Below are 56957 nucleotides of genomic sequence, written 5' to 3' on the forward strand. Positions count from 1 at the left end.
GGGGTCGGTGACCCGTGGGCGAGGGGCGGCTCCGGGGTGCCCCTTGCGGTGGTTGCGCGGCCGTCCCCGTGGTCGTGGCTGGTCGCGCAGTTCCTTGCGCCCCTGGGGGGTGCCCTCTGGGGTCGGTGACCCGTGGGCGAGGGGCGGCTCCGGGGTGCCCCTTGCGGTGGTTGCGCGGCCGTCCCCGTGGTCGTGGCTGGTCGCGCAGTTCCTCGCGCCCCTGGGGGGTGCCCTCTGCGGTCGGTGACCCGTGGGCGAGGGGGCGCCTCGGGGTGCCCCTTGCCGTGGCTACGCGGCGTCCCCGTCGTCGGGTGATGACCGCCCCCGAGGGGGTGCGGGTCAGCCGGGGATGCGCGAGCCCGGCAGTGGCGGCACGGATTCGCCCTGGGGGACGACGGATGGCGTGGACACGACGAGATCTTGTCGCCACCTGCGGGAATCCCCGCCGCCGGGGCCCGCCGAGGGCACCCCGAGTACCGGTCGCGGTACCCCGGGTGGTCTGCCGGGCGCAGCCCGGGGTGCTGGCACGTACCATGGGAAACGGCCGCGGCGTGACTTCTGCCCGGCACGGGCGAGCGCGTCGAAGAGGAACGCGACGCCATCCACGATTCCGGGAGAAGCGCCGCCGCATGTCCACGCGCCACGATATCCGTAACGTCGCCATCGTCGCCCATGTCGACCACGGCAAGACGACCCTCGTCGACGCCATGCTCAAGCAGGCCGGGGCCTTCGCAGCTCACCAGCATCTGGACGACCGGATGATGGACTCCAACGACCTGGAGCGCGAGAAGGGCATCACCATTCTCGCGAAGAACACCGCCGTGAAGTACCACCCGAAGGACGGCGGGGACCCGGTCACCATCAACATCATCGACACCCCGGGACACGCCGACTTCGGCGGTGAGGTCGAGCGCGGCCTGTCCATGGTGGACGCTGTGGTGCTGCTGGTGGACGCGTCCGAGGGGCCGCTGCCGCAGACCCGCTTCGTGCTGCGCAAGGCGCTCACGGCCAGGCTGCCGGTGATCCTGTGCATCAACAAGACCGACCGCCCCGACTCCAGGATCGACGAGGTCGTCAACGAGACCTACGACCTCTTCCTCGACCTGGACGCGGACGAGGACCAGATCGAGTTCCCGATCGTCTACGCGTGCGCCCGTGACGGCGTCGCGTCGCTGACCAAGCCGGAGAACGGCACGGTCCCGGCCGACAGCGACAGCCTGGAGCCGTTCTTCTCCACCATCCTGTCCACCGTCCCGGCCCCGACGTACGACGAGGCGGCCCCGCTCCAGGCGCACGTCACCAACCTGGACGCGGACAACTTCCTCGGCCGTATCGCGCTGCTGCGGGTCGAGCAGGGCCACCTGAAGAAGGGGCAGACCGTCGCCTGGATCAAGCGCGACGGCACCATCTCCAGCGTCCGCATCACCGAGCTGATGATGACCGAGGCGCTGACCCGCAAGCCCGCGGAGAGCGCGGGCCCCGGTGACATCTGCGCGGTGGCCGGCATCCCGGACATCATGATCGGCGAGACGCTGGCCGACCCGGAGAATCCGATCGCGCTGCCGCTGATCACCGTCGACGAGCCGGCCATCTCGATGACCATCGGCACGAACACCTCGCCGCTGGTCGGCAAGGGCGGCAAGGGCCACAAGGTCACGGCCCGCCAGGTCAAGGACCGGCTGGACCGCGAGCTGATCGGCAACGTCAGCCTCCGGGTGCTGCCCACCGAGCGTCCCGACACCTGGGAGGTGCAGGGCCGCGGTGAACTGGCGCTGGCCATCCTGGTGGAGACCATGCGCCGGGAGGGCTTCGAGCTGACCGTGGGCAAGCCCGAGGTGGTCACCAAGGAGGTCAACGGCAAGGTCCACGAGCCGATCGAGCGGCTGACCATCGACTCCCCCGAGGAGCACCTGGGCGCCATCACGCAGCTCATGGCGGCCCGCAAGGCCCGCATGGAGACGATGACCAACCACGGCTCCGGCTGGATCCGGATGGAGTGGATCGTGCCGTCCCGCGGCCTGATCGGCTTCCGTACCGAGTTCCTGACCCAGACCCGCGGCACGGGCATCGCGCACTCCCTCTTCGAGGGCCACGAGCCCTGGTTCGGCGAGCTGCGCACCCGCAACAACGGCTCGCTGGTGGCCGACCGCTCCGGCGTGGTCACGCCGTTCGCGATGATCAACCTGCAGGAGCGCGGTGTGATCTTCGTCGAGCCGACCACGGAGGTCTACGAGGGCATGATCATCGGTGAGAACTCGCGGTCCGACGACATGGACGTGAACATCACCAAGGAGAAGAAGCTCACCAACATGCGCGCCGCGTCCGCGGACAACACCGAGAACGTGGTGCCCCCGCGCAAGCTGTCTCTTGAACAGTCCTTGGAGTTCTGCAGGGACGATGAATGCATCGAAGTCACTCCGGAGACGGTCAGGATCCGTAAGGTGGTCCTCGACCAGAAGGAGCGGGGTCGTGCCGCGTCCCGCGCCAAGCGCTGACGCTCACTGACCGCCAATGAAACGGTGAGGGGTCCAGGGCTATCCTGGGCCCCTCTTTCGTGGCCCGTCGCGTCCGGTTTCCGGACGGCAATCACCGTTAGATAGGTCACACTGCCCATTTCGCCGGTGTCTGTCTACGTTCCATAATGTCCGGATTCTGGAACACGCTCACCGTTGATGTGACCAAAGCGAGACCAACCCTGTGTCGATCCGACTTCAAACGTGCCCGATAGTGGGACGAAGTTGAGCTCGGGTCAATGGGTCACGCGCTGATGGGGAGCGCCGACTCACGAGCACAGGAAGGCCGTAGTCGCTGTCAGGGGTGTCAGTGAGCGTCCGGCCTTCCTTTCACGTATCGACAGTGACTCTTGAGGAGGCAAACCCATGCGCGGTGCCAAGAGCGCCAAGTGGGTCGTAGGTGCGGCCGTGATCGCCCTCGCAGCGACCGCCTGCAGTTCGAGCGATGACTCGGACGGCAAGGACAAGGCCAAGTCCAGTGGATCGTCCAGCGACGGGATCGTCCGAGCGTGGTGGGGCGACCCCCAGAACCCGCTCGAGCCTGCCAACACCAACGAGGTGCAGGGCGGCAAGGTCCTCGACATGATCTTCATGAACCTCAAGGAGTACGACGCCACCGGCAAGCCCAACCTTGAGGCCGCTGACTCGATCACCTCGACCGACCAGCAGAACTTCACCATCAAGATCAAGCCGGACCTGAAGTTCTCGGACGGCACGCCGGTCACCGCCAGCTCCTTCGTGGACGCCTGGAACTACGGTGCCCTGCTCACCAACAAGCAGCTGAACGCCTACTTCTTCGCGGACATCGACGGCTACGCGGCCGTCCACCCGGCCGACGAGAAGTCCGCGCCGACCGCGAAGACCATGTCCGGTCTGAAGGTCGTGGACGACCACACCTTCACGGTGAAGCTGTCCCAGAAGTTCTCCACGTGGCCGGACCGCCTGGGCTACAAGGCCTTCGCGCCGCTGCCCAAGGAGTTCTTCGACAACCACGCCGAGTACCTGAAGAAGCCGATCGGCGACGGCCCGTACATGATCGAGTCCTACACCAAGGGCGCGAGCATGAAGCTGGTCCCGAACCCGAACTACACGGGTCCGAGCAAGCCGAAGAACAAGGGCGTCCTGCTGAAGGTCTACACCAGCAGCGACACCGCCTACGCGGACCTGCAGTCCGGCCAGCTGGACGTCCTGGACGACATCCCGGCCGCCGACCTGCCGCACGTGAAGAACGACCTGGACGGCCGCTACCTCAACTCGCCGGCCGGCATCATCCAGACGTTCTCCTTCCCGATGTACAAGGCGGAGTGGAACAAGCCGGGCATGGAGAAGGTCCGCCTGGGCATCTCCATGGCGATCGACCGCAAGACGATCACCGACAAGATCTTCGGTGGCACCCGTACCCCGGCCCTCGACCTCACCTCCCCGGTGCTGGGCGCGACCGGCGGTTACAGCGACAGCCTCGCCGGCGACTCGGTCAAGTACGACCCGGTCAAGGCCAAGCAGCTGATCACCGAAGGCGGCGGCATCCCCGGCGGCCAGATGAAGCTCGGCTACAACGCCGACTCCGGCTCGCACAAGGAATGGGTCGACGCGGTCTGCAACAGCATCAACCACGTGCTGGGCAACAACAAGGCCTGCGTCGGCGCCCCCACGGGCACCTTCGCGGACTTCCGCGACCAGATCACCAAGGGCCAGATGACCCAGCCGTTCCGTTCCGGCTGGCAGATGGACTACCCGCTGATCGACGACTTCATCACGCCGCTGTACGCCACCGGCGGTAGCTCGAACGACTCGAAGTACACGAACAAGACGGTCGACAACCTGATCAAGCAGGCCAACGCCGAGCCTGACAAGGCCAAGTCGATCTCGCTGTACCAGCAGGCCGAGAAGCAGGTCCTCACGGACATGCCGGTCGTCCCGCTGTGGTACCAGAACGGTCAGGCGGGTTGGTCGTCCAAGGTCTCCAACGTCAAGGAGAACGCGTTCAGCTACCCCATCTTCACCGACATCACGGTCAACTGACCCTGATCAAGCACCACCAGCAGTAGGCGAGTCCGAACAGGGGAGACGTCCGGGCACGCTTGCGGGGGAACTGACAAACAACCGCTCGCGGTGTGGATGTCGGCCGGGGCCACAAGCCCCGGCCGCCGTCTGCCCCGATCCCTGGAGGGCAGATGGGGCGCTACGTCATCAGGCGACTGCTCCAGATGGTTCCGGTCTTCATCGGAACCACTTTGTTGATTTTCGTCATGGTCTACGGGCTCGGTGATCCCGTTGCCGCCATGTTCGGAGACCGCACGCCGGATCCCGCAACGGCAGCTCAGATCAGGCACGACCTGCATCTGAACGACCCGCTGATCCAGCAGTACGGCATCTACATGTGGGGCATCCTCACCGGTGACTTCGGCAAGGCCGCCAACGGCCAGCCGGTCACCGAGCTGCTCGGCACGGCCTACCCGGTCACGCTGCGGCTCACCGTCGTGGCCTTCGTGATCGAGGCGGTCGTCGGTGTGGCGCTCGGCCTTTTCGCCGGCCTGCGCCGCGGACGGTTCTTCGACACCGGCGTGCTGGCCATGACGCTGATCGTGGTCTCCATCCCCACCTTCGTCACCGGCTTCGTGCTGCAGTACTTCTTCGGCGTGAAGTGGGGGATCGTGCATCCCTCGGTCGGTGAAGGGGCGCCCTTCAAGGATCTGATCATGCCGGGCCTGGTACTGGCCGGCGTCTCCCTCGCGTATGTGGCCCGGCTGACCCGCACCTCGGTCGCGGAGAACACCAGGGCCGACTACCTGCGCACCGCGGTGGCCAAGGGCCTGCCGCGGCGCCGGGTGATCACCAACCACATGCTGCGCAACTCGCTGATACCCGTGGTGACCTTCCTGGGAACGGACATCGGCAACCTGATGGCCGGCGCCCTGGTCACCGAGCGGATCTTCAACATCCACGGCGTCGGGTATCAGATCTACCAGGGCATCGTGCACAACAACCCGCCGACCGTGGTCGGCTTCGTGACCGTCCTGGTCATCGTCTTCCTGCTCGCGAATCTGCTCGTCGACCTGCTCTACGCGGTCCTGGACCCGAGGATCCGGTATGCCTGAGAACACCGACGCCGTGATCCTCGACGGTGCCGCACCCGTGACGGCCGGTCCCGCGGCACTCGCCGACGTGGACAAGCGCGACAAGCCGCGCAGCCTGTGGAACGACGCGTGGTACGACCTGAGCCGCAAGCCGATCTTCTACATATCGGCCCTGGTCATCCTGTTCCTGGTCCTCATCGCGATCTGGCCCAGCCTGATCGCGACCCGCGACCCGTTGCAGTGCGACCTGATCAACTCGCAGAACGGCCCCAGCGCCGGCCACTGGTTCGGCTTCGACCAGCAGGGCTGCGACGTCTACACCCGTACCGTCTACGGTGCCCGCGCCTCGGTCGAGGTCGGCATCTTCTCGACGCTCGGAGTCGGCGTGCTGGGCGCGCTGCTCGGCGGTCTCGCCGGCTACTTCGGCGGCTGGCTGGACGCGATCCTCTCCCGGATCAGCGACATCTTCTTCGGCATCCCGATCCTGCTCGGCGGCGTCGTCTTCCTTTCCGCGGTCAAGGGCGGCTCGGTCCTCACCGTGTCCACCTTCATCATCCTGCTGGGCTGGCCGCAGCTGGCCCGCATCGCCCGCGGTGCCGTGATCACCGCGAAGGAGCAGGACTACGTACTGGCCGCCAAGGCGCTCGGCGCGGGGCATTCCAGAGTCCTGCTCCGGCACATCGCCCCGAACGCGCTGGCTCCCGTCATCGTATGGTCCACCATCGCGCTCGGCACCTTCATTTCGCTGGAAGCGACACTGTCCTTCCTCGGCGTCGGCCTCAAGCCGCCGGCCGTGTCGTGGGGTATCGACATCTCCTCGGCGGCGGAGCAGATCCGCAACGCCCCGCACATGCTGCTGTGGCCCGCGGGCGCGCTCAGCGTGACGGTGCTGGCCTTCATCCTGCTCGGCGACGCGGTCCGCGACGCCCTTGACCCCAAGCTGCGCTAGGAGGGCGTACGTTGACTGTCATCGACGATATATCGGACGCTTCAGCGCCTGACGCGAAGCTTGCGCCGCTGCTGGAAGTACGCGACCTGCACGTGGAGTTCCACACCCGCGACGGCGTCGCCAAGGCCGTGAACGGTGTCAACTACTCGGTCAACGCCGGCGAGACGCTGGCGGTGCTCGGCGAGTCCGGCTCCGGCAAGTCGGTCTCGGCGCAGGCCGTCATGGGCATCCTCGACATGCCGCCGGCCCGGATCCCCAAGGGCGAGATCCTCTTCCAGGGCCGGGACATGCTCAAGATGTCCGGCGAGGAGCGGCGGAAGATCCGCGGCCGGAAGATCGCCATGATCTTCCAGGACGCGCTGTCCTCGCTGAACCCGGTGCTGAGCGTGGGCTACCAGCTCGGCGAGATGTACCGGGTGCACCAGGGCCTGTCCCGCAAGGACGCCAAGGCCAAGGCCATCGAGCTGATGGACCGGGTGCGCATCCCGGCCGCCAGGGAGCGGGTCGGCGACTACCCGCACCAGTTCTCCGGCGGTATGCGCCAGCGCATCATGATCGCCATGGCGCTGGCCCTCGAACCCGACCTGATCATCGCCGACGAGCCGACCACGGCCCTCGACGTGACGGTCCAGGCCCAGGTCATGGAGCTGCTCGCGGAGCTCCAGCGCGAGTACAACATGGGCCTGATCCTGATCACCCACGACCTCGGCGTGGTCGCCGACGTCGCCGACAAGATCGCGGTCATGTACGCGGGGCGCATCGTCGAGGACGCCCCCGTCCACGACATCTACGCCAACCCGGCGCACCCGTACACCAAGGGCCTGCTCCAGTCGATCCCGCGGCTGGACCAGAAGGGCCAGGAGCTGTACGCGATCAAGGGCCTGCCGCCGAACCTGACCCGAATCCCCTCGGGCTGCGCCTTCAACCCGCGCTGCCCGATGGCGCAGGACATCTGCCGTACCGACGTGCCCGCGCTGCACCCGGTCGGCCCGGCGCGCGGCAGCGCCTGCCACTTCTGGAAGGAGACCCTCGGTGAGTGATTCCACCCTCCCCAAGGACTCCGAGTCCGCGGCGGTGGACGCCGCGACCTCCGAGCCCACCAGGACCGAGCCCACCACGGCCGACGAGGTGGTGGCCGAGGCGGCCGCCGCCGTGCTCGCCGACCGCGAGCCGATCCTGCAGGTGCGCAACCTGGTCAAGCACTTCCCGCTGACCCAGGGCATCGTCGTGAAGCGGCAGATCGGCGCGGTCAAGGCGGTCGACGGCATCTCCTTCGAGCTCTACGCGGGCGAGACGCTGGGCATCGTGGGCGAGTCCGGCTGCGGCAAGTCCACCGTGGCCAAGCTGCTGATGAACCTGGAGCAGGCCACCGCGGGCGAGGTCTTCTACAAGGGCCAGGACATCACCAAGCTGTCCGGGCGCGCCCTCAAGGCGGTCCGGCGCAACATCCAGATGGTGTTCCAGGACCCGTACACCTCGCTCAACCCGCGTATGACGGTCGGCGACATCATCGGTGAGCCCTTCGACATCCACCCGGAGGTGGCGCCCAAGGGCGACCGCCGCAAGCGGGTCGAGGAGCTGCTCGACGTCGTCGGTCTGAACCCGGAGTACATCAACCGGTACCCGCACCAGTTCTCCGGCGGCCAGCGGCAGCGCATCGGCATCGCCCGCGGCCTGGCGCTCAACCCGGAGATCATCATCTGCGACGAGCCGGTCTCCGCGCTCGACGTGTCGGTGCAGGCACAGGTCATCAACCTGATGGAGAACCTGCAGGACGAGTTCAACCTGTCCTACATCTTCATCGCGCACGACCTGTCGATCGTCCGGCACATCTCGGACCGGGTGGGCGTGATGTACCTGGGCAAGATGGCCGAGATCGGTACGGACACCGAGATCTACGAGCACCCCACGCACCCGTACACCCAGGCGCTGCTGTCCGCGGTGCCGGTGCCCGACCCCGAGGCGCGCGAGCACCGGGAGCGGATCATCCTGTCGGGCGATGTGCCCTCGCCGGCGAACCCGCCGTCCGGGTGCCGGTTCAGGACCCGCTGCTGGAAGGCGGAGGACCGCTGCGCGACGGAGGAGCCGCTGCTGGCGATCCCGACCCGGTTCGCGGAGGTGGACTCCCCGGCCAAGCACGAGTCGGCCTGCCACTTCGCCGAGGAGAAGGACGTGGTGGGCGCGGCCTGACCGCTCCCTCCGCAGCAACCGTCAGAAGGGGCGCCCCCGCCGGGGGCGCCCCTTCTGACGTCGTGTCGCGCTCTGGCCAACGCATTGGCTACGCGACACGCAGGAGTAGAAGTGCGGCTTTGCCCCGATTGCTGTGTCATGGGTTACGAAGTGTCATTTGTGACCCATGAGGAGGCACGCGATGCGCGGAGCCACGCGCGTGAAGTGGGCCGTCGGTGTGACAGTCGTCGCCCTGACGGCCGCCGCCTGCGGCAGCAGCAGTGACAGCGGTGGTAGCGGCAGCTCGACGGGCAGCGGCGGCGGCATCGTACGGGCCTCCTGGGGCGACCCGCAGAACCCACTGGAGCCGGCCAACACCAACGAGGTGCAGGGCGGCAAGGTGCTGGACATGGTGTTCCGCGGGCTGAAGATCTACAACCCGAAGACCGCCAAGGCGGAGAACATGATCGCGCAGTCGATCACCTCCTCCGACTCGCAGAACTTCGACATCAAGCTCAAGACCGGGTGGACCTTCAGCAACGGCGAGCCGGTCAACGCCGACTCCTTCATCAACGCCTGGAATTTCGACACGCAGCTGAAGAACGCCCAGCTGAATGCCTCCTTCTTCAGTTACATCGACGGTTACGACAAGGTGCACCCCGACACCCCGGGGGCCAAGGCCAGCGCCACCACGCTGTCCGGCCTGACGAAGGTCTCCGACACCGAGTTCAAGGTGAGGCTGAACCAGAAGTTCGCCCTCTTCCCCGACACCCTGGGCTACGCGGCCTTCTACCCGCTGCCGCAGGCGTTCTTCAGCAACCGCCAGGCGTGGCTCGCCAAGCCGATCGGCAACGGGCCCTACCTGATCTCCCAGTACACCAAGGGCTCCAAGATGGAGCTGAAGAAGTGGGACGGCTACAAGGGCCCCGACCCGGCGCAGAACGGCGGGGTGGAGCTGCGGGTCTACACCGACAACAACACCGCGTACACCGACCTGCAGGCCGGCAACATCGACCTCGTCGACGACGTCCCGGTCACCCAGCTGCGCAACGTCAAGAGCGACCTGGGCAACCGCTACATCAACGTGCCGGCCGGCATCATCCAGACCATCTCCTTCCCGCTCTACAGCTCGCGCTGGTCCTCGGCGAACTCCGCGAAGGTCCGGCAGGGCCTGTCGATGGCGATCGACCGCAAGCAGATCACCGACCAGATCTTCCAGCAGACCCGCACCCCGGCCACCGACTGGACCTCACCGGTGCTGGGCGACGCGGGCGGCTTCAAGGCAGGGCTCTGCGGTGACGAGTGCACCTTCAACGCCGACAAGGCCAAGCAGCTGATCGCCGAGGGCGGCGGCCTGCCCGGCGGCAAGATCACCATCTCGTACAACGCGGACACCGGCTCGCACAAGGAATGGGTCGACGCGGTCTGCAACAGCATCAACAACGCGCTGGGCAACAACAAGGCCTGCGTCGGCGCCCCCATCGGCACCTTCGCCGACTTCCGCAACCGGATCACCAGCAAGCAGATGAACGACCCCTTCCGGGCCGGCTGGCAGATGGACTACCCGCTGATCCAGGACTTCCTCCAGCCGCAGTACTTCACCGACGCCTCGTCGAACGACTCGCACTACAGCAACGCCAACTTCGACAAGCTGGTCAACGAGGCGAACGCCGCCACCTCCACCGCCGACTCGGTGAGCAAGTTCCAGGAGGCGGAGAAGCAGCTGGTCATCGACATGCCCGCGATCCCGCTGTGGTACCAGAACGGCAGCGCCGGCTACTCGTCCAACCTCTCGAACGTCTCGCTGAACCCGTTCAGCGTGCCTGTCTACAACCAGATCAAGGTCAAGTGACACCGCGGCCGGGGGCCGCCGCACCGGCCGGCAGGCCGGCAGCGGCGGCCCCCGGCCCCCAGACTCCCCGGAACTCCCCGGAAGGCTCCGCATGGGACGCTATGTGATCCGGCGGCTGCTCCAGATGATCCCGGTGTTCATCGGCAGCACGTTCCTGATCTTCTTCATGGTCTACGCGCTCGGCGACCCGGTCGCCGCGCTCTTCGGCGACCGCGCGCCCGACCCGGCCACCGCGGCCCAGATCCGGGAGGACCTGCACCTCAACGACCCGTTGTGGCAGCAGTACCTGATCTACATGAGGAACATCTTCACCGGCGACTTCGGCACCGCCTTCAACGGCGAGCCCGTCCTCACCCTGATGGGCAGCGCCTTCCCGGTCACCATCCGGCTGACCATCGTGGCGATCATCTTCGAGATCATCATCGGCATCACCCTCGGCGTGCTCACCGGCATGAAGCGCGGCAAGCCGGTCGACACCGGGGTGCTGCTGCTCACCCTGATCGTCATCTCGGTGCCCACCTTCGTCACCGGCTACGTGCTCCAGTACCTGTTCGGCGTCCAGCTCGGATGGACCAGCCCCTCGGTGTCCCCGGAGGCGCCCTTCAACGAGCTGATCCTGCCCGGCCTGGTGCTCGCGCTGGTCTCGCTGGCCTACGTCACCCGGCTGACCCGTACCTCGATCGCGGAGAACACCCGCGCCGACTACCTGCGCACCGCGGTCGCCAAGGGCCTGCCGCGGCACCGGATCATCATCAGGCACCTGCTGCGCAACTCGCTGATCCCGGTGGTCACCTTCATCGGCACCGACATCGGCTTCCTCATGGGCGGGGCCATCGTCACCGAGCGCATCTTCAACATCCACGGTGTCGGCTTCCAGCTCTACCAGGGCATCCTGCGCAACAACGCGCCGACCGTGGTCGGCTTCGTCACCATCCTGGTGCTGGTCTTCCTGATCGCGAACCTGCTGGTCGACCTGCTCTACGCGGTCCTGGACCCGAGGATCCGTTATGCCTGAACGCAATCCGCTGGATCCCGAGCAGGGCCCCATCGCCCCCGGCGGCGGCTACGGCGCCGGGATGGACCTGGCGGCCTCCGACGCCGACACCCTGGAGCACGCGCCGGGCCACGGGCAGGAGCCCGGCGGCCCTGCCGGCAAGCCGCGCAGCCTGTGGTCGGACGCCTGGCGCGACCTGCGGCGCAACCCGATCTTCATCATCTCGGTGCTGATCATCCTGTTCCTGGTCTTCATCTCGCTGTGGCCCGGCACCATCGCCACCCAGGACCCGCTGGCGGCGAATCTGCAGAAGGCGCAGGCAGGACCGGAGTCGGGTCACCCGTTCGGCTTCGACACCCAGGGCCGCGACGTCTACACCCGGGTGGTCTACGGAGCCCGCGCCTCGGTGACCGTCGGCGTCTGCGCGACCGCGGGGGTGGTGCTGCTCGGCAGCGTGCTCGGCGGCCTGGCCGGCTTCTTCGGCGGCTGGTGGGACGCGATCCTGTCCCGGATCAGCGATGTCTTCTTCGGCATCCCCGTGGTGCTCGGCGGCCTGGTCTTCCTCTCGGTGGTCACCAACAGCACGGTGTGGCCGGTGGTCGGCTTCATGGTGCTGCTCGGCTGGCCGCAGATCGCCCGTATCGCGCGCGGGTCGGTCATCACCGCCCGGCAGAACGACTACGTCCAGGCCGCCCGCGCCCTGGGCGCGGGCAACTCCCGGATGCTGCTGCGGCACATCGCGCCCAACGCGGTCGCCCCGGTGATCGTCGTCGGCACCATCGCGCTGGGTACCTACATCGCCCTCGAGGCCACGCTGTCCTACCTGGGCGTCGGCCTCAAACCGCCCACCGTCTCCTGGGGGATCGACATCTCCGACGCGTCCAACCAGATCCGCAACGCCCCGCACATGCTGCTGTGGCCTGCCGGTGCGCTGAGCCTGACGGTCTTGGCGTTCATCATGCTCGGCGACGCGGTGCGCGACGCCCTCGACCCCAAGCTGCGCTGAGGAGCCCGCCGATATGGCCACAAGTGTCGAGCTGAGCAAGGAAGAAGGCGGCACGTACGGTGGTCCGCTGCTCGACGTGCGCAACCTGCACGTCGAATTCCGCACCAGGGAGGGCGTCGCGCGGGCCGTCAACGGGGTCGAGTACTCGGTCGACGCGGGGGAGACCCTGGCGGTGCTCGGAGAGTCAGGGTCGGGCAAGTCGGTCACCGCCCAGGCGATCATGGGCATCCTGGACTCCCCGCCCGGCTTCGTCACCCAGGGGAAGATCATCTTCCAGGGCCGCGACCTGCTCACTCTGAGCGGCGAGGAGCGCCGCAAGGTGCGCGGCGCCAGGATGGCGATGATCTTCCAGGACGCGCTGTCCTCGCTCAACCCGGTGCTGAACGTGGGGGAGCAGCTCGGCGAGATGTTCACCGTGCACCGCGGCATGTCCCGCAAGCAGGCCCGCGCCAAGGCGATCGAGCTGATGGAGCGGGTCCGCATCCCGGCGGCCAAGGAGCGGATCAGGTCCTACCCGCACCAGTTCTCCGGCGGCATGCGGCAGCGGGTGATGATCGCCATGGCGATGGCGCTCGAACCCGAGCTGATCATCGCCGACGAGCCCACCACCGCGCTCGACGTGACCGTCCAGGCCCAGGTGATGGATTTGCTCGCCGACCTCCAGCGCGAGTTCAACATGGGCCTGATCCTGATCACCCACGACCTCGGCGTGGTCGCCGACGTCGCCGACAAGATCGCGGTGATGTACGCGGGCAAGATCGTGGAGACCTCGCCGGTCCACGACATCTACCGGGCGCCCGCCCACCCGTACACCAAGGGCCTGCTCGACTCGATCCCCCGGCTGGACCAGAAGGGCCAGGAGCTGTACGCGATCAAGGGCCTGCCGCCGAACCTGCTGCACATCCCGCCGGGTTGCTCCTTCCACCCGCGCTGCCCGATCGCCCGGGACGTCTGCCGCACCGACGTACCGCCGCTCTACCGGGTCAGCCAGGACCGGGCCAGCGCCTGCCACTTCTGGAAGGAGACACTCGGTGACGACAGCGCCGCAGCCGACAAGGCCTGAGCCGTCCGACTCCGGACCCGCGAAGCGCGAGCCGATCCTGGAGGTGCGGGGCCTGGTCAAGCACTTCCCGCTGACCCAGGGCATCGTCTTCAAGCGGCAGGTCGGCGCGGTGCAGGCGGTCGACGGGGTGTCCTTCGACCTCTTCCCCGGCGAGACGCTGGGCATCGTGGGCGAGTCCGGCTGCGGCAAGTCCACCGTGGCCAAACTGCTGATGAACCTGGAGCAGCCGACCGCGGGGGAGATCCGCTACCGGGGCGAGGACATCACCAAGCTGTCGGGCAAGGCGCTCAAAGCCGTCCGGCGCAACATCCAGATGGTCTTCCAGGACCCCTACACCTCGCTCAACCCCCGCATGACCGTCGGCGACATCATCGGGGAGCCGTACCAGATCCACCCGGAGGTGGCGCCCAAGGGCGACCGGCGCAAGCGGGTGCAGGACCTGCTGGACGTGGTCGGTCTGAACCCGGAGTACATCAACCGCTATCCGCACCAGTTCTCCGGCGGCCAGCGGCAGCGCATCGGCATCGCCCGCGGCCTGGCACTGCGGCCCGAGATCATCGTCGCCGACGAGCCGGTCTCGGCGCTCGACGTGTCGGTGCAGGCGCAGGTGGTCAACCTGATGGAGCGGCTGCAGGACGAGTTCACGCTGTCGTACATGTTCATCGCGCACGACCTGTCGATCGTCCGGCACATCTCCGACCGGGTCGGCGTGATGTACCTGGGCAAGATCGTGGAGATCGGCGCCGACGAGGAGATCTACTCCCACCCCACCCACCCGTACACCCAGGCGCTGCTGTCCGCGGTGCCGGTACCGGACCCGGCGGCGCGGGAGAGGCGGGAGCGGATCATCCTCCAGGGCGATGTGCCCTCGCCGGCCGACCCGCCGTCCGGGTGCCGCTTCAGGACCCGCTGCTGGAAGGCGCAGGAGCGCTGCGTGGTGGAGGAGCCGCTGCTGGCGGTCCCTGAGGTCTTCCGCGGCACCGGGGGCCCGGCCGAGCACGACTCGGCGTGCCACTTCGCCGAGGAGAAGCAGATCGTCCAGAGCGGGGAGTAGCGCGCGCGAGCCGGGCGGCGCCGGGGACCCGGCAGCCGACCCGAGCCGTACGGACCGCGCCGGGGCCGTTCGGCGCGGTCCGTACGGCGGTTCAGGCCGGACGATCCGAGATGCCCTCGATCGCGGCGAGCGCCGGGTCCATCACGATGTCCTCGCCGCGGGCGGCGATCGTCGGCTCCTCGGGGAAGTGGCAGGCGGTCAGATGCCCCTCGTCGGCGCCGCCGAGCCGGATCAGCGGCGGCTCCTCCTCGGCGCACTTGTCCGCGGCCTTCCAGCAGCGGGTGCGGAAGCGGCACCCGGACGGCGGGTTGATCGGCGACGGCACGTCACCGGCCAGCCGGATGCGCTCCCGCTCCTGCTGCCCCTCCTCCAGCTCCACCTCGGGCACCGCCGACAGCAGCGCGTGCGTGTAGGGGTGGCGGGGCCGCTGGTAGATCGAGTCGCGGTCGCCCACCTCCACGATCTTGCCCAGGTACATCACCGCGACCCGCTCGGAGAAGTGCCGGACGATCGCCAGGTCGTGCGCGATGAACAGGAAGGCGATGCCCAGCTCCCGCTGCACCTGCTGGAGCAGGTTGACCACCTGGGCCTGGATCGACACGTCCAGCGCCGAGACCGGCTCGTCGGCCACGATCAGCCTGGGCTCCAGCGCCAGCGCCCTTGCCACCCCGATGCGCTGCCGCTGCCCGCCGGAGAACTCGTGCGGGAAGCGGTTGTAGTGCTCGGGGTTGAGCCCGACGGTCTCCAGCAGCTCGCGGACCCGGTTCTCCCGGCCGCCGGTCGGGTTGATCCCGTTGATCTCCATCGGGCCGCCGATGATCGTCCCGACCGTCTGCCGCGGGTTGAGCGACGAGTACGGGTCCTGGAAGATCATCTGGATCTCGGACCTGACCGGTGCCAGCTCCTTGCGGGTGGCGTGCGAGATGTCCATGCCCCGGTAGCTGATGGTGCCGGCGGTGGGCTCCAGCAGCCGGGTGATCAGCCGCCCCGTGGTGGACTTGCCGCAGCCGGACTCGCCGACCAGGCCGAAGCTCTCGCCGGCGCGAACGGCCAGGTCGATGCCGTCCACCGCCTGCACGGAGCCGACCCGCCGTTTGATCGGGAAGCCGCCCATGACGGGGAAGTACTTGGTGAGCCCGCTGACCTCCAGCAGGGTCTCGCCGGCCGTGTCCGCGGCGGCGCCACCGGCCGGGGCCTTGGACAGTGAGATGTCGTTGCTCATGTGGATGCCTGCCAGTTTTCTCTCGGGCCGACCGGTCAGCCGAGCCGCGGCTGAATCGTCTCGATGAACACGGACCGCTTCTGGTCGTCGCTGAGATGGCACGCGGAGCCGCGCCCGTCCGGCAGCACCGGTTCCTCGGCCGCGCACCGGCCGCCGCCGACCAGGTCGGTGAAGCCGCAGCGCGGGTGGAAGGAGCAGCCCGGCGGCGGGGAGAGCAGGCTCGGCGGCGCCCCGGGGATCGGCGTCAGCGGCTCCGTCACATCCGACATCAGCCGCGGCATCGACCCCAGCAGCCCCCAGGTGTACGGGTGCTGCGGTTCGTTGATCAGCTCGCGCACCGAACCGCGCTCCACGGCCCTGCCCGCGTACATCACCAGCAGGTCGTCGGCGACGTTGGACACCACGCCCAGGTCGTGGGTGATCAGGATGATCGCCGAGCCGAACTCCTGCTGGAGGTCCTTGAGCAGGTCCAGGATCTGCGCCTGTACCGTCACGTCGAGCGCGGTGGTCGGCTCGTCGGCGATCAGCAGGTCGGGGTTGCACACCAGCGCCATGGCGATCATCGCCCGCTGCCGCATACCGCCGGAGAACTGGTGCGGGTAGTCGTCCACCCGCATCCTGGGCTGCGGGATGCCGACCTTCTCGAGCATCTCGATGGCCCGCTCCCTGCCTTCCCGCTTGCTTGCGCCCTTGTGCTTCACATACGGCTCTGCGATCTGCCGGCCGATCGTGTAGTAGGGCGACAGGGCGGTCAGCGAGTCCTGGAAGATCATCGCCATCTTGTTGCCGCGCAGCTTCTCCAGGGTGCGGTTGCTCGCCCCGGTCAGCTCCTGGCCGTCCAGCACGATCTCGCCTGCCACCTCGGTGGTCGCGGGGTTGTGCAGGCCGAGCACGGTCAGGTTGGTCACCGACTTGCCCGAGCCCGACTCCCCGACGATGCCCAGCGTCTGGCCGCGCCGCAGGTCGAACGACAGGCCGTCGACGGCCTTGACGATGCCGTCCTCGGTGGAGAAGCGCACGTACAGGTCGCGTACCGACAAGAAGGCGTCGGACGCGGCCGGGGCGGCATCGTCCACCGGTTTGGTCAAGGTGGTCACTGACGCTCTCCTAGGACAGCCGCACGCGCGGGTCGATGAACGCGTAGGCGGCGTCCACGATGATGTTGAACAGGACGATCAGGGCGGCGCTGAAGAGCATCACGCCCATCAGCATGGGCAGGTCCGTCTTGGTCACCGAGTCGATCGCGAGCCGCCCGAGCCCGGTGAGCTGGAAGGTCCACTCGGTGATCATCGCGCCGCCCAGCAGCGACCCGAGGTCGATGCCGAGGATGGTGATGATCGGGATCAGCGATCCGCGCCAGGCGTAGCGGAAGAAGACATACCGGCTGGACATGCCCTTGGCGCGGGCGGTGCGGACGTGCTCCTCCTGCAACTGCTCGATCATCGTCGAGCGCGACATACGGGTGTAGTTCGCGGTGAACAGGATCGACAGCACGCACCACGGGATGAGCAGCCCGTTGAACCAGGACAGCGCGTTCTCGGTGATCGGCGTGTACTTGGGCTGGTCGAGGATGTGGTTGTTGTAGACCAGCAGCGCCAGCACGATCGGGCCGACGAAGTAGATCTGCATCGAGCTGAGGACCAGCGACGCGGAGCTGAAGACCTTGTCGACGACCGTGCCGCGCTTCCAGGCGGCGAGCATGCCGGTGCCGAGGCCGAAGAGCAGGAAGACCACCATCGAGCCGAGCGCGAGCGACAGGGTCGTGGGCAGCCGGTCCATCAGGGTCGGCCAGACCGGCTCGCTGTTGGCGAAGGAGTACCCGAAGCAGGGCGCGGGGCAGTTGCCGGCGGTGAACCGGTGGCCGGTGAAGATCCGCACCATGTAGTCGTAGTACTGCACCGGCACCGGGTGGTCGAGGCCCAGGTTGTGGTGGATGATCTTGAGGTTGTCCGGTGTGCAGTTCTTACCGCAGGACAGCAGCGCCGGGTCGTGGGGGATCGCGAAGAACAGGAAGAACGTGAAGGCGCTGATGAACAACAGGATGACCACAGCGCCGAGCGTCCGGCGGACGAGGAATCGAAGCATGGCGGTCGCAGCTCTCTGAGGACGGCGGCGGTGGTGGGGCCGGCGGGCGCCCCCGTGGGGCCGGACGGTGTCCGGCCCCACGGGAAGGTGCGCCGACGGTTACGGCTTGAGGTAGAGCTTGGTGGCGTCGATGCCGGCGGACATGTTGTTGTACACGGCACCGCCGATCTTGGAGCCGAACAGCTGCAGCTCCTTGTAGTAGACGGTCGGGACGGCCGGGATGACCTTGGTCTCGATGTAGGTGTTCAGCGCGAACCAGGCGTCCTGCGCCTGCTTGGGGTCGGTCAGCGCCGAGATCCGGTCGATCTCGCTGTTGATGTGCGGGTCGTTGACGTGCGAGTAGTTGGGCGCCTGGTCGGCGATCGTCCGGCCGTCGAAGACCGGCGGGATCACCGTCAGCGCGCTGGGCCAGTCGGAGCCCCACGCCTGCGCGTACATGTCGTACGGGTTGTCGACCTTGCCGACCAGGTCGTAGTAGGTGTCGGCGGGAAGCTCCTTGCGCTGCACGTCGAAGCCCGCGGTCTTGAGGGCGGCGGCGATGGCCACCGAGTACTGCTGGCCCGCCGAGCTGTTGGCGTACGCGTAGGTGATCTTGGTGTTCAGCTTGCCCGCGTCGGTGAGGATCTTCTTGGCCGCGACCTGGTCGCCGTTGGGGTTGGCGACCTTGCCCAGCGGGTCGGCCTTCTGGTAGCCGGCCAGCGCGGGGCTGATGAAGCCGCCCGCGTACTCGGCGCCGTAGGACGCGCCGAGCGCCTGGTAGACGGACTTGGTCGGGATCGCCAGCGCCAGCGCCTTGCGGACGTTGATGTCGGTGAGCTTGCTCATGTTGAAGTCGATCTGGCCGACGAAGGGCTGGTAGCCGGCCACCGTCCGCTTGTAGATCGCCGGAGTGCCCACCACGGTCGGGGTGTTGTCGGTGTCGACGGTGTTGTCGAAGCTCACCGAGGTCTGGTTCTCACCCGAGTCGGACATCAGCCGCTTGGTGGAGTCCTCGTTCTGGTGGTTGAACGTGATCGCGAAGGAGTCCACGTACTGGTGCCGGGCCGAGTCGGTGTTCGGGTCCCAGTTCGGGTTCTTCACCAGGGTCATCGACTTGCCCTGGTCGAAGTTCTTGATCATGTAGGGACCCGAGGCGACCGGCGCCTTGTCGTACTTGAGCTGGGTGTCCTTCGCGGAGTCCACCACCGCGTAGCCGGGCATCGCGAACAGGTAGGGGGTGTCGGTCTGCGCCTTCGGGAAGTGGAAGACGACCGTCTTCGCGTCCGGCGTCGACAGCAGGGTGTCCGGCAGGTGGGTGCCCTTGTACGGGCCGTTCGGCAGCAGCTTGCGGTAGTCGGTGCCGGTGACGTTGGCCAGCCACTGCTGGAGGTAGACCGGGCCGTTGGTCGCGAACGGGGCGAACGTGCGCTCCACGGACCAGCGGATGTCCTTGGACGTGATCGGCGTACCGTCCTGGAACTTGATGCCGTCCTTGAGGTGGTACGTCCAGGTCTTGCCGCCGTCGGACTGCTCACCGCTGTTGGTGGCGAGGTCGCCGACCACGGTGTAGTTGCCCTTGTTGTCCAGCTTGTACGTCGTCAGGCCGCGGTGGATCAGGGTCGCCAGCTGGCCCTCGTTCGACACGTAGATCTGTGCCGGGTCCAGGTGGGTGTAGCTGTCGCGCTCCAGCACGTTCATCGTGCCGCCGCTCACCGCGCCCGGCACGGGCTCGGCCGGACCCTTCGATGCGGCGTCGTCACCGAAGGTGATCTGCGACGCCAGCTGCTGGGCGCTCTTGCTCTGCTTCGCCCTGGCGTCCTTGTTCTCGGTGGTCTTGCCGCCCCCGCCCCCGCCACTGCTGCATGCGGTCAGGACCAGCGCGCCGGCGGCGACCGCCACCAAAGCGGCCCGGGTTCTACGCACGTAGAGTCTCATATCGGTTGTTGCACCCCTGTCCGTTGATGCTGTGAGCTGCCTGAATCGGCCCGGTGCGGGGCGACGCCGCCCCCACAACGGTGTCGCTAACGTGCGGCCTTCGGGTCGAATGCGTCCCGGACCGAGTCCCCGAGCAGGTTGAAGGCGACGATGAAGACCACCATCGCGATGCCGGGGAAGAACATGTACGTGATGTCGTTCTGGTAGACCTCGGCACCGCGGGCGAACATCCGTCCCCAGTCGGGAGTCGGCTCCACCAGCCCGACGCCGAGGAACGACAGCCCCGCTTCCGCGGTCACGAAGGTCGGCAGCATCAGCGTGCTCTGCACCAGAATCGGCGTGACGAGGTTCGGCAGCAGCTCGCGGCGGACGATGCGCCACGACGACGCACCGGTGACCCGGGCCGCCTCGATGAACTCCCGTTCCCGCAGGCTCAGCACCTGGCCGCGCAGCAGCCGGGACAGGCCCATCCAGCCGAGGAACCACTGCACCGTGATCAGTGCCACCACCCGCAGGTACGTCGGTGTCTCGTCGACCGGGCTCACGAAGACGGCGGTGACCACCGGCATGACGGCGACGAAGAACAGCTGCGCGGGGAAGGCCATCAGCAGGTCGGTGACCCGGCCGATCACGTAGTCCACCTTGCCGCCGAGGTAACCCGCCGAGATGCCCAGCAGGATCGCGGTCACGGTCACCGCGATCGTCACCGCCACCGCGATGCTCAGCGAGGTGCGGATGCCGTAGACCAGCTGCGTGAAGACGTCCCGCCCGAGGTTCGGCTCGATGCCGAACCAGAAGCGCCCGCTGACGCCGCCGTTCGGGGCGATCGGATAGCCGAAGTCGTTGAGCAGGCCCGGCTCGTTCTGCCCGTAGAGCGTGTACGGATCCTTGCCGTACAGCTTGGCGATGAGCGGCGCGAGGATCGCGATGACGAAGAAGAACCCGACGACGCAGGCCGACACGACCCCGGTGCGGTCCCGTTTGAACCGCCTCCACATCAGCTGGCCGGGTGACCGCCCGACCAGTTCCGCGGCCACCCCGGGAGTGGTCGCGGCGATCTCGTCCGGCTCGCCGGGCGGACCGGAGAGCGTGGTCTCGGTGGAACTCGTCATCGCGATTGCCCCCGCTGCTGGTTGGGACGGCGCGACGGGTTGGCGCGTCGCGAGTTGCCCGGACTGTCGCAATGAAAGCAACTGCCAGTCAAGAGGGTGCGTTGGGAAGAAAGCGTGATCGTCCGCTTCTTGAGCGAAGATTGAGCAGATCGTCTTCCGGATGTGCTTGACAGCCGTCCCTGGGAGGAGGCTTGTCGGACTTGTCCGGACGAATCGCGTTAACACGGGGGCAACTTGACTGTCGTCTGACCGATATACGAACCCGCGGTCCTCCCCTCCGTACGCCCGGAGGGCGGGAGTTTCCCAAGGGGCGGAGGAATCGCAGGGGGAAGCCGCGCCTGCCGGTCGCGCGGGGGAGCCGTGCGACCGGTTGCGCGAGGAGTCGCGCGGTCGATCACGCGCGAAGCCGCGCCGGCCGGCCGGAAGGGCGGGCGGGCGCGGCGGTCAGGGCGCGGGCGTCAGGGCGCGGGCGTCAGGGCGCGGGCGTCAGATTGCCGGCGTCGGAGTGCGGCCGGGCGGGGCAAGCGGCCCCGCCTCGGACGGGGTTCACGCCTCCGCGGCGAGCGAGCGGCGGAGGAAGGCCACCTGGAGCAGCAGCAGGTTCTCGGCGACCTGCTCCTGGGGGGTCATGTGGGTGATGCCGCCCGAGAGGGGCAGCACCTCGTGCGGACGGCCGGCCGCGAGGAGGGCCGTCGAGAGGCGGAGGGTGTTCGCCACCAGGACGTTGTCGTCCGCGAACCCGTGAATGATCATCAAAGGCCGTGCGGGCTCGGCGAGTTGGGGGATCCCGTCCGCGGTGACGACCGAGTTGAGGTCGTAGGCGGCGGCCTGCTCCGAGGGGAGCCCGAGATAGCGCTCGGTGTAGTGCGTGTCGTACAACCGCTGGTCCGTCAGCGGCGCGCCGGCGACACCCGCGTGGAAGACATCGGGCCGCCGCAGCACCGCGAGCGCGGCGAGGGTGCCGCCGAAGGACCAGCCGCGGATCCCGACCCGGTCGAGGTCGAGCGGGAAGTCCTTCGCCAGCGCGCGCAGGGCGTCGACCTGGTCCTGGAGGACCACCTCGGCCAGCCGGCCGCCGGAGATGCCCTTCTCCCACTCGGGCGACCGCCACGGCGTCCCCCGGCCGTCCGCCACGACCACCGCGAAGCCCTGGTCGGCGAACCACTGCGAGACCAGGTGGGGGTTGTGCGCGGCCAGCACGCGCGGGCCGTGCGGACCGCCGTAGGGGTCCATCAGCACCGGCAGCGGACCGTCGCCCTCGTCGTAGCCGGTGGGCAGCAGCACCGCGCACGGGATCCGCCGCTCGCCGGCCTCGGCGAAGCGCACCCGGGCGGTGATCGAGGGCGTCTCGGCGTACGAAGCGACCTCGGTGACCTCACGCCCCGAGCGCAGCACCCGGACCGTCGCGCCGGGCCTGTCGGGCACCGCGGACACCAGGACGGTGACCGAGCCGGCCCGCACCGCGGAGTGCACGCCGGGCTCGCGGGTGACGCGGACCGGACCCTCCGCCGTCACCCGGTGGACATGGATCTGCCCGGTCTCGGGATCGCCGGCCTCGGGCCCCGCGGACGCGCTGACCAGGATGTCCTCGCCGCCCGCGTCGAGCACTCCGCGGACGTGCAACTCGCCCCCGGTGAGCGCGCGGTCACCGGCCATCAGCACCCGGACACCGTCCACATCGGTGATCCGCAGCAGCGTCCCGTCGGGCCGGAGAGCCGGCACGCCGGGGAAAAGATCAAGCCAAATTCGATCTTCCTCGACGACCGCGGTGCTGGTCGCACCCGTCGCGGGGTCCACCGTGAGGTAGCGCTGGGTGCGCTGGTCCCTCGCCTGGACCAGCAGCACCGGCGGCCCCGCGGCCGTCCAGTGCACCGCCGCCAGATACGGGAAGTGCTCCCGGTCCCACGTCACGTCGAGCCGGCTGCCGTCGAGGCCGAGCAGCGCGAGCGAGACCTCCGCGTTGGCCGTGCCGGCCGCCGGGTAGGCCACCGCCACCGGGGCGTGGTCGGGGTGCGCGGGCTCGGAGATCCAGCGCCGCTGCACCGCCGACTCGTCGACCCTGGCGGCCAGCACCGCGGAGCTGTCCGGCGCCCACCAGAAACCGCGCGAGCGCCCCATCTCCTCGGCCGCGATGAACTCCGCGAGGCCCCAGGTCACCTGCTCGCCGTCCGGCTCGGCGAGCGGGAAGTCCTCGCTGCCGTCCGCCGCTGTCGCCCGCAGCCCGCCTGCGGCCGCGTAGGCCACCCACCGCCCGTCGGGCGAGGGCCGAGGGTCCACCACGGGACCCGGCACCGCAAGCTCGCGTACGGCGCCCCCAGGCGCGAGACCGGCGGTGAACAGCCGCCCGGACAGCGCGAAGGCGGCGAGCTTCACGGCCCCGTCCACCGCGTAGGAGACCACCCCCGCGGAGCCCTCCCTGCTGCGCTCCCTGCGGGCCCGCTCGGCCGCCGACAGGTCCTCCCGCGAGCCGCCGAGCAGCACCGCGGGGTCGGCCGCCACACGCTCGTCCGCGGCCCCCTCGCCCTCCGGCAGGTCCAGCACCCACAGCAGCTGGGCGGTGTCCGTGCCGGACCGCGACCGCAGGAAGACCACCCGCTCGCCCCCGGGCGCGACGGCGAAGGACCGCGGTGCCCCGAGGGTGAACCGCTGCGTTCGTGCGTGCTGCCGCGGGAATGAGAGGTACGCCATACCCGCGACAGTAGGGGGTACCGCTGACAACCGCCTCCGGATTACCGCCGGATGGCCCCGCGGGCCCCCCGACCAGCGGCGCTGCGCCAGCCGTCGAAATCGCGCCCTGAGCCGCCGGTGGCCGGATCTGGTCATGCGCCCCCGCGTGCTTCCGTGCTCCGACATATGCGGTGGCACGGAAAGTTATGATCCGTTGCCGTGGGTGGGTAATAAGCATGTGGCAACTGACATGAACCCTGCGTACCTGGAGGTGAGCCGCTGTGGCACTCTCGATTTCGGCGGTGCTGCTGCTGCTGATCGTCGTTGTCCTGCTGATCCGCAGGTCCGGGCTGAAGACCGGGCATGCCATCGCTTGCACGCTGCTGGGCTTCTACCTGGCGAGTTCGTCCTGGGCACCACAGATCACCGACCTCACCAACAACGTCGCGGGAATGATCTCCGACATCAAGTTCTGAGCGCCTCGGGCGGGGGCCGTAGGCTTTCGCCCATGACCGACCGACCCACCCCGTCCGCACGTCCCGCGCGCCGGCTGCTGCTCGTCCACGCCCACCCGGACGACGAGACGATCAACAACGGCGCCACCATGGCGAAGTACGCGGCGGAAGGTGCCCTCGTCACCCTCGTCACCTGCACCCTCGGCGAGGAGGGCGAGGTCATCCCGCCGGAGCTCGCGCACCTGGCGGCCGACCGGGACGACACCCTTGGCGAGTACCGGATCGGCGAGCTGGCGGCGGCGATGTCGGAGCTGGGCGTCAGCGACCACCGCTTCCTCGGCGGCCCCGGCCGCTACCGCGACTCCGGGATGATGGGCGTCGCCCAGAACGAGGTGCCAGGCTGCTTCTGGCAGGCCGACCTTGATGAGGCGGCCGGCCTGCTGGCCGAGGTCATCATGGACGTACGCCCGCAGGCGCTGGTCACCTACGACGACAACGGCGGCTACGGCCACCCCGACCACATCCAGGCCCACCGGGTGGCCCTGCGCGGCTACGAGCTGGCCGCAGGCCAGGGCCACCGGGTCGACCGGGTCTTCGAGATCTGCACCCCCCGCTCGGCCGTGGAGGAGGGCTTCGCCCGGCTCGCGGCGGCCGGCGAGGACTTCCCATTCGCGGGCGTCGCCACCCCCGACGACGTGCCGGGCGTGATCGACGACGAGCTGGTCACCGTCTCGATCGACGGCAGCGCGTACACCGACCGCAAGATCTCCGCGATGCGCGCGCACGCCACCCAGATCGCCGTGGACGGCCCGTTCTTCGCACTGTCCAACGACCTCGGGCAGCCGTTCTCCGCCTCCGAGTGCTACCGGCAGGTGCGCGGCGACGCGCTCGCCGGCGCCCGTCCCGGCGCCATGGCGGACGACCTCTTCGACCCCGGCCCGGAAGCCGGCACGCTCGCCGGCGCCGGTGCCGCCGACGGGAGCGCGTCGTGACCACCCCGATCACCCTCGGCCGCATCCTCGGCTATGTCGCCCTCGCCGTCCTCGGCGCGGTCGTGGCGCTCGCCGGGGCGCTCGTCCAGGCAGGCCTGTTCCCCGGCGGCCTGCTGCTGGCCCTCGGGGGCTGCGCGGCCCTCTTCTACGGCGGTCTCAGGGCCACCGGCAGCCGGGTCGGCGTCGTGGTGCCCGCGGGCTTCTGGCTGATCTCCGTCCTGCTGCTCAGCTCCACGCGACCGGAGGGCGACTTCCTCTTCGCGGCGGGCGCCGGTGCGTATCTCTACCTTCTCGGCGGCGCCCTCGCTGCGGTGATCTGCGCCACTGTGCCCCAACTGACCTCATCCGGGGCGAATACCGCCTGACTTGGCGGGCAGGGGCGAGCACGTGGTTGGCTGAGCGCGAGCGTTCCGGCCGACCACGGCCGCGGTCTCCGGCAGGTCGGTATGGTGGGGCCCGCCGGCGAGCCGCAAACGGAGAACAGTGTCGGGCGGCGAAGCTAACCGGGAGAGCCTGCTTTGACTCGTGAAACAGACAGACCGTCCTCCGACCCCCAGGGCCGCGGCGGCGCCGCGTACCCCTCGGGGACCCCGCCGTACGGCAGCCGACCCTTCCCGTCGCTGCACCCGCAGGAGCGGACGCGGCCGCAGGGGGCGCAGGACGACGGCCAGGGCACCCAGGACACGGCGCCGGAGGACACGGCGCCCGCCGCGGACGAGCCGCGGACCGAGACGACGCTGACGACCCGGATCCGCATCAACATCCCGGGCTCCCGCCCGATCCCGCCGGTCGTGGTCCGCACCACGGTCGACGAGCCGCCGGCCGCCGCAGAGAACGCCGCGCAGGCCGCGCCCGCCGTCGAGGCCGAGGCGCCGGCCGAGCCGGAGCCGGAGAAGACCAGCGACTGGTTCGCCCCGCGCAAGGCGGCGCCGCCGGCCGCACCGCCCTTCGGGCAGGAGCAGCCGTCCTTCGGGCAGGACCAGTCGACGGGCGGCATGCCGCTGCCCGGTGGTGCGCCCGCCTCGCCCTTCGGGCGCGACGAGCAGACCGGCGCGGCGCCGCTGCCGATCCGCAACCCCGGTGCGGGCGCGCCTCCGCCCTTCGGGGCCGGGCAGGACACGGGCACGCCGTATCTGCCGCCGCCGGTCGGCGGTGCGCCCGGCGAGGGCGAGGCGGCCCGCGGGTCGCACGACACCCCGGCGGGCGGCTTCGCCACCCCCTTCGCCTCCGAGGCGCCGCCGTTCGGCGCCGGTTCGCCCTTCGACACCGGCGGCCTGCCGCCGGCCGGGTCGCAGGCGCCGCCGTTCGGGGCGGGTTCGCCCTTCGACACCGCCGCGATGCCGCCGATCACGGACGGCGCGCCGCCGTACGGCACGACCGGGGCGCCCGCCGCGGACGAGGTCCGCTCGGCGTACGACAGCGGTGCGATGCCCGTCGTGGGGGAGGACCGTCCGGGGTACGACAGCGGTGCGATGCCCGTCGTGGGCGAGGGCCGGCCGCCGTACCGCAGCGGTGGCGCGCCCGCGGGTGACGACGCCCGCTCGCCGTACGACACCGGGTCGCAGCCCTTCGGCACCGACGACTTCCCGCCCGGGGTGCCGCGTCCCAACGAGCGGTCCTTCCGCGAGGCCGAGGACCCCCTGGGCACGCCCAGCGGCCCGACCTCGGGTCCCGCCACCGGCTCGGTGGACATCCCGCCGATGTCGCAGGAAGCGGCCCAGCCGCCCACCGGCCCCAACGGCTTCCGCCCGCCCACCCCAGGCCCCCGCGGCGGGAACAGCCAGGTGTCGGGCGACACCCTGGTCAGCGGCATCCCCGCGGTGCCCTCCGGCGAGTCGCGGCCGGCCCGGCAGCCGGCGCCGCGCAGCGCGGCCCCCGCACCGGCGCCTGCCCGTACCGCGCCCGCGGCGGCGGCTCCCGCCGCGGCCAAGCCGGCGAAGAAGGGCCGCTCCAAGCCGGTGATGCTCGCCGTCCTGGTCTGCGTCGTGCTGGTCGTCGGCTACGGGGCCGGCCTGCTGATGAATCACGCGGACGTCCCCAAGGGCACGACCGTGCTCGGCGTGGACATCGGCAACCAGAACCGCGACGCGGCCGTCAAGATGCTCGACAGCGCGCTCGGCGACCGGGCGACCGCGCCCATCCCGCTCACCATCGGCGGCAAGAAGCAGAGCCTCAAGCCGTCGGTGGCGGGACTGTCGATCGACACCGACGCCACCGTGGCCGCGGTCGCGCACTCCGACTACAACCCGATCTCGGTGATCGGCTCGCTGTTCGGCAGCAGCCGCACCACCGACCCGGTCTTCGTCGTCGACGAGGACAAGCTCAAGGTCGCGCTCCAGGCGCTGGCCGGCGGCAGCCGGGGCACCGACGCGATGGTCCGCTTCGAGGACGGCAAGGCGATCCCGGTGCCGGGCAAGCCGCGCCAGACCCTCGACGTGGTCGCCGCGACCGCCCAGGTCGAGGCGGCCTACCGCACCCGTGCGGAGACCGGCACCGACACCCCGGTGGCGCTCAACGCCACGACGGCGCCGCCCAAGGTCTCGCAGGCCGAACTCGACAGCGCCGTCAACGGCTTCGGCAAGACCGCGATGTCGGGCAAGGCGACGGTGTACGCGGGAGTGCACAAGATCTCCTTCAACACCTCGCTGCCGAAGTTCCTCACGATGCAGGCCACCGCCGACGGCAAGCTCGCCCCGCACATCGACCTCGTGGCACTCAAGGGGCTCTACGGGGGGACCTTCGACAGCGTCCTGCTGAAGCGGGCCGACGGCACCAAGACGGCCGTCACCCCGGCGGACGTGGCCAAGGTGCTGATCCAGGCGCTCAGCGCGACGAACAAGGCCGACCGTACGGTGACCTTCCCCAACCTCGCGTAGGGCGCGGGCCGCGGGTGCGGTCAGGCCGACCGTACGGTGACCGCGGTGAGCGGGACGGCGGCGGTGAGTGTGAAGCCGCCGTCGCCCGCGCGGGCCGTCGTGAGGGTGCCGCCCGCGAGGGCGAGGCGCTCCGCGAGGCCGGTGAGCCCGTTGCCGCGGGGCGCGCCGGAGGGGCCGCTGCCGTCGTCGGACACGGTCAGGACCGCGAGCCCCGACTCCCGGTCCACCGTCACCGCGCAGACGCACTGCGCGGCGCCGCTGTGCCGTACGACATTCGTCACGGCCTCCCGCAGCGCCCAGGCCAGCGCCCCCTCGGCGGAGGTGCCGAGGTCAGGTACCGGTTCGGGGACATGCGACCGGAAGGACACCCCGGCGCAGGAGAGCGCCCCGCGGGCCGCCGCGACCTCGCCGGCCAGCGTCGGCCTGCGGTAGCCGCTGACGGCCTCCCGGACGTCCACCAGGGCCTGCCGGCTGACCCGTTCGATGTCGGCGACCTGCTGCGCCGCCTCGTCCGGCCTTCCGGGCAGCATCCGCCCCGCCAGCTCGCTCTTGAGCGTGATCAGCGACAGCGAGTGCCCCAGCAGGTCGTGCAGGTCGCGGGCCAGCCGCAGCCGCTCCTCGGTGGCGGCCAGCTGCGCCACGGTCCGCCGCGCTTCGCGCAACTCCCGCATGGTGTGGACGAGTTGCTTGACGCCCACCATCGCGAAGCCGCCGAGCAGCGCGGGGATCACCAGCGCCGGGTAGAGGTCGCCCGGCGTGTCGACCCACGCCCCCGTCACGGCCAGCAGCGCGGTCACCGCCGGCACCGCCCAGCGCGACGTCGTGGCCGGCAGCGCCGCCCCGCAGGCCACCGCCACGTACACGAACAGCACCAGCCAGCTCTTGCCGAGCGTCGCGGACAGCCCGAAGGACAGGGCGGTCTGCATGGCCAGCACCTCGTGGACCCAGGGCGCGGGCCGCACCTCCGCGTTGGTGCGCAGGAAGACCAGCGCGAGGTAGGCCACGACGAAGACCGCCAGACCCAGGGCGGCCAGGACCACGACGGCCGGCGCGTGCCGGCCCCCGCACAGGTCGCTGACCGGTGCGCCCAGGTAGAGCAGCCAGATGCCGATCCAGGCCAGCTTGACCAGCGCCTGCTTGCGGGTCTCGGGGACCCGGCCCATCGGGGTGTCGTCGGCGTCCTCGATCTCCTGCCGCCAAGGCGGCCACTGCTCGTCGAGGACGCCGCCGCCCGTCCGCTGCCCGCTGGTCGCACGCTTCACGAGGGCTCCCTCACGCCTTCCTGGTGTCCTTGCGGTAGAGCCACGCGGCCGTACCGGCGAAGAGCACCAGGTAGCAGACCAGCACCGCCATGTCCTTGGCGTGCGGGGCGTCGCCGAACTCGATGGACTGCCCGAGTGCCGCGTACGCCCGCCCCGGCAGGTAGCCGGCCAGCGTCTGGAGCCAGTGCGGGAAGGTGGTGAAGGGCACCCACAGGCCGCCCAGCATCGCCAGCACGAAGTAGCAGAGCATCGAGATCGGCCGCGCCACGTCCGCGGTGGCGACGTAGCCGATGGCGACGCCGAGCGCGGCGAAGACCATGCTGCCCGCCCAGATGCTGACCAGGATCGCCGCCCACTGCCAGGCGTCCAGCCGCACTCCCTTCACGGCCGCGCCCAGCACCAGCACGATCAGGATCGACGGCAGGCTGACGGTCGCGGCCGAGGCGATCTTCGCCATGACGTAGCCGCGGCCGGGCAGCGCGGTGAGCCGCAGCTGCCGCACCCAGCCCTTCTCACGCTCGCGGGCGATGCGCTCCGCGTTCCCCATCAGGACCGCGGTCATGGCACCGAAGGCGGCCATCGCCACCATGTAGTAGGCGACCACCGTGAGGTCCACGCCGTCGAGCTTCTTGGTCTTGTCGGCGCCCGCGGTGATGATCAGGAACAGCAGGCCCGGGTAGAGCACCGAGAAGAACATGAATTTGCGATTCCGCAGGGTGCGGACGATTTCCAGTCTGACCAGGGTCTTCATCGCTTGCCCGCCTTGCTGCCGCCCGCGTCGGCGGTGGTCGCGTTCGCGGCGGTGGCCGCGTCGGTGATGGCCAGGAAGGCCTGTTCGAGGCCGAGGCCGGCGACCTCCAGGTTGCGCGGGTACAGCCCGAGGCCGTAGACCGCGTGGGTCGTCGCGTCGGCGTCGTCTGAGCGGATACGGACCGTCGGCCCGGTGACCTCCAGGCCGACCAGGTGCGGCAGCGCACGCAGCGCGGCCTCGTCGATCGGCCCTTCGAGGTCGAAGGTGATCCGCCGGGCCCCCGCCCGCGCCTTGATCTCCGCCGCGGTGCCGTCCGCGATCAGCCGGCCCTGGTGCATCACCAGGACGCGGTCCGCGATGGCGTCGGCCTCCTCCAGGTAGTGGGTGGCGAACAGCACGGTCCGCCCCTCGTCCACCTGGCTGCGCATCGTCGCCCAGAACGCCTGCCGGGCACTCACGTCCATCCCGACGGTCGGCTCGTCCAGCACGATCAGGTCGTTCGCCCCGGCGGTCGCCAGCGCGAACCGCACCCGCTGCTCCTGGCCGCCGGACAGCTTGTTGACCATGCGCGACCCGATGTCGGCGATGTCCGCCGCGGCCAGCACCTGGTCCAGCGGATACGCCTTCGGGTGCAGCTCGCACGCCAGCCCGACCAGCTCCCTCACGGTCACCTCCTCCATGAGGCCGCCGCTTTGGAGCATGGCCCCCACCCGGCCTGCCGCGATGGCCTGCGCGGGCGTCGTCCCGAAGACCCGCACCGCCCCGCGGTCCGCGTTCTTCAGGCCGAGCAGCAGGTCGAGTGCCGTGGACTTGCCGGCCCCGTTCGGCCCGAGCAGGGCCACCGTCTCCCCCGGGTGCAGTTCGAGGCTGAGATCCGCCACGGCGCGCACGGCGCCGTAGCTCTTGTCCACCTCGGTGAACCCCACGACGGGCACCCCCGTGTCCACGGCCGGCCCCGTCGCGCCACTCGTGGTCGCTGTCACTGTCATGCAGCCAGCTTCGCGGGCCGCGGCGGCGTACGGCAGTGCAGGAGGTCGTGACTTCCGCATGACAGATGTCATACGGCCTCCCCGGGGTGGGCCGTGACGCGGGCCTTGGGGCCGGTCCCGGGCGGCGGCATGATCGGACCATGGACGTCATGGAGACCGAACGGCTGACCCTGCGGCGCTGGCGGGACGGCGACCTGCCGGTGATGGCCGCGCTGAACGCCGATCCCGAGGTCATGCGCTGGATACGCGACGGTTCCGCCTGGGACGAGGAGCAGACGCGGGCGGCGATCGCCAGGATGGAGGCGCTGTGGGAGGCCGAGGGCTTCGGCCTGTCCGCCGTCGAGATCCGCGCCACCGGCGAGCTGGCCGGCTTCACCGGGCTGTCCGTCCCGCACTTCCTCCCCGAGGTGATGCCCGCCGTCGAGATCGGCTGGCGCCTCGGCCGCCGCCACTGGGGCCGCGGCTACGCCACCGAGGCCGCCCGCGCCTGCCTCCACCGCGCCTTCCACGGCAACGGCCTGGACCGCGTCGTGGGCATCGTCCAGACCGGCAACACCGCCTCGGAACGCATCATGCACAAGCTCGGCATGCGCTTGGACCGCGAGCTGGTCGCCGCCGGCTCCGGCCGACCGACCCGGGTCTACGCGATCACCGCGGCGGAGTACGCGGCGGCCCCCCAGCCGGCTGAGCGGGCTGCGGCGGCGGATCGGACCGGGCACGGAGGGTGACGGTGTGCAGGTCGCGGCCTGACGAGCGGCCGGATTCGGCGATCGGCGCAAGAATGGGGAGGAAGGCTGAGGCGGTGATTCGTTGATGGCTGCCGCGCAGGGCGGTCCGGGCACGGACCCGGTGGACGCTGTACGGCTCAGTCTGCTCAGGACCGCGGAGGGGCTGAGCGAGGGCGACATGCTGCGGCTCGCACTCCAGCAGGCGGTGGCCGCGCTCGGCGGCTACGGCGGGCTCGCCCACCTCTGCGGCCCCGTGGGCTGCTCGCTGCGGCTCGCGGCGGTCAACGGGCTGCCCGCCGCGGTGGCCCACCGCTGGGACGGACTGTCCTCCAGGGCGGCCACCGCTCCGTCGGAGGCGGTGACGCAGGTCCGTATGTCCTGGTCCTCCCGGTGGCCGGAAGCGTCCGAAGGGGAGAAACCGGCACCGGCGGAAGAAGAGCTGCCCGGGGGGATACTCGCCGCCCCGATCCTGGTCAACGGCGAACCGATCGGCGCCCTGTCCGTCCTCGTCGGCGCGGCCCCCGACGCCGGGCGGGAGCAGTTCCTGGCGCGGCTCGCCGGGGTCGTCAGCGAGCGGCTGCCACGCGCACGGCAGTGGCGCAGCGGCACCACCCCCTGGTGGCAGGAGCCGAACAGGAACCGCGAGCACGTGATGCAGCAGATCAGCGTCGGGACCTGGAGCTGGGACCTCGACAGCGGGCTGCTGGACATCGACGAGGTCGCCGGAGGCCTGATCGCCGCGGCCGGCCTCGATCCCGACACCTGGGACCATCGCGTCGAGTCCTGGATGGAGCGCATCCACCCCGACGACCGGCCCGGCGTGCAGGAGTCCATCGAGGAGTCCCGTGCGACCGGCAACCCGTACGCGGTCGAATACCGCGTACTCGACGCGGAGGGCGCCGTCAGCTGGCTCGAACTGCGGGCCGCCTTCGAGCACGACGAGAGCGGGCGGCCGGTGCGCATGTCGGGCACCGCCTGGAACGTCACGGCCCGCCGCAGCAAGCTCGCCTGGCTCGTCGGCCTGATCGAGCGCCACCCCGACCCCATCCACGTGCTGTCCGAGGACAACCGCGTCGTCTGGGCCAACGACGCCGCCCGCTCGCTCGGCGGCGGCTCGGGGGCCGACATCATCGGCCAGGTCCCGTGGGAGATGCGCCCGAAACTCGCGGGCCAGGGCGTGCCGGAACTGCTCGACAAGGCACGTGCCGTGCCGGGGGCCGCGGTGACCACCGAGGTGACGTACTACGAGGAGCCCAGCGGCCGGCTCGCCTCCTGGCGGGTGCGCGCCGTGGAGGTCGGCGGCTTCGTCGCCACCCAGATGGCCGACGTCTCCGAGCAGAAGGCCGCTGAACTGGCGGACAGCGAGCGCAGCCGACGGATGACCGAGCTCAACCAGGCGCTGATCCGGGCGCTCGACACCCAGGACGTCGTCGCCGCTGTCATCGAGCACGTCCTGCCGCTTTTCACCGCGGCCGGCCTGATCGTGCACGACCTGACCGGGCCGGTGCCGAAGCTGGTCGCCGCCACGGGCTACACGGAGGATTTCCGTGCGGAGCTGAAGGCGCCCGGCTGGCCGCAGCGGCTCGCCAACGCCACCGACACGAAGCTGCCGCAGTTCTTCTCCTCGCTCGCCGAATTCGACCGGCAATGGCCGCTGCTCGCCCCGCTGGCGCGGCACGGCGGAAAGGGCGCGTGGGCCGTCCTGCCGCTGATCGTCGGGGACCGCAGGGTCGGCTCGTGCATCATCAGCTGGCCCGCGCCGCGAGAGTTCGACGAGCACGACAGGTCGGTGGTCGGCACCGTCGGCGTGATCATCGCCCAGGCGCTGGACAACGCCAGGCTCTACGAGGAGGCCAGGCGCCGGGCGGAACGCCTCCAGCGGGAGCTGCTTCCCGGCGACCTGCCGGAGACCGTCGCGGTACGCAGCGCGTCCCGCTACCGGCTCGCCGAGGGCGAGGAGGTCGGCGGCGACTGGTACGACACCGTGCCGCTGTCCGGAGGCCGCACGCTCGCCGTCATCGGCGACGTCAAGGGCCACGGCCTTGAGCAGTCGATCGCCATGGGAATCTTCCGGCACGCGGTGCTCACCGTGGCCGCGCTCGACCTGCCGATCGACGAGATCATGGCGCACCTCAACGACGTGGCGGCCCGCCTCGGCCCGATCACCGCGACGAGCACGCTGGTGCTCTACGACGCGACCACCGGCGAGTGCCGGATCGCCGGCGCGGGGCACCCGCCGCCGATCCTGGTCCGGCCCGGCGCCAGGGCGCGCGAGGCAGAACTGTCCGCGGGGCAGCCGCTCGGGCAGGCCCACGTGCCGGCGCCGGTCACCGAGACGATCCTGCCCGAGGGCAGCGTCCTGGTCCTCTACAGCGACGGCATCATCGACAGCGCCGCGCGCGACGTGACGCCACTGACCGACCTCCTCACCCGCTACGCCGCCACCGCCCCGCTGCCGGCCGACATCGGCCGGCGCGCCCCCTGGCTCGACACGCTGTGCGACACGATCACCGAGCAGCTGCCGTCGGATCCGCGGCGGCAGGACGACGCGGTGCTGCTCGCGCTCGCCCTCGGGCGGGTGCCCGACGAGCGGATCGCCGCGTGGGACCTGCCGTGGACGCCGGAGTCCGCCGGGCGCGGGCGGGTCCTCGCGGCGGAACGCCTCGCCGAGTGGGGCCTCGGGGAGCTCACCGACACCGCGACGCTCGTGGTCAGCGAGCTCGTCGGCAATGCGGTGCGGCACGCGGTGGGCATCGGTTCGGACGTCGGCGAGGACGACGCGGGCCGGCTGCGGGTGCGCCTGCTCCACCTGAGCGACGCCTCGGTGACCTGCGAGGTCTACGACGGCTCCCAGGCGACCCCGCGGGTGCGCCACCCGCTCCTGGACGACGAGTTCGGCCGCGGCCTCCAGCTCGTCGCCGTCACCGCCAGCAGGTGGGGTACGCGCTACACCGAGGGCGGCAAGTGCATCTGGGCGACGGTCACCCTGTGAGGCCGCGCCCCGCCGCCGGGACGCGCGTGTCCTGGTGCGGCGCCGGGAGAAGGTGAACCTGTTCGGCGGGTGCCGCGCCGGGGGCGACGTTCGTTGGGCGGGGTATGACGCACGCACCCCTGCCCATCCCCGTCGCGGCGGCGCTGGAAGCCGCGAACGCCGGGGCCATCGAGGACTTCCTGCACGCCTTCGCCGCCGACGGCGCAGTCGACGACTGGGGCCGCGAGTTCCGCGGCCACGACGCGATCAGAGGCTGGAGCGACGCCGAGTTCATCGGCAAGCAGGTGCGGCTTGAGGTGACGGCCTGCCGCACCGAGGGCGACACCACCACCGTGAGCGCCCAGGTGGGCGGCAACGGCTACAACGGGCCCTCCGACTTCGCCTTCACCGTCCGCGACGACCGCGTTGCCCTGATGCGCATCACCGGCTGAACCGTGGCCGGTGGGCCGGTGGGTCCGTGGTCCGTGCCCGCGGACCGTTGCCGAGGCAGCGGCTCACTAGGCTGGGCGCCATGACCGACGCACCGCCCGTGAGGGTGCTTCTCGCCGATGACCAGTCGATGGTCCGGGAGGCGCTGGCGACGCTGCTCGGGCTCGAGGACGACATCGAGGTCGTCGCCCAGGTGGCCAGGGGCGACGAGGTGGTGGCCGCGGCGAGGACGCACGCGCCCGACGTGGCGCTGCTCGACATCGAGATGCCCGGGATGACCGGGATCGAGGCGGCGGCTCTGCTGCGTACGGAGTGCCCGCGGGTGAAGGTCGTCATCGTGACGACCTTCGGGCGGCCCGGATACCTGCGGCGGGCGATGGAGTCGGGCGCGCAGGCCTTCCTGGTCAAGGACGCGCCGGCCGCGCAGCTCGCGGAGGCGGTCCGACGGGTGCTGCGCGGTGAGCGGGTGATCGACCCGACGCTCGCCGCCGCGGCACTGGCCGAGGGGGCCGACCCGCTGACCGCGCGCGAGCGGGACGTGCTGACCGCGGCGGCCGGCGGCAGCGTCAACGCCGAAGTCGCCCGCCGGCTGGGGCTGTCGGAGGGGACGGTGCGGAACTACCTGTCCACCGCGATCCAGAAGACCGGCGCCCGCAATCGTGCGGAAGCCGTACGTATCGCCCGCGAGAAGGGCTGGCTCTGAGACCGTCGCCGAACGCGCCCTGCCCCTACCTCAGTTGAGGTGGGCACGGGCGGCGCGCGCCCGCAGGCGGATGGTCGAGGCGGACTCCGGGTCGAAGGCGCCGATGACATCGGCGTAGGAGTCCATCTCCGCGGCCCCGCCGAGGAAGTCCCCCATCGTGACCAGGAGTTGCGCCCGCTCGTAGCGCAACTTCGCCGGGTGGCGCGGCAGCAGGAGGGTCAGGTCGAGCGTCCACAGCTGGACCGGCCGGTGCTCGGGGCGGGGGGCGGCCCAGACGCGGATGTTGTTGAGGATGCGCTGGACCACGTCCAGCGGGTCGGCAGGGGTGAAGACGTCGGCGCCGGCCGCGAGCATCTCCGCGTCGGCGCCCGACATGACGCGGCCGCCGTCGAAGGGGTCGACCAGCACATGGGCGCCGCCGGGGTCGCCGAGACCGACGACGAAGTGCCCCGGGAGGGCGACGCCGTAGACGGGGGCGCCGGCGCGGCGGGCGACCTCGATCCAGACCACCGACAGCAGGATCGGCAGCCCGCGGCGGCGCCTGAGCACCTCCTGGAGCAGCGAAGAGGACAGCCGCTGGTAGTCGCCCGGGGTGCCGTGGAAACCGTGGGCGCCGCCCAGGACGCGGCGCAGGGCGCCCGCCCAGTCCATCGGCGTGACCAGGCCGTGCGGGAGCAGCCCGGCGAGCCGGTCCAGCTCGATCTGCGCGGCGTCCGCGGCGGCGCCGTCGAGCGCGGGGTCGGCGCGGGCGCCGATGAGCAGGCACAGCTCCGCCAGGTCGGGCCGCTCGTCGCGGGCCGCGGCGGCGAACCGCACGGCGACGGGCTCGGGTTCGGGGCCGGCGGGGCTCATGCCGCCGGTCGCCGGTAGTGGTAGCCGTGGTGGTCGGTGAAGCCGAGCCGGTCGTAGAGGGAGCGGGCCCCCGCGTTGTCGGCCTCGACCTGGAGGTAAGCGGCCGTGGCGCCCTCCTGCGCGGCCCGCCGGGCCAGCGCGCCCATGACGGCGGTCGCCAGGCCGCGGCGCCGGTGCGACGGTATGACCTCGACCGCTCCGAAGAGCGCCCAGGGCCCGTCGACCACGGCGCGCCCGATCGCGCCCGGCATGGTGGCGAACCACACGGACGGCCCCCCGGTGACGACCCTGAGTGCCGCCTCGGCGAGATCCCCGGTGCGGTGGTAGGCGGCCAGCCAGTCGTCGTCCGGGGTCCTGGACAGCGTGACCGGGTCCGCGGTGCCCTCGGGCAGCAGGGTCAGCGGGGCGAGCGGGGCGGTCCTGATCAGCGTGTCGGCCTCCCGGGTCCAGCCGCGGGCGGCGGCGTGCGCCGCGTACGGCGAGGAGTCCGGCACCTGGAGGCAAGGGGGCGCGCCGCGCTCGCCGTACCAGCGCACGACCTCCGCCAGTGCCTCGTCCGGCGGCAGCCCCGGATCGCCGCCGACCAGCACCGAGTTGGCCCGCCGGGTGAAGCCGCCGGCGAAGCGCAGAGTCCAGCCGCCGAGCCTCGCGGTCTCGGTGGCGGGCCACGCCCTGGACGCGATCTCCTCCATCTCCCCGTCCGTCACGTCCGGCACTGCCGTCGCCCGACGCACCGGCGCGGGCGGCACGACCTTGCCCGCGACGAGGGCGGATTCCGGGATGCGGACGGTTTCGCCGGACCTGCGCGTGATGTACACCACTCCCTCGTCCCAGGATGCGAGAACACCGACCGTATCGGTGAACGTCGGACGCCCGTCAGTGACCTCGGCCAACTGTCGCACCGAGACGCGTTTGCCCACGTCAGAGGGGGTGATCCGGAGTTCCAGTCGAGCGCCGGCCGAGAAATCCGCTGGCATGCATGCCCCTCCTGTTCGGTTCGTGCCCAGGAACGGAGATACTAGGTGCGGGCATCGACGACGCCGCGCTCCCGCGCGAGATGAGCCCTATCGAGGAGGAACGACAGCGTGACCTACGTCATCGCGCAGCCTTGTGTCGACGTCAAGGACAAGGCGTGCATCGAAGAGTGCCCGGTCGACTGCATCTACGAGGGCGCCAGGTCCTTGTACATCCACCCGGACGAATGTGTCGACTGCGGCGCGTGTGAGCCGGTCTGCCCGGTAGAGGCCATCTTCTACGAGGACGACACCCCGGAGGAGTGGAAGGACTACTACAAGGCGAACGTCGAGTTCTTCGACGAGCTGGGGTCGCCCGGCGGCGCGTCCAAGCTCGGACTGATCGACCGCGACCACCCCTTCATCGCCGAGCTGTCCCCGCAGAACCAGTAACGCACCAGGTAAGCGGCGCACACGCCGTGCCCGAGGGCGCTTCCGCCACGGCCCCGTACGCGCCCCAGCGCCGTACGGGGCCGTGGCGTACGCCAGAGTGAGAGTGTGAGCACGTGAGTATTTCCGCCCGCCTGCCGGTCTTCCCGTGGGACCGTCTCGAGCCGTACAAGGCCGAGGCCGCCGCGCACCCCGACGGCGTCGTCGACCTCTCGGTGGGCACCCCGGTGGACCCGGTGCCCGAGGTGATCAGGCAGGCGCTGACCGCCGCCGCCGACAGCCCCGGCTACCCGCTGACCTACGGCACGGCCGCGCTGCGGGAGGCCGCCGCGGACTACCTGCGCACCTGGCACGGGGTGGCGGGCGCCGACCCGCGGCACGTGCTGCCGCTGATCGGCTCCAAGGAGCTCGTCGGCTGGCTGCCCACGCTGCTCGACCTGCGCGAGGGCGACCGGATCGGCTACCCCCAGCTGGCCTACCCGACCTACGAGATCGGCGCGCTGCTGGCCCGCGCGGAGCCGGTCACCTACGACGACCCGGTCGCCGACCTCGACCCGGCGCGGCTGCGGCTGCTGTGGCTCAACAGCCCGTCCAACCCCACCGGGCGGGTGCTGGGCGCGGCCGAGCTGCGCAGGATCGTCGACTGGGCGCGCGAGCACGGCATCCTCGTCGTCTCCGACGAGTGCTACATCGAACTGGGCTGGGAGGGCGAGGAGCCGGTCTCGGTCCTGCACCCGGACGTCTGCGGCGGCAGCCACGACGGGCTGATCGCGGTCCACTCGCTGTCCAAGCGGTCCAACTTCGCCGGCTACCGCGGCGCCTTCCTCGCCGGTGACCCGGCGGTCGTCGCGGAACTGCTCGGGGTGCGCAAGCACGCCGGCATGATCGTGCCGCAGCCCGTACAGGCCGCGATGGTCGCCGCGCTCGGCGACCGTGAGCACGCGGTCGAGCAGAAGCAGCGCTACGCCCGCCGCCGCGGCATGCTGCGCACCGCACTGGAGGCGGCCGGTTTCCGCATCGAGCACAGCGAGGCCAGCCTCTACCTGTGGGCGACCCGCGGCGAGGGCTGCTGGGAGACGGTGGCCGACCTGGCCAAACGCGGCATCCTCGTCGCTCCGGGCGACTTCTACGGTCCCGCGGGCGCCGACTTCGTCCGCGTCGCCCTGACGGCGACCGACGAGCGGGTCGAGGCGGCGGTGGCCCGGCTGGGCGCCTGAGCGCCTTTCGCTCCGCGGAGGGGGGGCCGGGAGCTTCGCGCTCCCGGCCCCCCGTCCCGCGATCCGTGCCCCGGTCAGCCCAGGGCGACGGACTTCAGCGGGAGCTGGTCGGTCGGCAGGGCGCCGGTGTTCGGCAGGGTGCCCGCGACCGGCAGGGACTCGGTGGTCGCGCCGGCGATACGGCCCGCGGCGTCGGTGGTCTGCGCGGCGCTCTGCCCGGCCGCCGGGGTGGCGGTCCCCACGATCCGGCCTGCCGCGGGCACGGCGGTGTTCGCGGCGGCGGAGCCGCCCTGCGCGGCGAGCCCCGCGGGGTCCTGCGAGGCGCGGTCGAGGGTCGGTCCCAGCTCCGTGCCGCCGAGGTCGGTCAGTCCGCCCACGGCCTGCTGGGGCGCGGCGGCGTGCGCGGCACCGGCGCCGATCAGGGGCGCGGCGGCGGCACCGAGCAGCAGCGCGGCCTGGGCGATGCGGCGCGTGAGGGGGAGGGACATGGTGCTCCTTGCGGCGAGTGGTCTCGTACGACGCCGTGACTATCGCGGGGCACGCCGGAAGGTTGCGGTCACCCGAGGTAAAGAGTGGGCAATGCGTCCCATAATAGTCATCCGGCACATCGGATATAACGGACAGCTGATATGACCGCCGGACGCGGTGAAAAAACGTCACATCCCCGGTGGGGCAAGGAAATCGGCACGGGTGCGTGCGGTGTGCTCCGCGAAGCCGTCCGCCGCCGCCGAATTCCCCTCACGGGTGAGGGCGCGCACTATTGCGCGACGGTGATCCGTACGAATCCGCCGCCACCGCCGTCGGAGACGGGCTCGGCGTCCTCAGGCAGCTTCTGCCACCCGCTGCCGGAACGCGCCGCCTGCCACCGCATGTCCCCGAAGGACACCGCCGACACCTTCAGGGCTTGCGCGTGCGCCACCGACCACTGGGCCAGCTGCCAGCCCCGCTGGACCGTGCCACCGGCGGCCTTGCCGACCGCCGCCGCCGGCACGCTCACCGTGCGGGCCGGCTCCCCGGCCGTCTTCGGCCGCGCCTGGGCGCCGAACTCCCGCTTCAGCGCGGCCGCCACCCGCGCCGGGTCGCCGGCCGGGCCGCCCGCGCTGTCCTGCGCGTCCGCGCCGGTCCTGCAGCTCAGCGCGCCCGCCTTGCGGCCGAGCAGCGCCGCCGACAGCATCGTGGCGTCCGCCTCGTGCTTCGCGTACGCCTCCGGGTAGCCGCTCTTCTGCACCTTCTGCGCGGCGACGGTCAGCGGGAGGCCGGCGTAGCCCTTGATCTTCACCAGCCCGTCGTAGAACTCGCCGGTCGAGTACACCGGGTCCATGATCTGCTGCGCGGTGCCCCAGCCCATCGAGGGGCGCTGCTGGAAGAGGCCGAGCGAGTCGCGGTCGCCGTGGTCCAGGTTGTCCAGCCGCGACTCCTGGAGCGCGGTGGCCAGAGCTATGGTCACGGCCCGTTCCGGCAGCCCGCGTGCCGTCGCCACCGCGGCGATGGTTGCGGCGTTCGCGGCCTGTGACTGCGTCAGTTCGAAGCTGTCGTCGCCGGATCGCACCACGCAGCCGGCGCCCTGCGGGGACTTGCCGGCGAACTGGTAGGCCACGTAGGAGGCTGCCGCCAGGACCAGAAGGGCACCCAGGGCGCGGGCGGCGCGACGACGCGCTTTTCTCCACCCTGAGGGGGCGTCTGACGTGGGCACGGGCCGAGCGTACCGGCTGCCGGGCACTGTGGTGCCCGCGCCGGTTCCCCACTCCGGGCGTGCCGCCCCGGGCGCTCCCTCGGCTGGGGACCCCCCGCCGATCCCCGGCGCCGGGGTGACGCACCCCGGCCCCGGGGTGCCCCTTGCGGTGGCTTCGCACCCGTGGGTGGGTGGGGGCTTGGCGCGCAGTTCCTCGCGCCCCTGGGGGGTGCCCCTTGGGGTGGTGTTGGACCTTTGGGTGGGCGGGGGTTTGGCGCGCGGTTCCTCGCGGCCCTGGGGGGTGCCCCTGGGGGTGGGGTTGGATCCTTGGGTGGGTGGGGGTTTGGTGCGCGGTTCCTCGCGGCCCTGGGGTCGGGGGCGGCTTCTGCTGGGGGGAAGGGTGAAGCCTTAGGGTGCGGAGGTATGGGACGTGGACTTGACCTCAAGACAGATGTGGCCGCCCTGACGGCAACCCTCGTGGACGTGCCGTCGGTGAGCCGGGAGGAGAAGCCACTCGCCGACATGATCGAGCAGGCGCTGCGCTCGCACCCGCACCTCACCGTCGACCGCGACGGCGACGCGGTGGTCGCCAGAACGCGATTCGGCAGGGCCGAGCGCGTCGTCCTGGCGGGGCACATCGACACCGTGCCGATCGCGGACAACCTGCCTTCCCGGCTGGACGCCGACGGCCTGCTGTGGGGCTGCGGGACGAGCGACATGAAGGCGGGGGTCGCCGTCCAGCTGCGGCTGGCGGCCACCCTCACCGAGGCCAACCGCGACCTCACCTTCGTCTTCTACGACGCCGAGGAGATCGCCGCCGAGTTCAACGGGCTGAAGCGGCTGGTCGAGCGGCACCCTGAGTGGCTCGCGGGCGACTTCGCCGTGCTGATGGAGCCGACCGGCGGCCGGGTGGACGGCGGCTGCCAGGGCACGCTGCGGGTGCGGGTGGAGACGACCGGGCGCCGCGCCCACTCGGCACGCAGCTGGCTGGGAGAGAACGCCATCCACAAGGCCGCCCCGATCCTCGCCAGGCTCGCCGCGTACCAGCCGCGCCGGGTGGAGATCGACGGGCTGACGTATCCCGAGGGTCTGAACGCCGTCATGATCGAGGGCGGCCACGCGGGGAACGTGATTCCCGACACATGCGCGGTCACCGTGAACTACCGCTTCTCGCCCGACCAGAGCGAAGCGGAAGCCCTGGAGCGGGTCCGTTCCGTCTTCGACGGCTTCGAGGTGGTGCTCACCGACAGCGCCCCCGGCGCGCTGCCCGGCCTGTCGCACCCGGCGGCCGCCGCCTTCGTGGAGGCCATCGGTACTGCCCCCGCGGCCAAGGAGGCATGGACCGACGTCGCCCGCTTCTCCGCGCTCGGCATCCCCGCCGTCAACTACGGGCCCGGCGATCCGACGCTCGCCCACACCCGTGAGGAGAACGTCGCGGTGGCCGCGATCCACGAGGCGGAACGGAAGCTCACCGCCTGGCTGACCGGCTGAGACGCAGCACTCACGGGCGCCGAGCAACCGAATTGCGGTGCGCGCGGGTCCTTCCCCCCGGCATGGTGTGGTCGGATACGTCCGATCCTGGACGGGGGAGGGGCGCCGCGTCGTGGGACTTACCAGTCGCTGGCTGGCCGCGCTTCTGGTGGCGGCCGCGGTGGCCGCGGTGGCCGGAGCGCTGCTGCTGTGGCCGAGGGTGCGCGGCCCGCGCCCGGTGCGGTTCGCCGCACGGGTCGGCATGATCGTGCTCTGCCAGATCACCGCGATATTCGTGGTGATGGTGGTGGTGAACAACGAATACGGCTTCTACGCCTCGTGGGACGACCTGCTGGGCAATGCCAATTCCGGCGGCAGGACCGGAGTGGCCACCGGAGGTCCGCCGACCCCCGCCGTTCCGGACTACCACGTGAAATTCGCGTCCTATTCGCAGGGCTTCGAGCGGGCCACCGTCCACGGCTGGGACAGCGACACCAAGGGCGATGTGATCGTGTGGCTGCCGCCGCAGTACGCGAAGCCGGAATTCGCGCACACGCGATTCCCGGTCATCGAGGTGCTGCACGGCATACCCGGCACCCCGCACAGCTTCCTGCGCGGCATGCGGCTCGGCCGGATCATGCAGGACCAGATCAGCGCGGGCCGGGCCGAGCCCGCGATCCTGGTGCTGCCCACCATCACCCCCGACCGGGTCAACACCGGCTGCGCGGACGTCGACGGCAAGAGCAAGGTCGAGACCTGGCTCACCGACGACGTGGTCGAGACGATCTCGCACAACTTCCGTACGCTGCCCGCGCCCCGCGGCTGGGCGGTGATGGGCATATCCACCGGCGGCTACTGCGCGGCCCGGCTCGCGCTCGAGCACCCCGAGACCTTCGCGGCCGGCGCGGCCCTGGCACCCGACGACCCGTCGAAGGGCGCGCGCTCACCGCTGTGGCTGGCCCGCAACACCCACCCCGACGTCCGGCTGCTGGTCGAGTCGAGCCTGCAGGACCCGGAGAGCCCGCCGAAGTTCGCCGACTGGATCACCGGTGCCGCGCGGGCGCCGACGGAGGTGAGCACCCTGGAGCTGAGCAACGGCGGCCACAACTGGAACACCTGGGGCCGGATGTTCCCCGATGCCTTCACCTGGGTGAGTGCCCGCCTGGAAGCACCGCGGGCGGTGCCTTTGGCGCCGTCGGCGGCACCCTGATGCGTAGGCTGCCGATATGACAGAAGCACGAGGCGTCCCGGAAGACGCCCAGGAGGCCGCGGCCGCGGCTAATGCGGCCGCGGAGGAGCTGCCGTACGGCAAGGGCTGGCCGGAGCGGCACACAGGACCGGTCGTGCGGCGCCGCGGCCAGGTACAGACCGGCACCACGGACCAGCGGCTGCTGGACAGCCACGGCCCGTCCGATTGGGTGCACGGCGACCCGTGGCGGGTCATGCGCATCCAGTCCGAGTTCGTCGAGGGCTTCGGCGCGCTGGCCGAGCTGGGCCCCGCGGTGAGCGTCTTCGGCTCGGCCCGCACCCCGGTCGACTCGCGGGAGTACGAGGCCGGGGTACGGATCGGCCGCGCGCTGACCGAGGCCGGCTTCGCGGTGATCACCGGTGGCGGCCCCGGCGCGATGGAGGCCGCCAACAAGGGCGCCCTGGAGGCCGGCGGGGTGTCGGTGGGCCTCGGAATCGAGCTGCCCTTCGAGCAGGGCCTGAACCACTACGTCGACATCGGTGTGAACTTCCGCTACTTCTTCGTCCGCAAGACGATGTTCGTCAAGTACGCCCGCGGTTTCGTCGTCCTGCCCGGCGGCTTCGGCACCCTGGACGAGCTCTTCGAGGCGCTGACCCTCGTCCAGACCAAGAAGGTCACCCGCTTCCCGATCGTGCTGTTCGGCAGCGAGTACTGGGGCGGTCTCGTGCAGTGGATCCGCGGCAGCCTGGTCGCCGAGGGCAAGGCGTCGGCCGCCGACCTGGAGCTCTTCCACGTCACGGACGACGTCGACGAAGCGGTCGAGCGGGTCACCAAGGAGAGTGCCTGACCCGGCCGACCCGGCTCACGCCAGTCCGCGGCGGGCGACCGCGGGCGGGCGGTGGCCGGCGATCGAGGCGACCATGTCCAGCACCTGCCGGGTCTCGGCGACCTCGTGGACCCGGTAGACCCGGGCGCCGAGCCACGCCGAGACCGCCGTGGTGGCGAGGGTGCCGATCAGCCGCTCCTTGACCGGGCGGTCCAGCGTCTCGCCGACGAAGTCCTTGTTCGACAGCGACACCAGCACCGGCCAGCCCGTCGCCGTCATCTCCGGCAGCCGGCGGGTCGCCTCAAGGGAGTGCCGGGTGTTCTTGCCGAAGTCGTGCCCCGGATCGATCATGATCGCGTCCCTGCGCACCCCGAGCTCCGCCGCCCGCTCGGCGAGCCCGCAGGTCACCCGCAGGATGTCCTCCATCACGTCCTCGTAGCCGACCCGGTGCGGGCGGGTGCGCGGCTGCGCGCCCCCCGCGTGGGTGCAGACCAGGCCCACATCGTGCCGGGCGGCCACCTCGGCGAGTTTGGGGTCGACCCCGCCCCACGCGTCGTTGAGCAGGTCCGCGCCCGCCGCGCAGACCGCTTCGCCGACCTCGTGCCGCCAGGTGTCGACGCTGATCACCACGTCGGGGTGGCGGCGCCGCACCTCGCCGACGAAGGCGGCCGTACGGCGGATCTCCTCGGCGGCCGACACCTCGGCGCCGGGACCCGCCTTCACCCCGCCGATGTCGATGATCGCGGCGCCCTCCGCGACCGCCTGCGCCACCCGTTCGAGGGCGGGCTCGTCGGTGAAGGTGGCGCCCTGGTCGTAGAACGAATCGGGCGTACGGTTGACGATCGCCATGATCACCGGCTCCCGCTCGCCGAATTCCCGGGTACCCAGCCGAAGTGCCACTGCCGCTCCTCATCTCAGACTCATGCGATCGTGGCACGATCGTGCCTGACATGTACGGCAGGCCCTGAGGCCGGACTCCGGGAGATCGACTTGTTCTGGTTCATGCTCATCGCGCTGGTAGCGGTGGTCGCCGCGGTGGCGATGGCCGTACTCGGCGAAGGCGGCCCGCTGCGGGACGCGGGCACCGACCGCTTGTACGACCGGCTGCCCGCCGACAGGCCGCTGATCCGCTCCGACATCGACGCGCTCCGCCTGCCGGTGGCGGTACGCGGCTACCGCATGCTCGAGGTCGACGAGGTCCTCGACCGGCTCGGCGCCGAGCTCGCCGAGCGGGACGCCTGGATCGCCGAGCTGGAGTCCTCGCTCGACGGGGTGCCCGCGGGCGGCCCGCGGATGTCCCTGGCGAAGGAGGAGGAGCCGCCCGGCGCCGCCCCTGACGCGCAGGACCAGGGGCGTGCCGGTGAGTGAGGACGGCGGCCCCGTCGTCGGCGAGGACGGCCTCGCACGCTGCCCCTGGGGGCTCTCCACCCCGGACTACGTGGCCTACCACGACCACGAGTGGGGCCGGCCCGTCCACGGCGACGACGCGCTCTTCGAGCGGGTGTGCCTGGAGGCCTTCCAGTCCGGTCTCTCCTGGATCACGATCCTGCGCCGCAGGGAGACCTTCAGGGCCGCCTTCAAGGGCTTCGAGATCGACGCGGTGGCCTCCTTCACCGACGTCGACCGGGAACGGCTGCTCGCCGACCCCGGGATCATCCGCAACCGTGCGAAGGTCGACGCGTCCATCGCCAACGCCGTCGCGGCGCGGGCGCTGCGGGACGAGGGCGGGCTCGACGCGCTCGTGTGGTCCTTCGCCCCCGACCCCGCGACCCGCCCCGCGCCCAGGACCGTCGCCGAGGTCCCGGCGATCACGCCGGAGTCCAAGGCCCTCGCCAAGGCGCTCAAATCCCACGGCTTCCGCTTCGTGGGCCCCACCACTGCGCACGCCCTGATGCAGGCGTGCGGCCTGGTCAACGACCACCTGGCCGGCTGCTTCGCCCGCTGAGCCGCACATGGTGCGGCCCGCCGCGCAGGGCGTGAGCACCTGCGCGGCGGGCCGGTCGGGGGGTGGGAGCGCAAACGCGACCGGTCAGGCGCGGTTCCACCGCTGGTTGCCGGCCCCGGTGCAGGTGGAGATCACCAGGGCGGTGCTGTTGGCCGTACCGCCGTCCTTGGCGTCCAGGCACTTGCCGGTCGCAGCCTGGACGACCTCGCCGTCGCCGCGGACCGTCCACTGCTGGCTGCTGCCGTGCGTGCAGTCGGTGATCTGGACGGGGGTGCCGTCCGCGGTTCCCGCGTCGACCACGTCGAGGCACTTGGTGTCGAAGACCGACAGCTGGTTGGACTCGGTGGACGTCCAGGTCTGGTTGGTGGCGTAGTTGCAGTCCCACAGCGCGGGCCTGGTGCCGTTGGCCTGGTTGGCGGCCGGCACGTCGACGCAGCGGCCGGAGTCGGCGCCCTTGAAGACGCCGGCGGTGCTGCCCCTGGCCCACGTCTGGGCGCCGCTGCCGGTGCACTTGCCGAGCACCAGCAGGGCGCCGTCGGCGACGGCCTGGTCCTGCACGGTCAGGCAGGTGCCGGAAGCGGCCGACACGACCGTGCCGTCGGCCTTGACGGTCCACTGCTGGGCAACGCTGCCGTCGCAGCCGTCGATCTCGACAGGGGTGCCGTCGGCGGTGCCTCCGCCGGCGGTTCCCATGCACTTGTCGCCGTAGACCATGAGCTGCTTCGACGGGGTGACCGACCAGCCCTGGTTCGCGCCGCCGTTGCAGTCCCAGATGCCCAGCTGGGTGCCGTTGTCCGAACTGAACCTCGGGACCTCGGCGCACAGACCCGAGCCCTGGCCCTTGAGGATGCCGCCGATGGTGCCGGGGTCGTTGGCGGTGATCGACAGGTTGTCGAACTGGTCGGTCTGGTAGCCGACGACCCCGATGCCCGCCTGGCCGGCGCCGTAGGTGTGGTCGTGGGTGACGCCCAGGGTGTGCCCGTCGGCGGTGGCGGTGATCTGGTCACCGGAGAAGCCGAGCGAGAGGGTGTGCCAGCTGCCGGTGCCGAGCGCGGTCGTCGTGCCCTTGATCAGGGTGGTCAGGGTGCCGCCCGAGCTGCTGCTGCGCGCCACCGACCAGGCGCCGGTGTCGCTGATCCGCAGCTGGTAGGCGTCTTGGTGGCTCTGCGGCCGCTTCTGGATGCCGGCGCGGCCGAGCAGGGTCACCGTGCCGGCCTGCCGCAGGTCGACGTCGGTGGTCACCGTGTAGTCCGACCAGCTCGGGTCGCCGATCAGCGAGAAGGCGTCCGAGTCGTCCTGCCATTCGATCGGCTTGACCGGCGCGACCTGCTGCACGCACTTGCCCTTGCCGCCGTCCGCGCACGGCTCGACCTCGTAGGAGCCCTGCATGTCGGACAGGTACCGCGCCTCGGTGTCGACCGCGTAGGAGTTGAAGTTGTCCTTGTAGGGCAGCGGCAGCGGGTGCGCGGCCGGCGGGGTGGCCGAGCCCTTGCCCTGGCCCTTGGTGGTGGTGACGGTGTAGACGTAGCCGGGCAGCAGGGTCAGCGAGTAGGCGCCCTTCTTGACCGGGATGTCCTGGGTGTGGACCAGGTTGGTGGACGAGCTGGGGTTGTTCACCGCGGTCGCCCACACGTGCACCTTGCCGCTGTCCGGCAGCCCGCCCTTGACGTCGAAGGTGACGTCCTGCGGGGCCGTGGCGGTGGTGGTCTCCAGGATCGCGGAGTAGTCCTTGTTCTTCGCCGACTTCAGCGTCACGTAGGTGCCGTTGGTCTCGGCGCCGCCGAGGTAGCCGGACGCGGAGTCGATGAACTGCCAGCCGGGCTCGGTGAACTGGGTGACCTGGGCGGTGGCCCAGGTGCTCGTGCCGATCTGGTAGTTGCCGGACCACGGCGAGCCGGCGGTCGCCAGGCCGACCGTGTTGTACGGCAGGTTGGGGTAGATCGCCGCGATCAGCGGCCAGTTGAAGTAGCTGGTCATCCGCGCGTCGATGTAGCCGCGGGTGATGGCCCTGATCAGCGCCGGGGCGCCGGTGTTCATGTCCTGCGAGCCGTTCTCGCTGTCCCACAGCGGCTTGCCGTTGCTCTGCGCGGCGGACGAGCTGGAGCAGGTGTCGGCGTTGCCGCCGTCACCGCCCTCGCACGAGTAGTGGGCGCCGATGATCGACACCGCGTCGTTGAACGCCGGGTCCTTGGCCATGTCGTCCGCGACGCCCCAGCCGCTGTCGTCGGCGACCAGCTGGATCTTCTTGTAGCCGTGCGCGTCGAGGGCCGCACGCAGCTGCACGTACCAGTCGGCGTCGTGGCCGCGTTCGTTCCAGCCGCCGAGGTAGCTGATGTCCAGGTCGTGCTGCTTGGCGCAGTCCAGCCAGGAGATCAGGTAGTCGATGGTGTCGCTGGACCAGAAGCCGCCCTGGATCCAGCCCGGCGCCGCCCACGCGAGCCCGTACAGGCCGATCTTCGGGTTGCGTGCCTTGGCCTGCTCGGCGAGCCAGAACTCGTATCCGGCGTTGCAGTTGATCTGGCCCTTGACGTGCTCGATCGACGGCTCCGAGCCGTCGGTGGAGTTCGCGTCGCCGCCGATCTCCAGCTTGAGCAGCTGGAGGTTCGCCCCGTAGCCGGGCTTGAACATGTAGTCCAGGATCTGCTTCTGCTGGGCCTTGGGGTAGTCGGTCAGCAGGCGGGAGTTGCCGCCGCCGCCGCTGATCGCCCCGATGCCGTCGAAGATCCTGCCGCCCTGCCCGTGACTGCCGTCCACGGTGATGGACGTCGCGGTCGGCGCCGCCTGTGCGGTACCGCTGCCGGCCGCCATCACGGAGGCGATCAGCGCCAGCACCCACAAGGGCGCAAGTTTCCATACGCGTGCCACTGCCGACACCCTTCATCGGAGGATGGCGCACAGTGTGTTGTTCTGTTTGATTATCGGTCAAGACTTCGCGCAAAAAAACACAGAAGTCGACATGAGTGACCGTCAGCGGCCCTCGTAGCGCGGCGGCCGCTTGGCCAGGAAGGCTGCCACCGCCTCCCGGTGGTCGGCCGAGGCGCCCGCGGCGGACTGCAGCTCCGCCTCCCGTGCGAGGGCGTCCGGCAGGGAGTGGGCCGCGGAGAAGGCCAGGGCCTCCTTGACGGCGGCGTACGCGACGGTCGGCCCTGATGCCAGGCGCCGGGCCACCGCGAGCGCCTCGGCCGGGAGGTCGGCGGCCGGGACGACCCGGTTCGCGATCCCGAGTTCCGCCGCCTCGGCCGCCGGCACCGCGCGGGGGAAGAGCAGCAGGTCCGCGGCGCGCGAGTGCCCGACGAGGCGGGGCAGCGTCCAGGACACCCCCGAGTCGGCCGACAGCGCGACCCCGGCGAAGGACGTGTTGAACGACGCCGTGTCCGCGACCACGCGCAGGTCCGCGGCGAAGGCGAAGCCGGCACCGGCGCCCGCCGCGACCCCGTTCACCCCCGCGACCACCGGCTTCGGCATCGTTGCGATGGCCAGCGTGATCGGGTTGTAGTGCTCGGCGACCGTGGTCATGCCGCCGCCCGCCTCCAGGGTCGCCACATGCTCCTTGAGGTCCTGGCCCACGCAGAAGGCGCGCCCGTTGCCGGTCAGCAGCACCGCCCTGACCGCCGGGTCGTCGCCGGCCGACCGAAGGGCGTCCCGCAGTGCCCCCTTCGTGCCGGTGTCGAGGGCGTTCATCGCCTCCGGGCGGTTCAGGGTGACGGTGGCGAGCCCGTCTGCCACCTCGTACAGCACGCTGTCGGCCATGGCGGTAACCCCTTCGTCGCGGCAACGGTCCTGGCCAGGATGCCGGACCCACGGGGCGGAGGTCATGTGACCTACGTCAAGTGTTTCGAGGCGCCGCCGACGCCCGCACAACCGCCCCGGTGCGGGCCCGGCGCCGAATTGACAGGTTTTGCCGGTGTCGATTGTGGAACGGAGTGCCACCGCTGTTGGTCATCGGGCAGGTGGATGCGGGATAATGGCCGAGAACCAATGTGTTCGAGTCCGAGCTGGTTTCAGGAAGGGGAACGAGCATGGCGGCCATGAAGCCGCGGACGGGTGACGGCCCGCTCGAGGTGACCAAGGAGGGGCGGAGCATTATTATGCGCGTTCCGCTTGAGGGCGGCGGGCGGCTTGTTGTCGAGCTGACCCCGGACGAGGCGGATGCCCTCGGCGATGCGTTGAAGAAGGCCATCGTCTGAGACCAGCGGTCCCCTGACATCGTCGCGGCCACGCACCCACCGTGCGTGGCCGCGCCCCTTTTTTGCGCCGGCTCGCCTCCGGGCGCTTGTGGTCCGGTGTCGACGGTCGATCATGCTCGGTCCCTCTTCCCCGTGGCTTCGCCCGGGGGCCCTTGGGACCTCCGCGTGTTCTCCCTTTCGACGCCGGCGCGCCCTTCGGCTCGCCGGCTTTGTCTGCGCCGGCCTGTCTGCGGGCGCTTGTGGTCCGGTGTTGACGGTCGATCATGCTCGGTCCCTCTTCCCCGTGGCTTCGCCCGCGGGCCCCTGGGGCCTCCGGGCTACGGGAGGCGGACGGCGCAGAGGAGGCCGTCCTCGGTGGGGAGCAGCACCGGGGCGAGGCGCGTGCTGTCGCGTACCGCCCGCAGGAGTTCGCGCAGGGTCAGCGACTCCGGGTCCTGGTGGGCGGCGTCCAGCGCGCGGCCCTGGGCGAAGGTGCCCTCGAAGCAGACGACGCCGCCGGGGCGCAGCAGCCGCAGGGACTCGTCCAGGTAGTCGAGGTACTCGAGCCGGTCGCCGTCGCAGAAGACCAGGTCGTAGGCGCCGTCGGTGAGCCGGGGCAGGACGTCGAGGGCGGCGCCCGGGATGAAGCGGGAGCGGTTCGCGGCGAAGCCGGCCTCGCGGTAGGCCTGGCGGGCCAGCTGCTGGCGGTCGGGCTCGGTGTCGACACTGGTCAGCACCCCGTCGTGGCGCATGCCGCGCAGCAGGTGGATGCCGGAGACGCCGGTGCCGGTGCCGATCTCGACCACGTACTTGGCGTTGCCCGCGGCGGCCATCAGCCGCAGCGCCGCGCCTGTGCCGGGGGAGACGGGCCGCAGCCCGGACGCGTGCGAGCGGGCCCTCGCGCGTATGAGGGCGTCGTCCTCGGCGACGAAAGCGTCGGCGAACGCCCAGCTCGCCTGCCGGTTGCCGGTAATGGCCCTCTCCTCGTAGCCGACTGTGCCCGATGACCGTCCGGTGACCGTGTGCGGCCCCGCCCGGGCGACTGTATCCGTTGGGCTGGGGAACCCGCTGATGGGACTGTGCGTTAGGCACTACGAAGGCGCAAGGGCGGGAGTCCGCACCAGCGGAGCGGGTTCCCGGCCCGGAGGCAGCACTGCATTTATCCGGAGCTAACGGGCGAGGTGGATATGGTAGAGGCTCTACTGGACACCACCAGAGCCGACAGGGGAGGTGCGGCTGCGGCCGGTGACCGGAAGGTGCTTCTGCGCTTTCGACGGTCGGCCGGACAGCCGAAATCCGTGACCAAGACTGCTGATGACAGTTCACGCGACAACGACTCCTCGACCGCGACATTCGCCACCGACGGGGACCCTCAGGCGTGGACGCCTCCCTCCTGGGAGGAGATCGTCAGTACGCACAGTGCCCGGGTGTACCGGCTGGCCTACCGGCTGACCGGCAACCAGCACGACGCGGAGGACCTCACCCAGGAGGTCTTCGTGCGGGTCTTCCGCTCCCTGTCCACGTACACGCCCGGCACCTTCGAGGGCTGGCTGCACCGCATCACCACGAACCTGTTCCTCGACATGGTGCGGCGCCGCCAGCGCATCCGGTTCGACGCCCTCGGGGACGACGCGGCAGAGCGGCTGCCCAGCCGCGAACCGTCCCCCGCGCAGCACTTCAACGACACCCACTTCGACGCGGACGTCCAGCAGGCGCTGGACACCCTCGCCCCGGAGTTCAGGGCCGCCGTGGTGCTGTGCGACATCGAGGGGCTGTCGTACGAGGAGATCGCGGCGACGCTCGGCGTGAAGCTGGGCACGGTGCGGAGCCGGATCCACCGGGGTCGCTCCCACCTGCGCAAGGCTCTGGAGCACCGGGCGCCCGGCGCCCGGCCGGTTCCCGCTTTCGCTGCCGTCGTACCCGAACCTGGCCTGGAGGGCGGGAGAGCGTGAGCAGCAGCGGTTCCGGCGGGCAGCGGGCGCAGCGGATCGCGCCCGCAGAACAGCACCTGGGCGACCGGCTCGCGGCGTTCGTCGACGGCGAGCTCGCCGACGACGCCCGCGAGCGGGTCCAGGCGCACCTGGCGACCTGTCCGCAGTGCAAGGCGGCCGCCACCGAGCAGCGGCGGCTCAAGAGCGTGGTGGCGGCCTCCGAGCTGCCCGCCATCTCGGCGGGCCTGCTCGCCAGGCTCCAGGGTCTCGGCGGCTGCGGCCCCAAGGACGGCGGTGACGACGGGCGCGGGCCCGGCATCGACGGCAGGGCGGTCCTCGACGGCCATGACGTGCACGAGGTCCCGCAGGGCGGCAGGCGCGGCCCCTTCGACGGCGGGCTGCTCGGCTCCGGCGTCTTCGGTTCCGGCGGCCGTCGGCAGCTGTCCTACCTCGCCCCGGCTCCCGACCTGGTCGCGCCGGGCGACGGCAAGGGCGCCCGCGGCTTCCGCATCCACGAACTCGCCCGCACCCTCACGGGGGACCAGCCCGACGGCCGGAGCCCGCTGGACGGCCCCGCCGGCCGCGTCCCGGCCACCGCCGGCCCCGCCGCCCCGGCCGCGGGACAGGCCTCACGCGGCCGGCGCTTCGCCTTCGCCGCCGCGGGCGCGTTCTCGATGGCCGCCATCGCCATCGGCGGCGCGCTGCCGATGGAGGCGGGCGTCGACGGCAGCGCCCACCCGGACGACGGTCCCGCGGTCACCCCCTTCAGCGCCGCCAACTCCATCACCGACACCCACGGCACCACGCCGCGCGACCTGCTGGACGCGCGCGAGGAGCGGCGGCTGCGACAGGTCGGTGTGCCGTCGCCGTCGGCGCTCGCGGTGGCGTCCTCCGTGGCGTCGGTCACGTCGGTGGCCCTGAGCAGCCCCCGGGCGACCCCCGGCGCGCTCCCGGCCGACGCGTTCGACCCCGCTCCGGCACCGGTGCTGAACGGCTCGGTCGGCACCCTGGGGCGCAGCTCCGGGGCGCTGCGCTGAGACGGGACCTTCACCGTGCGGCGACGTAGTGTTGGCCGCAGCCACTCCCGCTCCGCCCGCGCGGGCAGGTAACGTAAAGGCCGCCGGACCCAGCCCTCCCGGCTGCGGACGTCCCAAGGAGCTGCAAGGTGTTCTTCGACATAGGCCCGCTTGAGCTGGTCGCGCTCGTGGTCCTTGCCGTGCTCGTCTTCGGACCCGACAAGCTGCCGAAGGTCATCCAGGACACGATGGCCTTCATCCGCAAGGTGCGGGAGTTCTCCGACAGCGCCAAGGAGGACATCCGGCGGGAACTCGGTCCCGAGTTCAAGGACTTCGAGTTCGAGGACCTGAATCCGAAGACGTTCATCCGCAAGAACCTGATGAGCGACGAGGACGAGTACGGCCTCAAGGAGCTGCGGGACCTCGGCAGCAGCCTGGACCTGCGCAAGGAGATGGCGGAGGTCACGGACGCCGTGAACGGCGTGGAGACCGCCGCCCCCGCCGCCGCCCGTACGAGCAGTGCCGCCGGCGCGAAGGGGCCGAGCACGCCGGACCGGCTGCGCAAGCGCGAGCAGCTGGACGACGACGAGCCGCCGCCGTTCGACGCCGACGCCACCTGAACCGTCCTCCCGGGACAGGTCACGAAGTCAACCGGATCAGGGTTTTTCGCCCGATCGAGTGATCATTGTCCCTGTGTTCGCCGTCACCCCGCGCCGTTTCTGCCCCCTAACCCACCCAGGGTCGGGCAAGATGGCGAGTCGCCCAGAAGGGCAATGAGGAGGCGCGACCCAAATGGAGACGAAGACCGGTTCGGCACAGGGGGCGGTCGACGGCTACTTGATGGCCGACTTCCCGTGGTATGGGCTGGACGAGGCGTTCACCGGACGCCGCTGGCTGCACACGGTCGGGGCGAGCGGAGACGGCACGGTCGAATACGGCTCGATAGGGCATGGTGACGAGCCCACGCTCAAGGCCGACCCCGCCGACGAGTCGCTGCGGTTCGCGGTGGTCATGACGGTGGCTCAGCGCCCCGGGCGGCGCACCGCGGACGGCACGGGGCTGCTGGAGGCCACCTCGGTCTCCTCCGCGGCCTGGCTGGCGGGCTCCGGCCTGCTCGCCTGCACCTGGCCCACGACGATGGAGCGGGCGCTCCGGCAGGACTGGCTCGACCAGCAGACCGCGACGGCCTGGGAGCTCGCCGACGACCTGGAGGGATCCGGCTGGGCCGCGCTGACCTTGCCGGTCGACGGCGAACCGACCCCCTTCCACTACCGGGAGTCCGAGTACGGCTGGGTCCTGGCCGGTTCGGCCAGCGGCGTCCACGTCGGTGCCTTCGGACGCGGCATGAGCGCCTACGGGCTGGCCCTGGCGGTCATCCCCGACATCCGCGCGTACGACGGCGCGTAGCGTCCCCGCTTCCCGCCGCTGAAGAAACGCTCATCCCCCGTGCCGGGGGGTGAGCGTTCCTCGGTGGCGGGCCCCGTTCAGAACTTGTTGCGCGGGGTGATGCCCAGGGAGAGGCCCGACAGGCCCCTGGCCCGGGTGCTGAGCTTGGCGGCGATGCCGCGCAGGGCGGTGCCGGCGGGGGAGTCGGGGTGGGCGATGGCCACCGGGCGGCCGTCGTCGCCGCCCTCGCGCAGCCGGATGTCGATCGGGATGCGGCCCAGCACGGGCACCGTGGCACCCGTCGTACGGGTCAGGCCCTCGGCGACCCGCTCGCCGCCGCCGGTGCCGAAGACGTCGACGATCTCGTCGCAGTGCGGGCACGGCATGCCGGACATGTTCTCGACGACGCCGACGATCTTCTGGTGGGTCTGCACCGCGATCGACCCGGCGCGTTCCGCGACCTCCGCGGCGGCCTGCTGCGGGGTGGTCACCACCAGGATCTCCGCGTTCGGCACCAGCTGGGCCACCGAGATCGCGATGTCGCCGGTGCCGGGCGGCAGGTCGAGCAGCAGCACGTCCAGGTCGCCCCAGTAGACGTCGGCGAGGAACTGCTGGAGCGCGCGGTGGAGCATCGGGCCGCGCCACACCACCGGGGCGTTGCCCGGGGTGAACATCCCGATCGAGATGACCTTCACGCCGTTCGCCGACGGCGGCATGATCATGTTCTCGACCTGGGTGGGCCGCCCCTCCGCGCCGAGCATGCGCGGCACGCTGTGCCCGTAGATGTCCGCGTCGACCACGCCGACCTTGAGGCCGTCGGCGGCCATCGCCGCGGCCAGGTTGACCGTCACCGAGGACTTGCCGACACCGCCCTTGCCCGAGGCGACCGCGTAGACCCGGGTCAGCGAGCCCGGCTGTGCGAACGGGATCTCCTTCTCGGCCTGGCCGCCGCGCAGCGTCGTCGCCAGCTCGCGGCGCTGCTCGTCGCTCATCACGTCCAGCGTGACCTGGACCGAGGTGACCCCGGGAACGCCCGTCACGGCCGTTGTGACGCGCTCGGTGATCGTGTCCCGCATGGGACAGCCGGACACCGTCAGATAGACGCTGACGGCGACCGTGCCGTCCTCGGCGATGTCCACCGATTTGACCATGCCGAGGTCGGTGATCGGCTTGTGGATCTCCGGGTCGTTCACCGTGCCGAGCGCGGCGCGCACGGCCTCGTCGGTCGGTGTGGCGGTCGGCGTCGTGCCCGAGCCGTACGTGGTGGTAGCCATACGTTGATGGTACGGCGGCGCCCGCGGGCCGATCAGCGCCCCCGGCCGTCGCCTTCGTCACCCCGCGCCGGCTTCGCGGTGCGGTCCTCGATCTCCTTGAGCAGGTCCTGGAGCTCCGACCTGATCCAGTCCCGGGTGGCGACCTCGCCGAGGTTCACCCGCAGCGCCGCGACCTCCCTGGTCAGGTACTCGGTGTCGGCGATGCTGCGCTCGTTCTGCTTGCGGTCCTGTTCGAGGTTGACCCGGTCGCGGTCGTCCTGCCTGTTCTGCGCCAGCAGGATCAGCGGGGCCGCGTAGGACGCCTGGAGCGAGAGCATCAGGGTCAGGAAGATGAACGGGTAGTGGTCGAACTGCATCTGCCGCGGCGCGAAGATGTTCCACAGCACCCAGACGACGATGGTGATCGTCATCCACACGATGAAGCGCCCGGTGCCGAGGAAGCGGGCGATCCGCTCGGAGAACCTGCCGAACTCCTCGGGGTCGTAGGTGGGCAGCCACCTGCGGCGGGACGCGCGCGGCTGGTCCAGCCGCACCCGGTGGCGGGGCGCCGCGGTGGCGCCCGCGGGGTGCCGGACCGACGCGGTGCGCTCGCGGTCGTCAGCGGCCATCGGCGGGCTCCGTCACGTGCCGGACGTGATCCGTGCTCTGCAGCTCGGTCTCCCGCCAGTCCTCCGGCAGCAGGTGATCGAGCACGTCGTCCACGGTGACCGCGCCGAGCAGCGACCCGCCCGCGTCCACCACCGGCGCCGAGATCAT

The 56957-nt window shown here is 70.9% G+C and carries 51 protein-coding genes (1 of these 51 running past the window's edge); 31 read left to right on the forward strand and 20 right to left on the reverse strand.

Features of this window, described 5'->3' with window-relative positions; translation table 11 throughout:
* Window positions 1–629 precede the first annotated feature (629 nt).
* From typA to ACGFMP_RS22855, 11 genes are all read left to right on the forward strand, one after another.
* Window positions 630–2495, forward strand: coding sequence for a translational GTPase TypA (typA, locus tag ACGFMP_RS22805; protein ID WP_393674729.1), 1866 nt, complete (start codon window positions 630–632; stop codon window positions 2493–2495).
* A 384-nt stretch (window positions 2496–2879) separates the two neighbouring features.
* Window positions 2880–4535 (forward strand): ABC transporter substrate-binding protein, encoded by a 1656-nt coding sequence (locus ACGFMP_RS22810; RefSeq protein WP_393674731.1) that lies wholly within the window; start codon window positions 2880–2882, stop codon window positions 4533–4535.
* Window positions 4536–4687: 152 nt separating this feature from the next.
* On the forward strand, window positions 4688–5611 hold the full coding sequence (locus ACGFMP_RS22815; RefSeq protein ID WP_393674732.1) for an ABC transporter permease: 924 nt from the start codon (window positions 4688–4690) through the stop codon (window positions 5609–5611).
* Window positions 5604–6539: an ABC transporter permease gene (locus ACGFMP_RS22820; RefSeq protein WP_393674734.1), complete on the forward strand. Its 936-nt coding sequence runs from the start codon at window positions 5604–5606 to the stop codon at window positions 6537–6539. Before ACGFMP_RS22815 ends, ACGFMP_RS22820 begins: the two co-directional genes overlap by 8 nt.
* A gap of 11 nt (window positions 6540–6550) precedes the next feature.
* The gene (locus ACGFMP_RS22825) at window positions 6551–7579 is read left to right on the forward strand and encodes an ABC transporter ATP-binding protein (RefSeq protein ID WP_393674735.1); all 1029 of its coding nucleotides are present in this window, start codon (window positions 6551–6553) and stop codon (window positions 7577–7579) included.
* Window positions 7580–7613: 34 nt separating this feature from the next.
* Entirely contained in the window at window positions 7614–8729 is a 1116-nt protein-coding gene (locus tag ACGFMP_RS22830) for an ABC transporter ATP-binding protein (RefSeq protein ID WP_393674978.1), read from the forward strand.
* Between the two features lie 181 nt (window positions 8730–8910).
* Window positions 8911–10560, forward strand: coding sequence for an ABC transporter substrate-binding protein (locus tag ACGFMP_RS22835; protein ID WP_393674736.1), 1650 nt, complete (start codon window positions 8911–8913; stop codon window positions 10558–10560).
* 91 nt (window positions 10561–10651) lie between these two features.
* Window positions 10652–11575 (forward strand): ABC transporter permease, encoded by a 924-nt coding sequence (locus ACGFMP_RS22840; RefSeq protein ID WP_393674738.1) that lies wholly within the window; start codon window positions 10652–10654, stop codon window positions 11573–11575.
* Window positions 11568–12560: an ABC transporter permease gene (locus ACGFMP_RS22845; protein ID WP_393674739.1), complete on the forward strand. Its 993-nt coding sequence runs from the start codon at window positions 11568–11570 to the stop codon at window positions 12558–12560. Before ACGFMP_RS22840 ends, ACGFMP_RS22845 begins: the two co-directional genes overlap by 8 nt.
* Before the next feature lie 13 nt (window positions 12561–12573).
* On the forward strand, window positions 12574–13623 hold the full coding sequence (locus ACGFMP_RS22850) for an ABC transporter ATP-binding protein (RefSeq protein ID WP_393674740.1): 1050 nt from the start codon (window positions 12574–12576) through the stop codon (window positions 13621–13623).
* On the forward strand, window positions 13592–14677 hold the full coding sequence (locus ACGFMP_RS22855) for an ABC transporter ATP-binding protein (protein ID WP_393674741.1): 1086 nt from the start codon (window positions 13592–13594) through the stop codon (window positions 14675–14677). Before ACGFMP_RS22850 ends, ACGFMP_RS22855 begins: the two co-directional genes overlap by 32 nt.
* A gap of 91 nt (window positions 14678–14768) precedes the next feature.
* On the opposite strand, the gene ACGFMP_RS22860 is transcribed toward ACGFMP_RS22855, so the two are convergent.
* From ACGFMP_RS22860 to ACGFMP_RS22885, 6 genes are all read right to left on the reverse strand, one after another.
* Window positions 14769–15899: an ABC transporter ATP-binding protein gene (locus ACGFMP_RS22860; RefSeq protein ID WP_393674743.1), complete on the reverse strand. Its 1131-nt coding sequence runs from the start codon at window positions 15897–15899 to the stop codon at window positions 14769–14771.
* Window positions 15900–15934: 35 nt separating this feature from the next.
* Window positions 15935–16996, reverse strand: coding sequence for an ABC transporter ATP-binding protein (locus ACGFMP_RS22865; protein ID WP_393674745.1), 1062 nt, complete (start codon window positions 16994–16996; stop codon window positions 15935–15937).
* Between the two features lie 10 nt (window positions 16997–17006).
* Window positions 17007–17984 carry an ABC transporter permease gene (locus tag ACGFMP_RS22870; protein WP_393674747.1) on the reverse strand — a complete coding sequence of 326 codons (978 nt, stop codon included), beginning with the start codon at window positions 17982–17984 and terminating at the stop codon, window positions 17007–17009.
* 99 nt (window positions 17985–18083) lie between these two features.
* Window positions 18084–19898 carry an ABC transporter substrate-binding protein gene (locus tag ACGFMP_RS22875; protein ID WP_393674749.1) on the reverse strand — a complete coding sequence of 605 codons (1815 nt, stop codon included), beginning with the start codon at window positions 19896–19898 and terminating at the stop codon, window positions 18084–18086.
* An 86-nt stretch (window positions 19899–19984) separates the two neighbouring features.
* The gene (locus tag ACGFMP_RS22880) at window positions 19985–21010 is read right to left on the reverse strand and encodes an ABC transporter permease (protein WP_393674751.1); all 1026 of its coding nucleotides are present in this window, start codon (window positions 21008–21010) and stop codon (window positions 19985–19987) included.
* A 546-nt stretch (window positions 21011–21556) separates the two neighbouring features.
* Window positions 21557–23698 carry a prolyl oligopeptidase family serine peptidase gene (locus tag ACGFMP_RS22885; protein ID WP_393674753.1) on the reverse strand — a complete coding sequence of 714 codons (2142 nt, stop codon included), beginning with the start codon at window positions 23696–23698 and terminating at the stop codon, window positions 21557–21559.
* Between the two features lie 260 nt (window positions 23699–23958).
* Here ACGFMP_RS22885 and ACGFMP_RS22890 point away from each other — a divergent pair, with 260 nt between their 5' ends.
* From ACGFMP_RS22890 to ACGFMP_RS22905, 4 genes are all read left to right on the forward strand, one after another.
* Window positions 23959–24153: a hypothetical protein gene (locus ACGFMP_RS22890; RefSeq protein ID WP_329175053.1), complete on the forward strand. Its 195-nt coding sequence runs from the start codon at window positions 23959–23961 to the stop codon at window positions 24151–24153.
* Between the two features lie 32 nt (window positions 24154–24185).
* Window positions 24186–25124, forward strand: coding sequence for an N-acetyl-1-D-myo-inositol-2-amino-2-deoxy-alpha-D-glucopyranoside deacetylase (gene mshB, locus ACGFMP_RS22895; protein WP_393674755.1), 939 nt, complete (start codon window positions 24186–24188; stop codon window positions 25122–25124).
* The gene (locus tag ACGFMP_RS22900) at window positions 25121–25489 is read left to right on the forward strand and encodes a DUF6113 family protein (protein ID WP_393674757.1); all 369 of its coding nucleotides are present in this window, start codon (window positions 25121–25123) and stop codon (window positions 25487–25489) included. The genes mshB and ACGFMP_RS22900 overlap by 4 nt, the downstream gene beginning before the upstream one ends.
* A 153-nt stretch (window positions 25490–25642) precedes the next feature.
* Window positions 25643–28000 carry a hypothetical protein gene (locus ACGFMP_RS22905; RefSeq protein ID WP_393674759.1) on the forward strand — a complete coding sequence of 786 codons (2358 nt, stop codon included), beginning with the start codon at window positions 25643–25645 and terminating at the stop codon, window positions 27998–28000.
* A 20-nt stretch (window positions 28001–28020) separates the two neighbouring features.
* On the opposite strand, the gene ACGFMP_RS22910 is transcribed toward ACGFMP_RS22905, so the two are convergent.
* The 3 genes from ACGFMP_RS22910 to ACGFMP_RS22920 form a co-directional block, all read right to left on the reverse strand.
* Entirely contained in the window at window positions 28021–29163 is a 1143-nt protein-coding gene (locus ACGFMP_RS22910) for a sensor histidine kinase (protein WP_393674979.1), read from the reverse strand.
* A 109-nt stretch (window positions 29164–29272) separates the two neighbouring features.
* Entirely contained in the window at window positions 29273–30013 is a 741-nt protein-coding gene (locus ACGFMP_RS22915; RefSeq protein WP_393674761.1) for an ABC transporter permease, read from the reverse strand.
* Window positions 30010–31002, reverse strand: a complete 993-nt coding sequence (locus tag ACGFMP_RS22920; protein WP_393674763.1) for an ABC transporter ATP-binding protein — start codon at window positions 31000–31002, stop codon at window positions 30010–30012. Before ACGFMP_RS22920 ends, ACGFMP_RS22915 begins: the two co-directional genes overlap by 4 nt.
* A gap of 140 nt (window positions 31003–31142) precedes the next feature.
* Here ACGFMP_RS22920 and ACGFMP_RS22925 point away from each other — a divergent pair, with 140 nt between their 5' ends.
* The 4 genes from ACGFMP_RS22925 to ACGFMP_RS22940 all read left to right on the forward strand — a co-directional run bounded on the left by ACGFMP_RS22925 (window position 31143) and on the right by ACGFMP_RS22940 (window position 35854).
* Entirely contained in the window at window positions 31143–31730 is a 588-nt protein-coding gene (locus ACGFMP_RS22925) for a GNAT family N-acetyltransferase (RefSeq protein WP_393674764.1), read from the forward strand.
* A gap of 85 nt (window positions 31731–31815) precedes the next feature.
* Window positions 31816–34722 (forward strand): SpoIIE family protein phosphatase, encoded by a 2907-nt coding sequence (locus tag ACGFMP_RS22930; RefSeq protein WP_393674766.1) that lies wholly within the window; start codon window positions 31816–31818, stop codon window positions 34720–34722.
* Window positions 34723–34826: 104 nt separating this feature from the next.
* Entirely contained in the window at window positions 34827–35153 is a 327-nt protein-coding gene (locus ACGFMP_RS22935; RefSeq protein ID WP_393674768.1) for a nuclear transport factor 2 family protein, read from the forward strand.
* Window positions 35154–35233: 80 nt separating this feature from the next.
* Complete coding sequence (locus ACGFMP_RS22940; protein ID WP_393674770.1) at window positions 35234–35854, forward strand: response regulator; 621 nt, start codon at window positions 35234–35236, stop codon at window positions 35852–35854.
* A gap of 30 nt (window positions 35855–35884) precedes the next feature.
* Here the strand turns inward: ACGFMP_RS22940 and ACGFMP_RS22945 are convergent, their stop codons facing one another.
* Window positions 35885–36706, reverse strand: a complete 822-nt coding sequence (locus ACGFMP_RS22945; RefSeq protein ID WP_393674772.1) for a transglutaminase-like domain-containing protein — start codon at window positions 36704–36706, stop codon at window positions 35885–35887.
* The gene (locus tag ACGFMP_RS22950; protein ID WP_393674774.1) at window positions 36703–37683 is read right to left on the reverse strand and encodes a GNAT family N-acetyltransferase; all 981 of its coding nucleotides are present in this window, start codon (window positions 37681–37683) and stop codon (window positions 36703–36705) included. Before ACGFMP_RS22950 ends, ACGFMP_RS22945 begins: the two co-directional genes overlap by 4 nt.
* Window positions 37684–37791: 108 nt before the next feature.
* Here ACGFMP_RS22950 and fdxA point away from each other — a divergent pair, with 108 nt between their 5' ends.
* Together fdxA and dapC are read left to right on the forward strand one after the other, a co-directional pair.
* Window positions 37792–38112, forward strand: a complete 321-nt coding sequence (fdxA, locus tag ACGFMP_RS22955) for a ferredoxin (RefSeq protein WP_329175031.1) — start codon at window positions 37792–37794, stop codon at window positions 38110–38112.
* A gap of 113 nt (window positions 38113–38225) precedes the next feature.
* Window positions 38226–39326, forward strand: a complete 1101-nt coding sequence (gene dapC / locus ACGFMP_RS22960) for a succinyldiaminopimelate transaminase (protein ID WP_393674776.1) — start codon at window positions 38226–38228, stop codon at window positions 39324–39326.
* Window positions 39327–39400: 74 nt separating this feature from the next.
* On the opposite strand, the gene ACGFMP_RS22965 is transcribed toward dapC, so the two are convergent.
* Window positions 39401–39814 carry an ATP-binding protein gene (locus tag ACGFMP_RS22965; RefSeq protein WP_393674778.1) on the reverse strand — a complete coding sequence of 138 codons (414 nt, stop codon included), beginning with the start codon at window positions 39812–39814 and terminating at the stop codon, window positions 39401–39403.
* A 269-nt stretch (window positions 39815–40083) separates the two neighbouring features.
* On the reverse strand, window positions 40084–41019 hold the full coding sequence (locus ACGFMP_RS22970) for a hypothetical protein (protein ID WP_393674780.1): 936 nt from the start codon (window positions 41017–41019) through the stop codon (window positions 40084–40086).
* A 402-nt stretch (window positions 41020–41421) separates the two neighbouring features.
* On the opposite strand from ACGFMP_RS22970, the gene dapE reads away from it, so the two are divergent.
* From dapE to ACGFMP_RS22985, 3 genes are all read left to right on the forward strand, one after another.
* The gene (gene dapE / locus ACGFMP_RS22975; RefSeq protein WP_393674782.1) at window positions 41422–42489 is read left to right on the forward strand and encodes a succinyl-diaminopimelate desuccinylase; all 1068 of its coding nucleotides are present in this window, start codon (window positions 41422–41424) and stop codon (window positions 42487–42489) included.
* 112 nt (window positions 42490–42601) lie between these two features.
* A complete protein-coding gene (locus ACGFMP_RS22980; RefSeq protein ID WP_393674784.1) occupies window positions 42602–43678 on the forward strand; it encodes an alpha/beta hydrolase in 1077 nt (358 codons plus the stop codon).
* Window positions 43679–43694: 16 nt separating this feature from the next.
* The gene (locus ACGFMP_RS22985; protein WP_393674786.1) at window positions 43695–44504 is read left to right on the forward strand and encodes a TIGR00730 family Rossman fold protein; all 810 of its coding nucleotides are present in this window, start codon (window positions 43695–43697) and stop codon (window positions 44502–44504) included.
* A 15-nt stretch (window positions 44505–44519) separates the two neighbouring features.
* Here ACGFMP_RS22985 and folP read toward each other — a convergent pair whose 3' ends face one another.
* A complete protein-coding gene (gene folP, locus ACGFMP_RS22990; protein WP_393674980.1) occupies window positions 44520–45332 on the reverse strand; it encodes a dihydropteroate synthase in 813 nt (270 codons plus the stop codon).
* 141 nt (window positions 45333–45473) lie between these two features.
* On the opposite strand from folP, the gene ACGFMP_RS22995 reads away from it, so the two are divergent.
* On the forward strand, window positions 45474–45851 hold the full coding sequence (locus ACGFMP_RS22995) for a DivIVA domain-containing protein (RefSeq protein WP_393674788.1): 378 nt from the start codon (window positions 45474–45476) through the stop codon (window positions 45849–45851).
* The gene (locus ACGFMP_RS23000) at window positions 45838–46428 is read left to right on the forward strand and encodes a DNA-3-methyladenine glycosylase I (RefSeq protein WP_393674790.1); all 591 of its coding nucleotides are present in this window, start codon (window positions 45838–45840) and stop codon (window positions 46426–46428) included. The genes ACGFMP_RS22995 and ACGFMP_RS23000 overlap by 14 nt, the downstream gene beginning before the upstream one ends.
* 84 nt (window positions 46429–46512) lie before the next feature.
* Here the strand turns inward: ACGFMP_RS23000 and ACGFMP_RS23005 are convergent, their stop codons facing one another.
* Both ACGFMP_RS23005 and ACGFMP_RS23010 read right to left on the reverse strand, forming a co-directional pair.
* Window positions 46513–49293 carry a ricin-type beta-trefoil lectin domain protein gene (locus tag ACGFMP_RS23005; RefSeq protein ID WP_393674792.1) on the reverse strand — a complete coding sequence of 927 codons (2781 nt, stop codon included), beginning with the start codon at window positions 49291–49293 and terminating at the stop codon, window positions 46513–46515.
* Window positions 49294–49395: 102 nt separating this feature from the next.
* Entirely contained in the window at window positions 49396–50178 is a 783-nt protein-coding gene (locus tag ACGFMP_RS23010; RefSeq protein WP_393674794.1) for an enoyl-CoA hydratase/isomerase family protein, read from the reverse strand.
* A 269-nt stretch (window positions 50179–50447) separates the two neighbouring features.
* On the opposite strand from ACGFMP_RS23010, the gene ACGFMP_RS23015 reads away from it, so the two are divergent.
* A complete protein-coding gene (locus tag ACGFMP_RS23015) occupies window positions 50448–50615 on the forward strand; it encodes a DUF3117 domain-containing protein (RefSeq protein WP_073493047.1) in 168 nt (55 codons plus the stop codon).
* A gap of 317 nt (window positions 50616–50932) precedes the next feature.
* Here the strand turns inward: ACGFMP_RS23015 and ACGFMP_RS23020 are convergent, their stop codons facing one another.
* Window positions 50933–51568, reverse strand: coding sequence for an O-methyltransferase (locus tag ACGFMP_RS23020; protein ID WP_393674981.1), 636 nt, complete (start codon window positions 51566–51568; stop codon window positions 50933–50935).
* Window positions 51569–51781: 213 nt separating this feature from the next.
* Here ACGFMP_RS23020 and sigE point away from each other — a divergent pair, with 213 nt between their 5' ends.
* The 4 genes from sigE (at window position 51782) to ACGFMP_RS23040 (ending at window position 54948) form a co-directional block, all read left to right on the forward strand.
* Window positions 51782–52546 (forward strand): RNA polymerase sigma factor SigE, encoded by a 765-nt coding sequence (gene sigE / locus ACGFMP_RS23025; protein ID WP_393674796.1) that lies wholly within the window; start codon window positions 51782–51784, stop codon window positions 52544–52546.
* Window positions 52543–53562: a zf-HC2 domain-containing protein gene (locus tag ACGFMP_RS23030; protein ID WP_393674798.1), complete on the forward strand. Its 1020-nt coding sequence runs from the start codon at window positions 52543–52545 to the stop codon at window positions 53560–53562. The genes sigE and ACGFMP_RS23030 overlap by 4 nt, the downstream gene beginning before the upstream one ends.
* A 128-nt stretch (window positions 53563–53690) precedes the next feature.
* Window positions 53691–54161 (forward strand): sec-independent translocase, encoded by a 471-nt coding sequence (locus tag ACGFMP_RS23035; protein WP_393674800.1) that lies wholly within the window; start codon window positions 53691–53693, stop codon window positions 54159–54161.
* 172 nt (window positions 54162–54333) lie between these two features.
* Window positions 54334–54948: a hypothetical protein gene (locus tag ACGFMP_RS23040; RefSeq protein ID WP_393674802.1), complete on the forward strand. Its 615-nt coding sequence runs from the start codon at window positions 54334–54336 to the stop codon at window positions 54946–54948.
* A 77-nt stretch (window positions 54949–55025) separates the two neighbouring features.
* On the opposite strand, the gene ACGFMP_RS23045 is transcribed toward ACGFMP_RS23040, so the two are convergent.
* The 3 genes in view from ACGFMP_RS23045 to ACGFMP_RS23055 are tightly spaced (at most 32 nt apart) and all read right to left on the reverse strand, a layout consistent with a single transcriptional unit that may run on beyond the window.
* Window positions 55026–56201 carry an Mrp/NBP35 family ATP-binding protein gene (locus ACGFMP_RS23045; RefSeq protein ID WP_393674804.1) on the reverse strand — a complete coding sequence of 392 codons (1176 nt, stop codon included), beginning with the start codon at window positions 56199–56201 and terminating at the stop codon, window positions 55026–55028.
* 32 nt (window positions 56202–56233) lie between these two features.
* On the reverse strand, window positions 56234–56809 hold the full coding sequence (locus ACGFMP_RS23050; protein ID WP_393674806.1) for a DUF1003 domain-containing protein: 576 nt from the start codon (window positions 56807–56809) through the stop codon (window positions 56234–56236).
* On the reverse strand, window positions 56799–56957 hold the final stretch of the coding sequence (locus tag ACGFMP_RS23055; protein WP_393674808.1) for a magnesium transporter MgtE N-terminal domain-containing protein. Its footprint extends 1170 nt past the window's final position; 159 of the gene's 1329 nt are visible here — the last part of the coding sequence; its start codon lies off the right edge, out of view; it ends in the stop codon at window positions 56799–56801. The genes ACGFMP_RS23050 and ACGFMP_RS23055 overlap by 11 nt, the downstream gene beginning before the upstream one ends.

Origin of the sequence: Streptomyces sp. NPDC049040 (genome assembly GCF_043197715.1) — a bacterium.
GTDB lineage: Bacteria > Actinomycetota > Actinomycetes > Streptomycetales > Streptomycetaceae > Actinacidiphila.

What these genes read in the sequence shown, in the direction of transcription:
- ACGFMP_RS22850 (WP_393674740.1), top strand. Translation starts at nt 12,574, where the DNA reads ATGGCCACAAGTGTCGAGCTGAGCAAGGAAGAAGGCGGCACGTACGGT.
- ACGFMP_RS22810 (WP_393674731.1), top strand. Translation starts at nt 2,880, where the DNA reads ATGCGCGGTGCCAAGAGCGCCAAGTGGGTCGTAGGTGCGGCCGTGATC.
- ACGFMP_RS22920 (WP_393674763.1), bottom strand. Translation starts at nt 31,002, where the DNA reads ATGACAGTGACAGCGACCACGAGTGGCGCGACGGGGCCGGCCGTGGAC.
- ACGFMP_RS23040 (WP_393674802.1), top strand. Translation starts at nt 54,334, where the DNA reads ATGGAGACGAAGACCGGTTCGGCACAGGGGGCGGTCGACGGCTACTTG.
- typA (WP_393674729.1), top strand. Translation starts at nt 630, where the DNA reads ATGTCCACGCGCCACGATATCCGTAACGTCGCCATCGTCGCCCATGTC.
- mshB (WP_393674755.1), top strand. Translation starts at nt 24,186, where the DNA reads ATGACCGACCGACCCACCCCGTCCGCACGTCCCGCGCGCCGGCTGCTG.
- ACGFMP_RS22915 (WP_393674761.1), bottom strand. Translation starts at nt 30,013, where the DNA reads ATGAAGACCCTGGTCAGACTGGAAATCGTCCGCACCCTGCGGAATCGC.
- ACGFMP_RS22935 (WP_393674768.1), top strand. Translation starts at nt 34,827, where the DNA reads ATGACGCACGCACCCCTGCCCATCCCCGTCGCGGCGGCGCTGGAAGCC.
- ACGFMP_RS22870 (WP_393674747.1), bottom strand. Translation starts at nt 17,984, where the DNA reads ATGCTTCGATTCCTCGTCCGCCGGACGCTCGGCGCTGTGGTCATCCTG.
- ACGFMP_RS22945 (WP_393674772.1), bottom strand. Translation starts at nt 36,706, where the DNA reads ATGAGCCCCGCCGGCCCCGAACCCGAGCCCGTCGCCGTGCGGTTCGCC.
- ACGFMP_RS22820 (WP_393674734.1), top strand. Translation starts at nt 5,604, where the DNA reads ATGCCTGAGAACACCGACGCCGTGATCCTCGACGGTGCCGCACCCGTG.
- ACGFMP_RS22880 (WP_393674751.1), bottom strand. Translation starts at nt 21,010, where the DNA reads ATGACGAGTTCCACCGAGACCACGCTCTCCGGTCCGCCCGGCGAGCCG.
- dapE (WP_393674782.1), top strand. Translation starts at nt 41,422, where the DNA reads ATGGGACGTGGACTTGACCTCAAGACAGATGTGGCCGCCCTGACGGCA.
- ACGFMP_RS23010 (WP_393674794.1), bottom strand. Translation starts at nt 50,178, where the DNA reads ATGGCCGACAGCGTGCTGTACGAGGTGGCAGACGGGCTCGCCACCGTC.
- ACGFMP_RS22835 (WP_393674736.1), top strand. Translation starts at nt 8,911, where the DNA reads ATGCGCGGAGCCACGCGCGTGAAGTGGGCCGTCGGTGTGACAGTCGTC.
- ACGFMP_RS22985 (WP_393674786.1), top strand. Translation starts at nt 43,695, where the DNA reads ATGACAGAAGCACGAGGCGTCCCGGAAGACGCCCAGGAGGCCGCGGCC.
- ACGFMP_RS22930 (WP_393674766.1), top strand. Translation starts at nt 31,816, where the DNA reads ATGGCTGCCGCGCAGGGCGGTCCGGGCACGGACCCGGTGGACGCTGTA.
- sigE (WP_393674796.1), top strand. Translation starts at nt 51,782, where the DNA reads ATGGTAGAGGCTCTACTGGACACCACCAGAGCCGACAGGGGAGGTGCG.
- ACGFMP_RS23015 (WP_073493047.1), top strand. Translation starts at nt 50,448, where the DNA reads ATGGCGGCCATGAAGCCGCGGACGGGTGACGGCCCGCTCGAGGTGACC.
- ACGFMP_RS22965 (WP_393674778.1), bottom strand. Translation starts at nt 39,814, where the DNA reads ATGTCCCTCCCCCTCACGCGCCGCATCGCCCAGGCCGCGCTGCTGCTC.
- ACGFMP_RS22950 (WP_393674774.1), bottom strand. Translation starts at nt 37,683, where the DNA reads ATGCCAGCGGATTTCTCGGCCGGCGCTCGACTGGAACTCCGGATCACC.
- ACGFMP_RS22925 (WP_393674764.1), top strand. Translation starts at nt 31,143, where the DNA reads ATGGACGTCATGGAGACCGAACGGCTGACCCTGCGGCGCTGGCGGGAC.
- ACGFMP_RS22885 (WP_393674753.1), bottom strand. Translation starts at nt 23,698, where the DNA reads ATGGCGTACCTCTCATTCCCGCGGCAGCACGCACGAACGCAGCGGTTC.
- folP (WP_393674980.1), bottom strand. Translation starts at nt 45,332, where the DNA reads ATGGCGATCGTCAACCGTACGCCCGATTCGTTCTACGACCAGGGCGCC.
- ACGFMP_RS22875 (WP_393674749.1), bottom strand. Translation starts at nt 19,898, where the DNA reads ATGAGACTCTACGTGCGTAGAACCCGGGCCGCTTTGGTGGCGGTCGCC.
- ACGFMP_RS23050 (WP_393674806.1), bottom strand. Translation starts at nt 56,809, where the DNA reads ATGGCCGCTGACGACCGCGAGCGCACCGCGTCGGTCCGGCACCCCGCG.
- ACGFMP_RS22860 (WP_393674743.1), bottom strand. Translation starts at nt 15,899, where the DNA reads ATGAGCAACGACATCTCACTGTCCAAGGCCCCGGCCGGTGGCGCCGCC.
- ACGFMP_RS22910 (WP_393674979.1), bottom strand. Translation starts at nt 29,163, where the DNA reads ATGGGCCGGGTCCCCGAGACCCGCAAGCAGGCGCTGGTCAAGCTGGCC.
- ACGFMP_RS23045 (WP_393674804.1), bottom strand. Translation starts at nt 56,201, where the DNA reads ATGGCTACCACCACGTACGGCTCGGGCACGACGCCGACCGCCACACCG.
- ACGFMP_RS22815 (WP_393674732.1), top strand. Translation starts at nt 4,688, where the DNA reads ATGGGGCGCTACGTCATCAGGCGACTGCTCCAGATGGTTCCGGTCTTC.
- ACGFMP_RS22840 (WP_393674738.1), top strand. Translation starts at nt 10,652, where the DNA reads ATGGGACGCTATGTGATCCGGCGGCTGCTCCAGATGATCCCGGTGTTC.
- ACGFMP_RS22940 (WP_393674770.1), top strand. Translation starts at nt 35,234, where the DNA reads ATGACCGACGCACCGCCCGTGAGGGTGCTTCTCGCCGATGACCAGTCG.
- ACGFMP_RS22845 (WP_393674739.1), top strand. Translation starts at nt 11,568, where the DNA reads ATGCCTGAACGCAATCCGCTGGATCCCGAGCAGGGCCCCATCGCCCCC.